Source organism: Rhodovibrio sodomensis (assembly GCF_016583645.1).
In the GTDB taxonomy this organism is placed as follows: domain Bacteria; phylum Pseudomonadota; class Alphaproteobacteria; order Kiloniellales; family Rhodovibrionaceae; genus Rhodovibrio; species Rhodovibrio sodomensis.
The window spans coordinates 1-56547 of the sequence record NZ_NRRL01000017.1; the positions used below are offsets into that span (position 1 = coordinate 1).

Sequence of the window (56547 nt, forward strand, 5' to 3'; positions counted from 1 at the left end):
GCATGTTACGGCCCGCTGGATCGCTCAACCGCCTGAAGCGGCCTTTGTCACGAGGCTTCGGCCCCGCCGGTTGCCCGACGAAGCCGCTCGTCAGCTACCAGACCAAACCGACTACTGTCTGGGTGGACCCTTCCTCCACTGGTAGACCGCGCCGTCAGGGCGCACCGAATTAAGCAGGGTGAGGCCGGTCAACGCCCGCACCACGACCCGTCCGGGATTCTTCGAGACGGCCCTGCGGGCCCCCTCAGGGTGAAGCTATCTAATTGAAAACACAAGACTTCATTCTGAGGAGCCCGGCCCAGTCCGGCGTCTCGAAGCATCCTCGCCGGGTCGTCACACTCGCAAGCCCCCTCACAACTGATACAGCTTTCCCGCGTCCTCTTTCGAGGCCCAGTTAGCGCGGATGCGGGCGAGGGTCGGGTCGGGGACCGGGGTGTCGCCGATCTTGAGCGCGCGCAGGCGCACGGCGAAGCGGGTGACCGTGACCGTGCAGGTGGCGGTCGTGGGGGCGCCGGCGTCGCGGTAGACTAGGTCGACGGTCGTTGTGTCGATCCCCTGGGTGACCAGCGCGTTCGGGTCGGCGAGCGGGTTGGGCACCGCGCGCGCGAGCGCGAACTTGCACAGCGCCACTTCCGGCGGGTCGGCGGGGGCGCAGGCGGTGAGCGCAGCCGGGCCCAGCACCGCGGCGGCGATCCCGAAGACGCGCGCCGGGCGCCACAGTCTGGCAGGTCGACGGCAGTCCGCCACGCGGCGCCCCCTTACCCCTCGCCGGCGGGGCCGCCCTGGCGCTTCTTGTGCCGGGCCATCTGGACGATCGGGTAGACGAACAGCGCCAGGCCGAGCAGCAGGAACACCGCGGACAGCGGGCGCTCGACGAAGATCAGCATGTCGCCCTGGCTGCCCAGCAGGCTCTGCCGCAGCGAGCGCTCAGCGAGCGGGCCGAGCACGATCGCCAGCACCATCGGCGCCACCGGATAGTTCAGCTTGCGCAGCAGGTATCCCATCACCCCGAACAGCAGGATCAGCCAGACGTCGTGCATCGACTGCTCCGGCGCGTAGCCGCCGGTGACGCAGAGCACGAAAATAACGGGGGCCAGGATGGTGAACGGCAACTTCAGCACGGCGATGAACACCGGCACGAACGCCAGGTTGATCAGCATGGCGAAGACGTTGGCGATATAGAGGCTGCCGATCAGGCCCCAGACGAACTCCGGGTTGTTTTCGAACAACAGCGGCCCCGGGCGCAGGCCCCAGATGATCATGCCGCCCAAGAGGATCGCGGTCGTCGGCGAGCCCGGGATGCCCAGCGTCAGCATGGGCAGGAGCGAGCCGGTGGAGGCCGCGTTGTTGGCGCTCTCGGGCGCGGTCACGCCGTTGATGTTGCCGCTGCCGAAACTCTCCGGATCCTTGGAGAACGACTTCGCCATGCCGTAGGCGACCAGCGAGCCGGGGGTGGCGCCGGCGGCCGGCAGGATGCCCATGAAATAGCCGATCAGCGAGCCCGCGAGGGTCGACTTCACCGTGACCTTCAGACTGCGAAAGGCGTCCAGCATACGTTTGATCGACATCTCGACCTTGGAAACCATCACCCGGCCCTGGCTGATCTCCAGGGTCCACAGGATCTCGCCGATGCCGTAGATGCCGATCGCCAGCACCAGGAAGTTGATGCCGTGGTAGAAGCCCGGCAGGTCGAAGAAGATCAGCCGCGGCTGGCCCGAGACGATGTCCAGCCCGACGGTCGCCAGCACCAGGCCGAGCAGGGTGGAGAAGATCGTCTTGGAGATGTCGCTGCCGCCCAGCCCGACGAAGGTCGCGAAGGCGAGCACCATCAGCGCGAATTCCTCCGGCGGGCCGAACTTGAGCGCGAATTCGGCGAGCGGCGGGGCGAACAGGGTGAACAGGATCACCGAGATGGTGCCGCCGACGAACGAGGCCACGGCGGCGGCGACCAGGGCGCGGTCCGCCTCGCCCTTGAGCGCCATCGGCCGGCCGTCGAAGGTCGTCGCCACCGCCGTCGAGGCGCCGGGAATCCCCAGCATGACCGACGAGATCGCGCCGCCGTACATGGCGCCGTAGTAGATCGCCGCCAGGAAGATGATCGCGGCCGTGGGCGGCACCAGGAAGGTCACGGGCAGCAGGATCGCCACCCCGTTGACCGAGCCCAGCCCCGGCATCGCACCGACGAACAGGCCGATCAGAACGCCCAGGATGACCATCGCCAGGTTGATCGGCTCGAGGGCGATGAAGATGCCGTCGATCAGCGGCTGGATCAGCTCCATGGGTCGGCTCTTTCAGGTCATGACACGACGGACGGAACCGGACGTGCCCGCGTGCGGGCGGCCGGCGGCGCGATAGGCCGGGCGAAGGTTCAGTAGATCAAGCTGTAGAGCGGATAGAACAGCGGCTCCGTGATGCCCTTGGGCAGGAGAATGCGCAGCGCCGCCTCGAAGAAGAAGAAGGTCACGACCGGCGCGATCAGGGACATCGACACCGTCAGCGTCCAGCTGTGCCGGCCCATGAAGCGCAGGTAGAACAACAGGAAGATCAGGATCGCGACGTAGATGCCGATCACGTGGGTCAGCCCCAGCATGACCGCGATCGAGATCACGGTGGGCCCCAGGATCTTCGCGGTGGCCGGCCCGACGAACGCCTCCAGGTTGCGCGATTCCGGGGTCAGGCCGCGCCACCAGCGTACCAGCGTGACCGCGCAGCAGGCGAGCATGCCCGCCGCCAGCCAGAACGGCCAGGCGCCGCCGCCCGGCCCCTCGCCCTGGATCCAGCCGATCTCGAGCTCGGCGCTCTTGACCATCAGATAGACGGACAGCGCCGCCAGCAGCAGCGTCATCCCCAGCTCCGCGGTGCGGACCGTCATGCCGGATTCACCTGTCTGTATTGGTATCGCGTAACGTCGAACGCGACACAGCGGGATCCCCTCTCCTCCACCTGGGAGGAGAGGGTTAGGGTGAGGAGGTTGCCCGCGGCATCTGCGCTACGCGCAGTTCCAGGTACCGCGCCGTGCAGAGCCACCTCTCCCTGTCCCTCTCCCCCCAGTGGCGGAGAGGGGACCCGCCGTTACGCTGGGCCTTTGGGCATCAATCTGGGTGCAGGCCGGCCTACATCGCGCCGGTGGAGGCCAGCAGCTTCTTGTGCTTCTTGACCTCCTCGGCGAAATAGGCGGCCAGTTCGTCGCCCTCCAGCCACTCGCGGAACAGGCCCTCGCTGGCGGTGTATTCCTTCCACTGGTCGCTCTCGTACACCTTGCGCATCAACTCGGTGTACCATTGCCGCGCCCCGTCGGAGATCTCCGGCGCGGCCACGATCGAGCGCTGCATGTAATAGACCAGCTCGGGATGGCCGAGCTCGCCCGAGGTCGGGACGTCCGGCAGCATCTCGAGGCGTTCCGGCGTCATCGTCATCAACGGCCGGGTGCGGCCGGCCTCGTAGAAGGCGATCTGCTCGGCCGGATTGTTGACCGTGCTGTCGATATGCTTGCCGACCAGGTTCTTGGCCACCGTACCGCCGCCCGGGAAGGGGATGTAGGTCATCTTCAGCCCGAACTCCTGCTCCAGCATCGCGGTCACCAGGGAATCCTCCTGGCCCTTGCCGGTGCCGCCCATCTTCCAGCTGCCGCCGGCCTGCTTCACCTGGGCGATGTAGTCGTCCAGGCTCTGGATCCCGGAATCGGCGTGCACCCAGAGCTGGAAGGTGTCGAGCGCCATCCGGGCGATCGGGGTATAGGTCGCGATGTCGACGCCCAGGTTCGGGTTCAGCTGCGGGGTGGTGAACAGGCTGTTGAGCGTGATCATCATGACGTGCTCGTTGCCCGCCTCGTCCTGCAGGAAACGCAGCGCCTCCGCGCCCGAGCCGCCCGGCTTGTTGATCGGGATCACCGGCACGCGCGAGAAGTCCTCCTTCTCGATGATGGACTGGAACAGGCGGGCGATCTGGTCGGCGCCGCCGCCGGTGCCGGCCATGATCACGAACTGGATCGGCCGCTTGGGCTGCCATTCCGCGCGCGCCGCATCGGGCGCGGCGGTGACCGCAAGGCCGGCGCATAGGGCCGCCGCCCCCAGCCATTTGCCGAGCCGCTTGCCGCTGCCTGTCCAGCCGACGACGCGGCGCACTCCAAACACGCGGCGCACTCCAAACACGCGGCGCACTGCCGTAAATCCGGTCATCCGGTAATCTCCCATGACGTTTACCTGAGCCCGATGGCCGATCGCCGGTCTTGTGCGCCGCCGCGTGCCCCGAACGGGACGCACGCCCGGCCTGCCGGTTGTTCGGTGCCGACCACACGTTCGTTGGCCCGGCTGGCGACGCACGCGCGCCGCTCAGGGCCGGAAGACAGATTGTTACTTTAAAGCGCCATGAAAGACAATTAAGAAATAATATGGTCGGCTAATACGCAGCAGGCTTGTGTGAAACAACCCACGCACGGTATCCGCCACGGGAGTTCGCGGCGCCGCCGGAAGACCGGGACGGGGTCGACCGTGCCGCCGGTGCAGCGTCCCGGCGGGTTGCTGGCGCGCCCCCGGCGCGACCGCGTCTGACGCCGCGCCCCATCCGGTCGAACCGACCGCGTCGGCGGCTCGCTGTCCCTTGAGGGGTCCTTTTGCACGCGGGCATGAGCGTCCGTGTGGGGTGCTTCGACACGCCAGCCCTTCGACAAGCTTAGGACTGGCTACTCAGCATGCAGATAGATGTACGTTGCTGACAAAACTGCAATTTCATCCTGAGTAGGACGCCGTAGGCGGCCGTGTCGAAGGACCCCATACGGGCGTCCACGCGAACTGTGCAAAAGCCTCCAGCGGCGGACAGTTTCCCCGCCGCGACGCCCGGCATACGCGAACGCCCGCAGCTACCCCTGAACCGGCGAGAGCAGTTCCTCCAGGTCGTCCTCGGTAAACGCCGGGCCCTTGCCCTGCTCGGCGGACTGGACGAGGGAGGCGAGGTCGCGCTTGCGCGCCTGCATGTCGACGATCCGCTCCTCGACCGTGCCCTCGGCGATCATCTTGTAGACGAACACCGGCTTGTCTTGGCCGATCCGGTGCGCCCGGTCGGAGGCCTGCGCCTCGACCGCCGGGTTCCACCAGGGGTCGTAGTGAATCACCGTGTCGGCGGCGGTCAGGTTCAGCCCCGTGCCGCCGGCCTTGAGCGAGATCAGGAAGATCGGCACCTCGCCGTCCTGGAACATCTCGACCGGGGTCTGCCGGTCGCGGGTCGCGCCGGTCAGGGTGACGTAGTCGATCCCGGCGTCGTCCAGCTGTTCGGCGATCAGCGAGAGCATCGAGGTGAACTGCGAGAACACCAGCACCTGGCGGCCCTCGTCGATCAGGTCTTCCAGCATGCCCATCAGCCGCTGCAGCTTGGCCGAGGACTTGACCTCGCGCGCCGCGTCCAGCTTGACCAGCCGCGGGTCGCAGCAGACCTGACGCAGCTTCAAGAGCGCGTCGAGCACGGTGATCTGGCTGCGCGCCAGCCCCTTCTCCCGGATTTCCTGGCGCACCTTCTGGTCCATCTGCTGGCGCACCTGCTCGTAAAGCCGCACCTGCTCGTCGGTCAGTTCCACCGGCTCGCGCATCTCGGTGCGCGGCGGCAGCTCGGAGGCGACCTGGAGCTTGGTCCGGCGCAGCAGGAACGGGCGCACCCGGCGCGACAGGATCGCCCGCCGGCGCTGGTCGTTGCGCTTCTCGATCGGCGTGCGGAAGGTCTTGCGGAAGGTCTTGCGGTCCGCGAACACGCCCGGCACGCCGACGCGCATCAGCGACCACAGCTCGTCCAGGTGGTTCTCCATCGGCGTACCGGTCAGGCAGATCGCCTGGTGCGCGTCCAGCTCGCGCAGCACCCGCGCGGCCTGCGCGTCGGCGTTCTTGACGTTCTGCGCCTCGTCGCACAGCAGCACGTGGTAGCCCTGGGCGCTCAGCGCCTGCCGGTCGCGCGGCAACAGGGCGTAGGTAGTGACCACCAGGTCGTGCCGGGCGATCTCCGGGAAGCGCTCGCTGCGGTTGGGGCCGTGCAGCACCAATACCCTGAGATCGGGGGCGAAGCGCTGCGCCTCGTTGACCCAGTTGTGCACCACGCTGGTGGGCGCGACCAGCAGCGCCGGCCGGTCGAGCCGGCCCTGTTCCTTCTCCGCCAGCACGTGCGCGAGCGCCTGGATCGTCTTACCCAGGCCCATGTCGTCGGCCAGGATACCGCCGAAGCCGTGGTGCGCCAGCGTTTGCAGCCAAGCGTAGCCGTCGTGCTGGTAGTCGCGCAGCGTGCCCCGCAGGCCCTTGGGGATCGGCACGTCGCCCAGGCCGGTGCCGGTGCGCAGCGCTTCCGCCAGCGCGCGCAGCCGCCGGCCGCCGTCGAGCGTCAGGCCGGCACCGTCGGCGGCCGTCTCCAGCGCCGACAGTTCGCCCAGCCGCGCGGCCGGGATCCGCGGGCCGCCGTGGGCGACCTCGCCCTCGCCGGCCTCGACCAGTTCCTCCAGGGTGCGCGCGACCGGCTCGATCTTGCCGGTAGGCAGCGGCAGGTGGCGGCCGTCGCCGAGCGGGACGAACAGCGGCCGCGGCTCGCGCTCCGGCTCGACCGCGCTCGTCTTGTCGGCCGGTTGCGGGGCGGTCTGCTCCTGGGCTTCCTGGCGCTTGTCGAGCTGCTGCACGATCGAGGCCAGGTGCGGGCGCAGGTCCAGGTGGTCGCCGTCGATCTCCACCCCGAAGCGTACGGAGAACGCCTTGCCGTCGTCCTCCTCGGTCACCTCGAAGGTCCAGTCGTTGGGCGCGGGCAGGACCTCGTAGGGGAAGTCATGGTCGATCTCGACCCGCCAGCCCGCGCTCTGCAGCTCCGACAGCGCGGTGTAGCAGAACGCGAGCCAGGCATCCTTGTCGTCGTAGGCGTGCTCCTTGAGCAGGCCGCGCCAGATCGGCCCCTGCCGGGCGGCACGCCGGCTACGGCCCTCCGGGCGGACCTCTTCCAGCCCGGCCTGGCTCAGCCGCTCGACCGTCTGGCGCTCGATCACGTCGGCGCGCGGCACGCGCACCAGCTTTTCCGCCTCCAGCCACTCCAGGGTGGCGGCCGGGTCGCCCTCGACGATCCGCGCGCCGCCGTAGTCGAAGTGCAGTTCGGCGATCGCCGCGTCGACCACCTCCGGCGGCGGGCTGGCGCGCCAGCCGCGCGGACTCGGCAGCGGATGGATGCGCGCCTGGGTCAGGCGCAGGATCGGCGTCGGCGTGACGGTGCGGGTCTCCTGGCGCTCGGGCGCCGCGGGCATTGCCGGCAGCGCCGGGCCGACGCGGCTTTCCAGCGCCTGGCGGAACGGCCGGGCCTCGCCCGCCGGCACCGGTGGGCCGGCCAGGAGCGCGGCCACCAGTTCGCCCGCGACCGGCTGCTCCGGGTCCAGCGCGACCGGCCCGGCGCGGCGCGCCTGCAGGTCGACGTAATACGGCGTGCTGAGCGGCAACAGCGTGGTCTGCGGGGCGTCCGGCAGCACGGTGAAGCGCTGGCTGCCGCGCTCCCCGGTGATCCAGGCGGGCGTGCCTGCCGCCGGCTCGCCGCGGGCGAGCGGCCCGGCCTGCGGGCGCGCGGCCCAGTAGGTCCGGCCGGTGGCGAGCATGCGCTCCAGCGCCCAGGCGGCGAACGGCCCGCGCAACTCGACCTGCGTTTCGTGACCCAGCGCGGAGCCGGAGGCGCCGGCCAGCGTCTCCAGCACGCCCACGTCGTCGGCGCTGAGGAAACTGGCGCGCGGCTGGTTGTAGACGTTGCGCACGGAGTAGCCCTTGGCGGCGCTTTCGGTGCCCGCCTCGTCCCAGCTGACGGTCGCCGGCTTGACCACCGCGACCTGACCCGACTTGCCCTGCTCGAGCGCCAGGTAATAGCGCAGCTGGGTGCGTTTGCTCTCGATCTCCCGGCGCTGCTGGCGCGGCTGGCTGGGGGCGGCCTGCTCCAGGGCGTCGAGCTGGCGGATCAGGCCTTCCGACAGGCGCTCGTTGCCGCCGCTCGGCAGCGTCGGCAGCACCTCGCCCAGCCGGTTGGTGACGGCGGTGGCGAACGCGCCCGCCTGCTCCCTCGGCACCGGCGGCCCGGCCAACAGGACCGAGGCCAGCTCGCCCGGCATGTCGACGTCGATCGGCCCGCACACGGCCGCCTGCGGATCCAGGTAGAACGGCGTCGACAGCGGCAGCACCATCGCGGCCATGTCGGACAGCGAGGTCTGCGGCATCACGCCGAACTTGCGCCGGCCCTCGCGGTCCTTGTGCCAGGCCGGCTGGCCGGGACGCGCGGGCCCGCGCCGAAGCGGGCCCGCGCTCGGACTGTCCGCCCAGTAGGCGCGCCCGGTCGCGAGCATGCGCTCCAGCGCCCAGGCGGCGAACGGGCCGCGCAGGTCGACCTGGTCGCCGTCCTCCAGCCCGTGGCCGGACGAGCCCGCGAGGGTCTCCAGCACCGCGATGTCGTCGGCGGTCAGAAAACCGGGCCGCGGCCTCTGGTAGACGTTCTCCAGCGCGTAGGCTTCCGGCTTGCCGGCCGGCTGCCCGTCCTTGTCCAGCGCCACCTTCAGCGGCCGCACGACCGGGCGGACCGCGCCGTCGTCCGCGCGCTCCAGGGCCAGATCGTAACGCAGCGTGGCTTCCGCCCCGGCCTGGGCGTGGGCGCGCGGCGGCTTGGCGGCGGTCTGCTCCAGCACGTCCAGGTACTGCGCCAGGTCGCCGGAAAGCTCCTCGTCCTCCGGCTCCAGGTTGCTCTCGAACGCTTCCTGCGGCTCGTCCGTGCCCTGGCGGGAGGTCCAGGCGTAGATCAGCGCCGCGACGTGCGCGCAGTTGACCATGGTGCGGCAGGTACAGGTGCCGGAGACCTGCGTGCTGCCGCCGGCGTCGGGCACCAGGCGGACGTCCTGCTTGTAGCTGAGATCGTCCTTGTCCTGGACCTCGCCGGTGATCGAGATCGCGCCGGATTCGTCCAGATCGACGGTGCGCAGGCGGGCCTTGCCGTCGCGGAAGGCTTCCCAGCCGCGTTCGCGGTACGCACCGCGAATGGCGCGCGTCAGATCGATTTCGGACGACGTGGTCTGCATGGGGTCCGTTCGGGTCGGAAAGAGGCTGATCGGGTTGGATCGCAGGGCGCCGGCGCGGCCGGGACGTGCGCAAGCGGGCACCCAAACTCGCGGCTGTCGCCCGGAAGGTCAACGGGGTCCGTCGGCACGGCGGCGCGCGGGGTCGAGCGGCCGACCGGCCGGCCGCAGGTCAACGCGCGGGGCCCCCCGACAGGTCCAGATAATAAGCGCGCGGCGCTGAACCACCCCCCCGAGGCGACATCGCCGGTGTGCGCAGCGCGCACTTGCCCTGGGCGGATGCGGGCGGTAAGGCCGCGCCCATGCCCCTGCCCGACCATCTCAAGGGTGTCGCGATCACCGGCGCCGGCGTCACCGTGCTCAGTCTGGATGCCCCCCTCGTGCGTCTGATCGAGGCGGACGCGGTCACGACCGCGCTGTGGCGCGGGGTGCTGATGGCGCTCGGCTTCGCCGCGCTCGCCGCCGTGCAGCGGCGCGGCCGGCTGTGGGCGGACGTGCGCGCGTTCGGCCGCTACGACCTGCTGGCGGCGATGGCGTTCGCCTCCGGCAACCTGTGCTTCGTGATCGGCGCCAAGCTGATCCCGGTCGCCAACCTGCTGCTGTTCGTCGCCTGCACGCCGCTGGCGACGGCCGGCATGGCGCGGCTGCTGCTGGGCGAGCGGTTGCGGCCCAGCACGCTGATCGCGATCCTGGGCGCGTTCGCCGGGATCGTCGTGCTGGTGGCCGGCGAGCTGCGTGCCGAGGCGGACCTGATCGGCCACCTGGTCGGCCTGGGCGTGACGCTGTCGAGCGGGCTGTTCTTCACCCTGCTGCGCCGGGCGCGGTCGTCGAACACCGGTCCGGTTCTGGTCGCCGCGGCGGCGATCGTCGTACTGGCCATGCTGCCGTTCGCCTGGGCGCCGGTGATGCCGATGGCAAGCGTCCCCTACATGGTGCTGCTCGGCCTGGTGGTGATCCCGGTCGCGTTCACCCTGATCGCGCAGGGCCCGCGCTACCTACCGGCGGCGGAAGCGAGCCTGCTGATGCTGCTGGAAACGGTGTTCGGGCCGGTCTGGGCGTGGCTGCTGCTGTCCGAACTGCCCAGCCCGGCGGCCTTGTTCGGCGGCGTCTTGGTGCTGGGCTCGGTTGCCGGGCACGTCTACGTGGGCACCCGCGCCCGGCCGGCTGTCCCCGGCTGACCGGCGGGGATCGCTGCTGCGACGCCGGCCCGCCCATCGACGTCAACGCCGTCGACCCAGTCGCCCGGGTGTGTTTTCCTGACCGCAAACCGAGCCGTCGCTCGCCGGGGCCCGCACCCGGCGAGCGACAGCGCGACCAGCGCCCGCCGGCGCCGCCAAAACACCGCTGAGGAGCCCGACCCTTGCGAACCCACCGCCGCATCGCCCGCCCGCTCACAGCCGGCCTGGCCGGCCTTGTCGCCGCGGCCGCGCTGACCGCCGGGCCCGCGCTGGCGCAGAACCGGATCATATGCAGCCAGCCGGTGAAGCCGACCTGCGTCAACTCCGACATCACCTACGAGGATCCCCAGGGGATCAACCGCTGCGAGCGCGACGTGGAACACTACAGCCAGTCCGTCGAGGACTACCTGAGCTGCCTGCAGAAAAAGCAGAACGCCCAGGAAGAGGCGCTGAAGCAACTGCGCAAAACCTTCCGCTGCAAGGCCAACGACGACGTCGAGTGCTAGAGCAGAATCGATAAAGGTCAAGTCGACCTTCATCGTGACTTTTGCTCTACCTGCTTGAAGAGAGAGCAAGATTCAGCTGAAAGGCGGACGCACCTTTCGGCTGAGTCTCGCCCGAAACCAAACCGCGCGCCTGACGGCAAGCCGCCCCGCCCGAGCCGGGCCGGGCGGCGCCGTCTGCTACCAGCGGAATGCCGGGATCACGTGCGTGGGGTGTTCGCCCTCCCGCCCGAACAGGGCGGTCAGCGTGCCGGGGTCGGGCAGGTCGCCCATCCGCACGCCAAGCTCGCTCGCGTGGATCCCGCCGGGGACGAACGCGCTGTCGAGCCCGGCCTGACGGGCGCCGGCGATGTCGGTGTGCAGCGTGTCGCCGACCGCCAGCGTGCGCGCCGGGTCCGGGTCGCCCAGCAGCCTGAAGCAGCTGTCGTAGATCCCCTGGTAGGGCTTGCCGTGGTAGCGCACCTCGCCGTCCAGCTCCTCGTAGCGCTTGGCGAGCGCGCCCGCGCACAGCTCGACCGCCTCGCCGCGCATCACCCGGATGTCCGGGTTGGCGCAGATCATCGGCAGCTCGCGGTCGGCGGCCTGGCGCAGCACCGGCTCCAGCGACCCGATCTCGGTCGACTGAAGCGCCGGGCCGGTGTTCAGCACGAACTCGGCGAACTGCACGTCGTGGACCAGCGACACGTCCAGCCCGTCGCGCATGTTGGCGTCGTGCGGCGGGCCGATGTGCAGCATCCGCCGGCCCAGATCGCGGTACCAGTCGCAGGGGCGGTCGCGCAGGTGGGTCCAGGCGTCCTGCCCGCTCGACATCAGATGGTGGTAGCTGTCCTGGCTGAGCCCGAGGTTCGCCATCTGCCGGGCAAGGTCCTCGGTCCGGCGCGGCGCGTTGGACAGCAGCAGCAGCCGCTTGCCGCGCGCCTTCAGCGCCTGCATCGCCTCGACCGCCTCGGGATAGGCCTTGAGGCCGTCGTGCAGGACGCCCCAGAGGTCGAGGATGAAAGCATCGTAGCCCTCGGCCAGCTCTTCGAGGCCGCGGCGGTTGGCGGGCTGATCGGTCATCGCGTTGGATCCGGAGGTCGCGGAACAGGCGGCCATGCTGCGCTGCGGCATGGTTGGGGCGGCGTTGTGCCACACGACGACGGCAAAGTTAAGCGGGTGAGGCGCCGGCGAACGCGCGGAAATGCCGGCTTGGCCTACAGACTAGAGCAAGATGCAAGATAGGCAAAACCCCGGGCATCTGGGGGTGTTGGGACTCATCTTTGGGTGCACCCGGTATGGGGCGTGATTCTGTTGGGTCATGGCGAAGGGCGGACCGGCGGGATTGTGCAAGAAGCGCAGGACGTGCTGCGCGCCGGCGTCGCCACGGCGGCCTGGGTGCGTGTCGACGACACCGGTGCCCGGCATCAGGCACGCAACGGCTACTGCCCCCAGATCGGCGACGATCGTTTTACCGCGTTCGCGACCACCAACCCGAAGAGCCGGCTGAACTTCCTGGAGATCCTGCGCGCCGGTCACCCTGCAACTGCATCCTGAGCAGGACGCCGAAGGCGTCTGTGTCGAAGGCCCCATACGCGCGTTTGGCGAGCTGCGCAGAAGTCTCCCTCAAGGGAGAGGGGATATGGACGTCCCTGCCAGTTTCACCGAAAAGGGCCGCTTGCGGCGCATGGCCGCTGTCCGGTCTCATATGCGTGCAGGATAGATCGCGGGTGGGTATGCTGCAGTGCACCCAAGCGAGTTCGCCGCCATGCCCGATACGCACGTTTCGACCGGTCCGCAGCGCAGCGAAACCCCGGCGAAGGACCGGCCGCCCCACGCCCGGCCGGCCCACGAGGTGCTGCACACGCTGGACGCCGACGCCGAGAACGGCCTTGGCGCCGAGGACGCGGCCCGGCGCCTGGCGGAACACGGCCCGAACCGCCTGCCGACGGCCGCCCGGCGCGAGCCGCTGAAGCGTTTCGCCCAGCAATTCGCCAATATCCTGATCGCCGTCCTGCTCGGGGCGGCCGTCGTCACCGCGGCGCTGGGCCACTGGATCGACACCGGCGTGATCCTGGGCGTGGTGCTGATCAACGCCGTGATCGGCTTCCTGCAGGAAGGCAAGGCGGAGAACGCGCTCGCCGCGATCGCGGCGATGCTGTCGCCGCAGGCGACCGTCACCCGCGACGGTCGGCGCCAGCAGGTGCCGGCGGCGGACCTGGTGCCGGGCGACCTCGTGCACCTCGCCAGTGGCGACAAGGTGCCCGCCGACCTGCGGCTGCTGCGCGCGCGCTCCCTGCAGATTCAGGAGGCCGCGCTGACCGGCGAATCGGTGCCGGTCGACAAGGACGCGCAAGCGGTCGCCGTCGACGCCGATCTGGGCGACCGGTCCGGGATCGCGCATTCCGGCACGCTGGTGGTCGCCGGCCGGGGCACCGGCGTCGTGGTCGCGACCGGGGCGCGGACCGAGATCGGCCGGATCTCCAGCATGCTCTCCCGGGTGGCGACGCTGACCACGCCGCTGCTGCAGCAGATGGCGGTGTTCGGCCGCTACCTGACCGCCGGCATCCTGGCGCTGGCGGCGCTGGCGTTCGGCTTCGGCGTGCTGCTGCGCGGCTACGGCGTCGACGAGATGTTCCTGGCGGCGGTCGGGCTCGCGGTGGCCGCGATCCCCGAGGGCCTGCCCGCGATCATGACGATCACGCTGGCGATCGGGGTCGGCGCGATGGCGCGGCGCAACGCGATCATCCGCCGCCTGCCGGCGGTCGAGACGCTGGGCGCGGTCACGGTGATCTGCTCCGACAAGACCGGCACCCTGACCCGCAACGAGATGACCGTGCGGCGGGTCGCCACCCAGGACGCCACCTTCGAGGTCACCGGCGAGGGCTACGGCGCGGCCGGCGAGATCACGCTGGACGGCACGGCCGTCACGGCCGGCGCGCATCGCGCGCTGGCCGACGCGATCCGCGCCGGCGACGCCTGCAACGACGCCGAACTGTCGCCCGATCCGGACGACCCGGACGACAACCGGCTTGCCGGCAACCCGGTCGACGGCGCGCTGAAGGCGTTGGCGCTCAAGGCGGGCGGCAGCCGCGCGGGACCCCGGCGCGATACCATCCCGTTCGAAAGCGCGCACAAGTTCATGGCCAGCCTGCACGACCGCGGCGACGGGCGGCCGGTGGTCTGGCTGAAGGGTGCCCCGGAACGCGTGTTCGCCCTGTGCGACAGCGCGCGCGGGCAGGACGGCGAGGTGCCGCTGGACACCGATGCCTGGCACGCGCGGCTCGACCGGCTGGCCGGCGCGGGCTACCGCCTGCTGGCGGTCGCGGAGCGTCCGGCCGAAGCGGGCGCGCAGGCGCTGTCGTTCGCCGAGATCGAGCAGGGCGGCTTTACCCTGCTCGGCCTGTTCGCGCTCCTCGATCCCGCCCGGGCGGAGGCGGCGACGGCCGTCGGCGACTGCAAGGCCGCCGGGATCGCGGTCAAGATGATCACCGGCGACCATGCGGCCACCGCCGGCGCGGTCGCGCGCGAGCTCGGCATCGGCGGCGGCCGGCCGGCGCTGACCGGCCACGAGCTGGACCGGATGAACGATGCCGAGCTGGCGGAAGCGGTCACGCGCACAGACGTGTTCGCGCGCACCACGCCCGAGCACAAGCTGCGGCTGGTCAGCGCCCTGCAGACGAAGGGGCAGGTCGCCGCGATGACCGGCGATGGGGTCAACGACGCCCCTGCCCTCAAACGCGCGGACGTCGGCGTGGCGATGGGCCGGCGCGGCACCGAGGCGTCCAAGGAGGCCGCGGAGATGGTCCTGGGCGACGACAACTTCGCCTCGATCGCGGCTGCGGTGCGCGAGGGGCGGATCGTCTACGATAACCTGACGAAGGCGATCCTGTTCATCCTCCCGACCAACGGCGGTCAGGCGTTCACCCTGCTGGCCGCGATCGTGTTTGGCACGCTGTTGCCGATCACCCCGGTACAGATCCTGTGGGTGAACATGGTGACGGCGGTGACGCTGGCGCTCGCGCTCGCGTTCGAAGCGGGCGAACCCGGCGTGATGGCGCGACCGCCGCGCCGGCGCGACGCCCCGATCCTGTCCGGCTTCCTGATCTGGCGGGTCGGGTTCGTCTCCGCGCTCCTGGTGATCGCGGTGTTCGGGCTGTTCGCCTTCGCCCGCGATTCCGGCATGGCGATCGCCGAGGCGCGGACGCTCGCGGTGAACGCCCTGGTCGCCGGGGAGATCGTCTACCTGTTCAGCGCGCGCCGCCTGGACGGCTCCGCGCTGTCCCGCGCGGCGCTGACGACCGCCCGGCCGGCGGTCGTGTCGGTCGCGCTGGTCATGGCGCTGCAGGGGCTGTTCACCTACTGGCCGGCGATGCAGACGCTGTTCGGCACCGCGCCGCTGCCACGCGACGCCTGGGCCGCGATCGCCGGCTGTGCGGTGCTGCTGTTCGCGGCGATGGAGGGAGAGAAGGCCGTCCTGCGACGTTTCGCCGGCGCGGCACGTTAACGCGCGGTCGGTTGCCTCAAACACCTTCCGCCGCCACCCGCGTCGGTACGGCGGCCAGATCGCACGGCACAGCTACCGGCCGGCCCGCTTCAGGGCCGAGATGGGCCCGAAGCCCATCGGCCTCGCCCTCGCCATCGACCCCGGCAGTGATCCCGAAGGTAGGCAAGTTTTTGTCACCACAGAAGTCACAGATGGCACAGAGACGCAGTCATAGAACAACGCGCTGAATGCCTGCTGTGAGACGCTCGACGTTGAATTTGATGAGGAGCCCCAATCGATAACCGGACAGCCGCAAGTAGGTCAGGATCTGCGCTCTGTGGATCGGCAGGACCGTCTCGACGGCTTTAATTTCCAAAATTAACTGCGCCTCGACCACAAGGTCGAGGCGCAAGCCGTCGTCGATGACCATACCATTATACACGATCGGCAACGTCGCTTGCCGTTCGACTTCCACTCCACGCTTTATCAGCTCGTGATACAAACAGGCTTCGTAGATCCGCTCCAGCAGCCCAGGCCCGAGAGCTCGATGGACCTCGAATGCGGCGCCGAGAACGCGATATGATAAATCGCTCGACGGCAGGTCGCCAGAGTTCGTCAAACCACACCCACCCCGTGCGTTAGAACACGGGGTGCATATTCCACGTTTCGGGCGCTTTCTGTGACCTCCGTGCCCTCTGTGGTGAGCTTGCCTTTTACCGCCGGCCGAAGAGTTGTTCGATGTCGGCGAGGCCGAGTTCGATGTAGGTCGGGCGGCCATGGTTGCATTGACCGCTTTTGGGCGTGGCCTCCATCTGCCGCAGCAGGGCGTTCATTTCGTCGACGGTGAGCCGGCGGCCCGCACGGACCGAGCCGTGGCAGGCCATCCGCGAGCAGACGCTGTGCAGCCGGTCCTCCAGGCTCAGCGTGTCGTCGGCCTCTTCCAGTTCGTCGGCGAGGTCGCGGATCAGGCCCTGGACGTCGACCTCGCCCAGCAGCGCGGGCACCTCGCGGACGACCAGCGCGCCGCCGCCGAACGCCTCGATCGTCAGGCCCAGGCGCTGCAGTTCCGCCGCCCGCCCGGCGACCCGCTCGGCGGCGCGCGCCTCCAGCTCGACCACTTCCGGGATCAGCAGCCCCTGCCGGGCGACCCCGCGTTCGGCCAACTCGGCCTTGATGCGCTCGTAGACCAGCCGCTCGTGCGCGGCGTGCTGGTCGACCAGCACCAGCCCTCGGTCGGTCTGCGCGACGATGTAGTTCTCGTGCAGCTGCGCCCGCGCCGCGCCCAGCGGGTGGTCGGCGCCCGCCGGCGTCGGCGCGCCATCCGGGGATTCCGCCCGGGCGCTCGGCCCGGCGTCGATGTCCGGCAGCGGCGCATGATAAGTGTCCGCGGCTTCCCGCATCCCGGGGCCCGCGTACGCGGCCTGGGCCGGGGTGTACGTGCCGCCCCAGCGGGCGCCGTCGCCGTACGCGTACGCCCGGCCGCCGGCGCCGCCGCGCCCACCGCCCTGGGGCGCGGCCGGCGCGCCCTCCGGCCGGAACGCGCCCAGCGCCTGCTCGGCCACGCTGCCGGAGGCACGGTGCCCCGCATCGGCAAGCTGGTGGCGCAGGGCGGAGACGATCAGGCCGCGCACCAGCCCGGGCGCGCGGAAGCGCACCTCGGCCTTGGCCGGGTGGACGTTGACGTCGACCTCCGCCGCCGGGACGTCCAGGAACAGCGCGGCCATCGGATGGCGGTCGCGCGCCAGCACGTCCTGGTAGGCGCCGCGCAGCGCGCCCTGCAGCAAGCGGTCCTTGACCGGCCGGCCGTTGACGAACAGGAACTGGCTCTGCGCGTTCGCCTTGTTCAGCGTCGGCAGGCCGGCATAGCCGGTCAGGCGCAGGCCCTCCCGCTCGGCCCGGATCGCCATCGCGTTGTCGGCGAACTGCCGGCCGATCACCGCGGACAGGCGGGCCAGGCGGGCGTCGAACAGGTCGTCGCCGCCGGCGGGCGGGTAGCGCAGCATCTGCCGGTCGCCGTCGCTCAGGGTGAAACCGACCTGGGGATGCGCCATCGCCAGGCGCTGCAGCGTGTCCTGCACGTGGCCGAGCTCGGTCTTGGGCTGCTTCAGGAACTTCAGCCGCGCCGGGGTGGCGTAGAACAGGTCGCGCACCTCGACCCGCGTCCCCTTGGGCAGGCGCGCGGGCTCGACCGGGCCGGCGGCGCCCGCCTCGACCCGGATCTGCCAGGCCGCGTCGGCGCCTTGGGCGCGGCTCGCCAGCGTCAGGCGCGAGACCGCGCCGATCGACGGCAGCGCCTCCCCCCGGAAACCGAGCGAGCCGATGTTGACCAGATCGTCGCCGGCCAGCTTGGAGGTGCAGTGCCGGTCGATCGCCAGCCGCAGTTCGTCCGGGCTCATGCCGTGGCCGTCGTCGGCGACCAGGATCAGCGCCCGGCCGCCGTCGCGCAGCGTGACGTCGACCTGGCGGGCGCCCGCGTCCAGGCTGTTCTCGACCAGCTCCTTGACCGCGGAGGCGGGGCGCTCCACCACCTCGCCCGCCGCGATGCGGTTGATCAGGCCGTCGGGCAGCCGCCGCAGCGTGCTCGTCAAGCCGTTCACCCGTTGCGATCGCGCATCAACGCCTTGGTGCGCTGCTTGCCGTCCTCGACCGCCGGCTGGTCGTAGGCGTCGACGCCCAGCAGGTCGGCCGCGATCGCGGTTTCCAGCATGAAGTGCTGGAATAGAGCGCCCAGCCGATAGGCGTCCAGCTCCTGCAGGTCGATCGTGCGCACCGGGCGGCCGTGGGCCCGCAGGGAGTCGCGGGTCGCGCGCGCTTCCGCGTCGAACAGCTGGCCCATCGTGGCGTCGGCCAGATAGTCGGCGCCCGGCACCAGGTAGGGATCGACCGCCGGTCCCACGTCGCCGGCGGGGACGTTGACCAGCGTGAACAGCTTGTCCGCCGGCCCGTCGAGGTAGAGCTGCAGCTGGCTGTGCTGGTCGACCGTGCCGATCGCGTCGATCGGGGTGGTGCCGTTGCCCTGCTTGCCCAGGCTTTCCGCCCACAGCTGCCGGTACCAGCGGGCGAACCAGAACAGCCGGTCGCAATACGGCATCAGCACCGACTGGCTGACCCCGGCCTCGCGCGCCAGGGCGACCTGCACCGCCGCGCCCAGCGCCGGCGCGGTTTCGGCCGGCTCGATTGCGTCGAGCGCGGCCGCGTTGACCGCCGCGGCGCCCGCGCGCAGCTGGCGAACGTCGAGACCGAGCAGCATGGCCGGCAGCGCGGCCGTCGACAGCACGGAAAAGCGCCCGCCCAGCTCGGGATCATGGTCGAGCACGGCCAGCCCGTGTTCGCCCGCGAGCTGGCCCAGCGGGCTCTCAAGGGTCTCGGTCATCACGGCGACGTGCTGGGACAGGTGCGAATCGCCGTTGGCCGCGCCCAGCCAAGCCATCACGATGGCGAGCTGGCACAGCGTCTCCGCCGTGCCGCCGGACTTGGAGATCGCCAGCACGCCGGTCTTGGCCGGGCTCAGACGGCCCGTCATGGCGTGAAAGGTGTCCGGATCGACGTTGTCCAGGAAGCGCACCTCGGGCGCGCCCGGGGGCGGGCCGAAGCCGCGCTGCACCAGGGCCGCGACCGCCTGCCCGCCAAGCGACGAGCCGCCGGTGCCGAGCACCAGGAGGGTGTCGAAGCCGGTCGTGAAATGCCGGGCCAGCCGCTCCACCGCGGCCAGGTCGTCGGTGCGCCCGGGCAGCTGGACGAACGCAGGCGCCCGGCCGTCGTCGCGCGCCGTCCGCAGGCGCGCGAGCGCTTCGCCGGCGCGGGCGCTCCAGGGCTCGAAGCGCGCGCGCGGCAGGCCGGTTCGGTCCCCCGCGTCGCGTCCGGACCCGGCGGCGAGGCAGCCGTCAATGTCATGCGTATACGGCAGGGTCATGGCGGGACCGAGCCTAGCAGACGCCCAGCGCGGCGGCCATCCGGCACGGCACGTACGAATGCGCTTGGCGACTCTGCACCCAGAGCGCGCGTTTACACGCAGCTTTAACGGCTTTCGGTGTTTCGTGTCACCCTTGCACCCCGCCTGCACCGTCCCGAGCGGCGGGACGGTGCTCCTCAGACCGCACGGGCTCATCATGCTTTCAGACCGGATCGCCGGCTTCTTCGCGTCGGAGGCGTTCATGCCGCACGGCATGTGCTTCCGCTGGGACCCGGTGCTTTTGTGGCTGCATGTGATCTCCGACTTCCTGATCGGGGCGGCCTACTTCGCCATCCCGGTGGCGCTCGCCGTGTTCACCATGCGGCGCACGGACCTGCGGTACCGCTGGATGGTCGGCCTGTTCATGCTGTTCATCCTGGCCTGCGGGACCACGCACTTCTTCAGTATCTGGGTGATCTGGAACCCGGACTATGGAATCGAGGGCGTTCTCAAGGCGGTCACCGCGCTGGTCTCGGTCGCCACGGCGATCCTGCTGTGGCCGGCCCTGCCCACGCTGCTCGCCCTGCCCAGCCCGGACATGCTGGCACAGACCAACGCCGATCTGCGCGCCGAGGTGACCCGCCGTCGGCAGGCGGAGACCCGGCTGCAGGGCCTGAACGCCGAGCTGGAGCGCCGGGTCGCCGAGCGCACCCGGGAGCTCGAAGCCCGCAACGCCGAGCTGCAGGAAGAGGTCGCCCAGCGCCAGGAGGTCGAACGCCAGCTGGTCGCCGAGCGCGACCGGGCGGAGGTCGCCAACCAGTCGAAGTCGCAGTTCCTGGCCCTGATGAGCCACGAGCTGCGCACCCCGCTGAATGCGATCATGGGCTTTTCCGAAGTGCTGAAGACCGAGGCGTTCGGCCCGCTGGGCCAGCCGCGCTACCGCGAGTACGCCGCCGACATCCACGCCAGCGGCGGGCACCTCCTGGAGCTGATCACCGAGATTCTCGATCTGTCCAAGATCGAGGCCGGCAAGATGGAGCTGAGCGAGGAGACGGTCGTCCTGGACGACGTTTTATCCGAGACCCAGCGGCTGTTCCGCGACAAGACCGGCGCACAGGGCCTCGCGTTCGAGACCGCCGCGACGCGCGGGGTCACGCTGGCCGCGGACCGGCTTGCGCTGAAGCAGATGCTGATCAACCTGGTGTCGAACGCGCTGAAATTCACGCCGCACGGCGGCCGGATCGACGTGCGGAGCCGACGCACCGACGACGGCAACCTGGAACTGGCGGTCGCCGACACGGGCCCCGGCATGAACCAGGAGGAACTGGAGCAGGCCGTCGGCGCGTTCGGGCAGACGGCCGAAGGGCGCAAGGCCGGCGGCACCGGCCTTGGCCTGACCCTGACGGCCGCGCTCGCCCACCTGCACGGCGGCCGCCTGGACATCGACAGCGTCCCGGGCCAGGGCACGACGGCGACCATCGTCCTGCCCGCCTGGCGCCTGCGCGACCCGGGCGACGGCGCGGACGGCGCCAAGGGGTAAGGCGGGCAGCCCGGTCCGCGGGCCAGCCGTGGGGTTCTACGCGACCCGGCGCTCACCGGCCCAGGGCAAGATGCTGCAAGCTGTCATCAGCTATCAGCGATTCCGCCCAACAGCAAAATCGATGAAGGTCGAGTCGACCTTCATCGCGAATTTTGCTCTAACGGCTTGAAGAGAGAGCAAGATTCAGCTGGAAGGTGGCTTCACCTTGCAGCATCTTGCTCTAGCTCGCCCCGTCGCCGATCTGCGGGGCTTCGCGCGTCGGCTCGACGCCTTTCGGCTGGCCGACCACGACGACGGCGAGCTCGTCGGCCGACAGCAGCTCGCCGGCGACGCGCTTGGCCTGGTCCAGCGTGACGCTCTCGATCAACTGCCGGCGTTCGTTCATGTAGTCCATGCCCAGGTTTTCCTGCTGCATGGCGACCAGGATCGAGGCGATGTTGGACGTCGAGGACAGGCGCAGCGGGAACGAGCCGGTCATATAGGTCTTGGCGTCCGCGAGTTCCTGCTGGGTCGGGCCGTTCTTGGCCATCCGCCGCCACTCCCGGCGAACCACCTCGAGCGCCTTTCCGACCCCGGCGTTTCCGGTGCCGAGCCCGCCGCCCATCACCGAGCTGTGGTCGAGCGGTTTCAGATAGGTGTAGACCGAATAAGCCAGGCCGCGCTGCTCGCGCACCTCCTCGAACAGGCGCGAGGCGAACGAGCCGCCGCCCAGGATGTAATTCACCAAGCTGGCGGCGTAGTAGTCCGGGTCGTCGCGGGCGATCCCGCCGTGACCGAACACGACCCAGGACTGCGGCACGTTCTTCTGCACCACGACCGTCTCGCCGGCGCCTTTCGGCTGCACGTCGGCGACCTGCGGCACGTCGCCGGTGGTCCGCGGCAGGTCGGCGAACGCCTGGTCCAGCAGCGGCTTCAGCTGCTCGGGCGTGATGTCGCCGACCACGCCCACCATCAGCCGGTCGCGGGCGAAGCGGGTCTCGACGAAGTCATGCAGGTCCTGCCGGGTGATCCGCCGCAGGCTCGCCTGCGTGCCGTCGATCGGCTGGCCGTACGGGTGGTCCGGGAACATCAGCTTGTCGAGCGTGCGGTTCGCGACCGACCGCGGATCCTGCGACTGCCGGGCCAGGCTCACCTGAATCTGGCTCTTGATCCGCTGCACCGGCTCGGCGTCGAAGCGCGGCTCGGTGAGGGCCAGTTCGAGCAGCTCGAACGCGCGATCCCGGTGTTCGGTCAGGGTCTTGAGCGAGCCGTAGAAGGCGTCCGAGCCAACGCCGAACGACAGCTTGATCGCCTTCTGCGACAGCGCCTGCTGGAACTCCTGGCTGGTCATCTCGCCCGCGCCCTCGTCGATCGTCGCGGACACCAGGTTGGCGAGGCCCGGCTTGTCTTCCGGGTCCAGCGCCGCGCCGCCGCGGAAAGCCAGCTTGACCGACAGGATCGGGTTGGAATGGTCCTCGACCAGCCAGGCTGTGATGCCGCTGTCGGAGACCACCTTCTGCACCTCGACCGCGCGGGCGGAGCCCGCGGAGGCCGCCGCGAGGGCGAGCAGCGCCAGCGCCGCGACGGCCGCGCGCGCCGGTATCATCTGTAACGTCTTCAACATCGTCTAAAGCGTCCTGTTGCGCCCGGGCGGTTAGGGCGAAAGCCCCCGAACCGCCCGCGATAACGTGTCAGCGCTACGCGGAAGGCAAGCCAACCCTCCGCGGTGTTGACCTAGCCCGTGGGCTCCGGCTTGAGCACGGCGGTGACCGAGGAGGATGGGGTGAGCACCCGCTTCGCCGCCGCCTCGACCTGGGCCGGCGTGACCTCGGAGATCCGCTTCGGCCAAGCCTCGACGTCCGCGACCGTGCTGCCGGTGGCGAGCGCCCGGCCGATCACCCGCGGCGCGGTGTTGACGTTGTCCTGGGCGTAGACCGCCTCGGCGCGCAGCCGGTCGATCGCGTTGGCGACTTCCTGCTCGGTGACGCCCGCGCTCAGCAGCTTGTCGATCTCCGCGCGCAGCGCCTGCTCGGCCTTGGCGATGTCGATGTCCGGGCGCGGCGAGATGTAGAAGCCGAAGTCGGTGGTATCGATGGCGTTGGGCGAATACCAGCTGCCGGCGGAGACCGCGAGCGCGTCCTCCACGACCAGACGCTCGTACAAGCGGCTGGTCGGGCCGCCGCCGAGCACCTCGCTCAGCACCTGCAGGGCGTAGGGCGTGGCCGCCTTGTCGGCGGTGTTGTAGCTGGGCGCCAGATAGCGGATCGACAGCGAGGGCTGGCGCACCCGCGGGCTTTCCAGCTCGACCCGGCGCGGGGCGTTCTGCTGCGGCTCGTTCAGGCGGTCGCGCGCGGGCACGTCGGACTTGGGGATCGGACCGTAGTACTTCTTGGCCAGCGGCCGCACCTCGTCGACGGTCACGGCGCCGGCGATGATCAACACCGCGTTGTTGGGGGCGTACCAGCGCTCGTAGAACGCCCGCATGTCCGCCGCCGAGATCGAGCGCACCGTCTGCTTCCAGCCGATGATCGGCGTGCCGTAGGGGTGGTGCAGGAACAGCGAGGCGTTCGCCATCTCCGAGAGCTTGCCCGACGGGTTGGTCTCGACCCGCTGGGCGCGCTCCTCGATCACCACCTGGCGTTCGGTCTTCACGTCCGCGGGATCGAGCACGAGGTTGGTCATCCGGTCGGCCTCGAGCTTCATGATCAGCTCGAGCCGGTCCTTGGCGACCGTCTGAAAGTAGCCGGTGTAGTCGTAGCTGGTGAACGCGTTCTCCCGCCCGCCGTTGCGCGCGACGATGTCGGAGAACTGGCCGTCCGGGTATTTCTCCGTGCCCTTGAACATCATGTGTTCGAGCACGTGAGCGATGCCGGCCTTCTGGACCGGCTCGTCCGCGCTGCCGACCTTGTACCAAAGCATCTGGGTCACGATCGGCGCGCGGCGGTTGGTGACCACCACCACCTGCAGGCCGTTGTCCAGCGTGAAGGTCTTGGGATCGAAGATCTTGGCGCGGCTCTGGCCGGGCGCGGCCACGGCCACGACAGCGAGCGCGAGGGCCGCACACGCGGCGGTGATCAGACGGGGAAAACGGTTCATCGGATCCAGGCACCTCGATCGGGTGGACGCAAGCGGCTGCGTCGCATGCGCGCGACCAGTGGACGCGCGCACCCGACGCCCGAAACGCCTATATGGCGACCCGGCGGCCGGCGGGCAACGCCGCCCGGCGATGACGATCTTAAGGCAGCCCGGTCGCACGCCGGCGCGCGGTGGCGGGAAGGCGGCCGGGACCCGGCGACGGCGTGCCGGCCGCTACAGGTTCCCCAGCAGGCCACGATCCTCGCGCTGTTCGATCGGGACCTCGCCCTCGGTCAGCGGTTGGCCCTGGGCCTGGTTGTCGCGCAGACGCCTGGCCTCCGCGTCGGCGTCGACGACCACGCCCGGCAGCTCCGGCTCGCGCCAGAAGATGTAGTCGTCGAGCAGGCTGCGCTGCGCCTCGGCCCGCTGTTCCGCCTCGCGCGCGACGATCCGACGGATGTCGTCGGGCGCCGCGTCGGCGTTCGCGCGCGCCAGCAGGCGCTGTTCGCCGTCGCTCAGGTTCGACCGGCTGTCCCCCGAGGCGCCATCGGAGAGGCCGCCGCCCACCCTGCCCATGGGGTCAGCCGCGGTCGACGTAGCGGCCTGCGGCCCCGAACCGGCCGGGGCGAACAGGGCCTGCCGGGCGCGCATCCGCGGGCTGGTCGCCTGCGGCCGTTCGGCGCCCGGCTGCGGGGCCGGCAGCTCGTTCAGGCTGGGCGGCATGGCCAGCGGCTCCCGCTCCGCCACCTTGAACTCGTTGGGCGCGGTCTGCTTCAGCCCCAGCGTGGTGCGCCAGGCGTCGCTGCAGCCGGCGAGCATCGGCGCAGCCAGCAGCAGGCAGAGGCCAAGGCGGATCGGGTGGCGGTGTATCATGGCGCGGGTGTGCGCTCCCGTGGTCTCGAGCGAGATGCGAGGGCAAGCGGCCGAAAGGTGGCTCCCGCTCAGCTTGTTGCCCTGAAGGCGTCGCGGTTCGGCGTGCGGTGCGGCTGGGCGTGAGAGTTACGCGCTTTCCCCGTCCCGGCGCAAGAAGGTGTCGAGCAGCAGCAGGCCGACGCCGACCACGATCGCGCTGTCGGCGACGTTGAAGGCCGGCCAGTGCCAGCCGCCGGCGTGCAGATCGACGAAATCGACCACCGCGCCGAAGCGCAGCCGGTCGATCACGTTGCCGATCGCCCCGCCGACGATCAGCCCGATGCCGAACGCGGGCACCCGAGTGTGCGACCCGGTATAGAGCCAGTAGACCAGCCCGCCCGCGACGATCGTGGCGAACGCCGAGAGCAGCCAGGGCTGCCAGGCGCTGGCCCCGCCGCCGAACAGGCCGAACGACACGCCGGGGTTCCAGACCAGCACCAGGTTGAAGAACCCTGTGACCTCGATCCGCCGCGGCGGCTGCATCAGATCCAGGATCCACAGCTTGGTCGCCTGGTCGGCGACCAGGACGACCGCCGCGACGACCAGGCCGAGCCGGACCATGGCTGTGCCTTCGCGCTTCGGGCCGGGGCTGGCGATCGCGCTTACTCCGCCGCCGCGCCCAGGGCGTGGACGGCGTCGGCGCAGCGCCCGCAGGTTTCCGGCGCCTTGGGATCGCCGCCGACTTCCGGCAGGACCTGCCAGCAGCGCTGGCACTTCGCCCCGTCGGCCAGACCCGGGGTGACCGCCACGCCGGGAACCTCGTCAAGGCGGTAGGCGCCCTCCGGCCCTTCGCCGCGTTCGACCGTGATCTGCGAGGTGATCGAGACCAGCGCCAGGTCGACGTCGGCGACCGCATCCAGCAGCGCGGCGTCGGCGATGTAGACGGTCGGGTGCGCCTGCAGGCTGGCGCCGATCTGCTTGGCCTCCCGCTCGCGCTCCAAGGCGCCGGTGACCACCCGGCGGACCTTGCGGACCCGGGCCCACTTGTCGGCCAGGCCCTTGTCGGCCCAGGCGTCCGGCACGTCCGGGAACAGGCGCTCGTGCACGCTCTTCTCCGGACCGGTGCCGCGCGCCCACCACGCCTCCTCGGCGGTGAACGCCAGGATCGGGGCGAGCCAGGCGGTCAGGTGGTGGAACAGCGCGTCCAGCACCGTGCGGCAGGCCTTGCGCCGGGTGCTGTCCGGCCGGTCGCAGTACAGCACGTCCTTGCGCACGTCGAAGTAGAAGGCCGACAGGTCGATCTCGCAGAAGCGGTACAGTTCGCGGTAGACGCTCATCAGGTCGTAGCGCCGGATCGCCGGCATGATCGCCCGGTCGATCTCCCACAGCCGGTGCAGCACCCAGCGCTCCAGCTCCGGCATGTCGCCGGGCTGGACGCGCTCGCCTTCGGCGAACCCGTCCAGGTTGCCGATCAGGTAGCGCAGGGTGTTGCGCATCCGCCGGTAGGCGTCGGCCTGGTAGCGCAGGATCTCCTCGCCGATCCGCAGGTCCTCGCTGTAGTCGCTGGCGACGACCCAGAGGCGCAGGATGTCCGCGCCCTTTTCCGCCATGATGTCCTGCGGGGCGATCACGTTGCCCAGCGACTTCGACATCTTGCGCCCGTGCGGGTCGAGCACGAAGCCATGGGTCAGCACGCCCTCGTAGGGCGCATGGCCGCGCGTGCCCGCGCTCTCCAGCATCGAGGTGTGGAACCAGCCGCGGTGCTGATCGGAGCCTTCCAGGTACAGACTGGCCGGCCACTTCAGGTCGGCGCGCGCCTCCAGCACGAAGGCGTGGGTGGAGCCGCTGTCGAACCAGACCTCGACGACGTCGGTGACCTGCTCGTAGTCGTTGGCGTCGTATGCCTCGCCCAGGAAGCGCTGCGGATCGCTGTTGAACCAGGCGTCGCCGCCTTCCTGCTCGAACACCTGCGCGATGCGCTCGATCACCTCGGCGTCGCGCAGCGCCTCGCCGGTCTGCTTGTGCACGAAGATCGGCAGCGGCACGCCCCACTTGCGCTGGCGCGAGACGCACCAGTCCGGACGGTTCTCGATCATCGAGTACAGCCGGGTCTTGCCGGAGGCCGGGTAGAAGTCGGTCTCCTCGATCGCCGCCAGCGCCTTCTCCCGCAGCGCGTTGGTCTCCATCGAGATGAACCACTGCGGGGTGTTGCGGAAGATCAGCGGCACCTTGGAGCGCCAGGAGTGCGGATAGCTGTGGCGCAGCTTGCCCTGGGTGACCAGCTTGCCGGACCGCGTCAGCGCGTCGATCACCCGGCCGTTGGCGTCGCCGTGCTTGCCTTCGGGCGTATAGACGCGCGCGCCGGCGAACAGCGGCACGCCGTCCACGAAATAGCCGTCGGCGTCGACGTTGTGCGGCATCGCCAGGCCGTGCCGGCGGCCGAGCAGCCAGTCGTCGGTGCCGTGGCCGGGGGCGACGTGCACGAAGCCGGTGCCCTGGTCCATGGTGACGAAGTCGCCGGCCAGGAGCGGCACGTCGAAGTCGTAGCCCTGGCCGCGGAAGGGGTGCGCGGTCACCGTGCCGTCGAGTTCGGCGCCGGTGAGCTCGGCTGCGATCTTATAACCGTCGAGCGCGCAGTCGCTCGCCACCTGCTCTGCGAGCGCCTTGCCGACGACCAGCTTCTCGCCGGCCTGGGCCAGGCTGCCCTCGCCCGGCTGGGTAACCTCGAGAACCGCGTAGGTCTCCCCGGCGTCGTAGGCGATCGCGCGGTTGCCGGGGATCGTCCAGGGGGTGGTGGTCCAGATCATCACGCTTGATCCCGCCAGCGCCCGATGGCTGGCGGTCACGACCGGGAAGCGCACCCAGATCGTGCGCGAGGTGTGCTCGTGGTACTCGACCTCCGCGTCGGCGAGCGCGGTCTTCTCCGCGACCGACCAGAGCACCGGGCGGTCGCCCTTGTACATCCCGCCGTTCAGCAGGAACTTGCCGATCTCGCGGACGATCTGCGCCTCGGCCGGGTAGGACATGGTCAGGTACGGGTCGGACCAGTTGCCGACCACGCCGAAGCGCTTGAACTCCTCGATCTGCTGGGAGATCCAGTAGTCCGCGAACTCCCGGCACTCGCGGCGGAACTCGACCGGGTCGACGCTGTCCTTGTCCTTGCCCGCCTTGCGGTAGCCTTCCTCGACCTTCCATTCGATCGGCAGGCCGTGGCAATCCCAGCCCGGGACGTAGTGGGCGTCGTAGCCCAGCATCTGCATCGACCGGTTGATCGCGTCCTTCAGGATCTTGTTGAGCGCGTGGCCCATGTGCAGATGGCCGTTGGCATACGGCGGGCCGTCGTGCAGCACGAACTTTTCCCGGCCCGCGGACTGCCGGCGCAACCGGCCGAACAGGTCCATCTCGTCCCAGGTCTGGAGCGTTTCCGGCTCGCGCTGCGGCAAACGCGCGCGCATCGGGAAATTGTCGGCCCGGGGCAGGAAGACGGTCGATTTGTAGTCGACGCTCATCGGTGCGAAAGCTCTCGAAACGGCGCGTTGGGTAGCGGGCGCGCGACAGCGCGGCCGGACGGATCGCTGGACCGCGCGAAACCGGCCGGGCGCGCGAACGCGCGCGACTGTATCAACGCCCTGATGGCGGTCAAGGCAAAGGCCGCGGCCGGCCGACGGAACCGCCGCGGAGGGCGTGCGCTCACCCGGGTTGGCATTGCGACCCGGCCGGACGACTGCGGGCCGGGCACTGGCGCCGCGGCGACACGGGACCGTCATCCTTGGACGCTTGCGTTGCCGGTTCAACTGTGGATATTGCGTGCGGTCTTAACGCCAGTGCAAGAAATCGTTCGCATCCGCGGGACACCACCATGGCCAAGATGCCAACCGAACTGTCGCTGTTCCTGCGCCGCTGGGTCGCGCACCCGCTGCGCGTTGGCGCGGTGCTGCCCTCCTCGCCCAGCCTGTGCCGCATGGTCGCGCGCAACACCGTGCGGGGCCCTGAAGACCGGGTGATGGAACTGGGCGCCGGCACCGGCACGGTGACCGACCATCTGATCGCCGCCGGCCTGCCGGAAGAGCGGCTGGTCCTGGTCGAGTTGGACGCGGATTACGTCACCTATCTGCGCCGGCGCTTTCCCAAGGCGACCGTGATCGAGGGCGACGCCAGCCGCCCGCGCGCCCTGCTCGATGCCGAACTGGTCGGCAAGCTGGACACGGTCATCTCCGGCATCCCGGCGCTGCAGTTCCCGCTGGCGAAGCAGCGCGCCTACATGGACGAGTGCTTCTCGATCCTGCGCGAGGGCGGTCAGGTGCTGCAGTACACCTATTCGCTGAAGTCGCCCCTGCCCTACGAGAAGCTGCAGATGACCGGCCGACGGCTCGGCCTGACGCTGGCCAACGTGCCGCCGGCCCACCTCTGGTGCTACCTGCGCCCCGCCGCCGGGCTGGCCGCCGCGGCGGAATAGCCGCGCGCGACAGCGCAGGCGGCACGAAGCGTGCTGCGGGCTAGAGCAAGATGAAGGTCGACTCGACCTTCATCGATTTTGCTCTAGCGGCGGACCACCACCTCGGCGTCGTCCGCCCGGACTTCCCAGCCGTGGCGGGCCAGTTCCGGGTCGCCGTGCTCCTCCAGCGGGTAGCCGACGCACAGGTAGGCCACCAGCGTCCAGCTCTCCGGCACCTCCAGCGCGCGCCGGACCTCCTCGGGGTCCAGGATCGACACCCAGCCGACCCCGATCCCCTCTGCCCGCGCCGCCAGCCAAAACGTGTAGACCGCCGTCACCACCGAATAACGCAGCGTCTCCGGCATGGTCTGCCGGCCGAGCCCGTGGCCGCGCTCGGTCGTCTCCGCGGCGAACACGGCCAGATGCTCCGGCGCTTCGCGCAGGCCGGACAGCTTGAGCCCGGCGTAGGCTTCGGCCCGGGCGCCGGTGTAGGCGCTCAGCGCCTCGGCGTTGCGGCGTTCGAAATTGGCCACGATGGCGGCCCGGCGATCGGGATCGCGGACGGTCACGAACCGCCAGGGCTGCGAGTAGCCGACCGACGGCGCCAGGGTCGCCTCGCGGATTAGCGCGTCCAGCGTCCCCTCGGGCAGCGGGTCGGTGCGGAACCGGCGGACGTCGCGCCGCCAGGCGAACAGCTGGGCCAGTTGCCGGCGGAACGCGGCGTCGAACCGCGGCGGACCGGACGGCGCGGCCGCGCCGTGGTCGGCGGCGCCGTCATCGGCCGGGCGGTCGGATCGGCGGTCGTCGGGCGGGGAATCGGGCTGGCGGTCGGAAGCCATGGGTGCGGCAGTCTCCGTCTCGGGCGCAGACACCGCGCACTAGACCGAACCCGGTGCGCTTGGGCAAGGGGGCGGTGCCGCTAGAGCAAGATGCTGAAAGGTGGAGCCACTTTTCAGCATCTTGCTCTCTCTTCAATCAGTTAGAGCAAAATTCACGATGAAGGTCGACTCGACCTTCATCGATTTTGCTCTAGCCACGACGGCCCGCGGCGCTCTGCCTCCAGGCCCGCGGCATTTGAGCGGATTGATGCCTCAAAGGCGGGCCAATCGTTAACGCGGGGTTAAGCCGGCGTCCTCACGATCGCGGGAACCGCCCGGTTGCCGCACGTGACAAGGATGTCCGCCATGACCGCAGCGCTTGCCGCCTTCGCCCGCGACGACGCGGGCGCGACCGCAATCGAATACGCGTTCCTCCTGGCCCTGATCGCGCTCGCGATCGTCGGGTCGGCGGAACTGCTTGGAAGCCAACTGGCCGGGTTCTTCAACTCGGCGGCGAGCGAAGTGCAGAACGCCGCGCCCTGACGCCCCTCGCGGCAGCCCGGATTTAGATGTCGTCGGTCTCCTCTTCGATCTCGTCGCCGGCGTCTTCCATGTCCTGCTGCATGCCGTCCCAGGTGTTGGCGCAGGCGGCAAGCCCCAGCAGGGCCGCGATCGAGAGCACGCTGGCCAGTCGGCGGATCATGGCGACCTCCTCTAGCTAACGGATTGGCGCATGCGGCTTGGCCGCACCCGGCCGCCTAGATGCGCCGTGGCCGGGCATCCGCGCAAGGTGTGCCACACGCCGGCGACGCAGGTGTCACGCCGGCCGGCCGGCCGGTCACAAAAGCGGCGCGCGCGGCCGCGCTCAGGTCACGCACAGCACCGCCGCGATGATCACCGCCAGCCAGCGCATCCCCGTGGCCACGCCGGGATCGCCCTCGTGCACCTCGGACGCACGCCAGACCCCGATCATGGCCAGAAGGTTGTACGGCACCGAGATGGCGTAGCCGACGATCAGCCCGGTGATCGGCAGGTCGCGGGTCACCAGGACCAGGTTGAACGCGGTGGTCATGCCGTTGATCAGAATGCCGCCCAGGATCAACCAGCCGAAGAAGGCCGCGAACAGGCCGACCTCGCCGCGCCACAGGCGTTTGACGTCGTTCAGGATGGCTGCCGCTCCCGCTGTCCTACGTGGTCTCAGCAGCGGGTGACGGCGTGAAGGAACAGGCCGTTCATGTTCATCACCTCAAGCAGGTCGGCGCCGCGTTCTTCCAGCCAGGCGGCCTGGATCTCGTAGGCCTCGCGCTCCATGGCGCCCCGGCAGACGTAGTCGCGGCCGGCCTCCGCCTGCAGATGGTGGACCAGCTCGTGCACCAGGATCGAGCGGTCGCGCAGGTCGCCCATGTCCCAGTCGCTGCGCAGCAGCACCGTCCGGCTTTCCGCGTGGTAGAGGGCCAGGTAGCCGCGATCCTCGGTCGGATCGGCCGCGCCGGGGCCGTTGGCCAACGACGCCATCTGCGCGGGTTCGACCCGGGTGATCTCCGGCAGGTTCTCCGGCAACGGCAATTCGCTGACGCTACTGATCCAGACCATCAGTCCGAGGACGAAAGAGTCCATCGCCCAGCACCCTTCTGCCTGCGCCCCCGTGTCGTGTCGGGTGGGCGCGCCGCTGTGCCCAACGGACGTCCTGCACGCGCCGCCGAGCGGCCGCAGCGGAATCGTCCGTCAGCCCGCCGGCGGAAGCGTCTCATACCCGCGCCCTGACCCGCTTTTCGCGCCCGGCTCCTTGAGTCCACTTGGGGCTCGGAAGGATATCGTAAATAGCACAGGTTAAGGCGGCTTGCGCATGCGCGTCCGGATCGGTCGCGGGCGCGACAGGCGCCGACGCGAAGAGGTCCGCAAGATGGCTTGACGGACCGATCCGTTGCGACGGACCTGACCCGCGGCCGGGGTCAGCCGCCGGCGTGGTCGATCGCGACCGCCGGCTCCGCCTCCAGGACCTTGCGGGCCTGTCGGCAATCCTCGGCGATCTGCAGCGACAGCGCCTGCATGCTGTCGAAGTTGTGGTCGCCGCGCAGGAACTCGATCAGCTGCACGCGCAGGTGCTTGTTGTACAAGTCCGGCTGAACGTCGAACAGCGACACCTCCAGAAGCACGTTGTGCCCTTGCACGGACGGCCGGGTGCCGACATAGCCGGCGCCGTCCATCCAGAAGGTGTCGGGGCCGCTGTCCACGCCCGCGCGCACCGCGTAGATGCCGTGCATCGGTTCCAGGTATTCGCCGAGCGGCACGTTCGCGGTCGGAAAGCCGATCTCCCGGCCGCGCTTGGCGCCGTGTTCGACCCGGCCCTCGACCTCCCACGGCCGGCCGAGCAGGCGCAGCGCCTCGCGCACCTCGCCCGCCTGCAGGCAGGCGCGTACGCGCGAGGAGGAGATGGTGTCGCCGTGCTCGTCCAGCACCGGGTCCAGGGCGGAGACGCCGAAGCCTTGGCTTTCGCCGATCCGGGCCAGCAGGTCGACGTCGCCCTGGCGCTTGTGGCCGTAGCGAAAGCCGCGGCCGATCACGACGTGCCGGGCCTGCAGGTCGCGCCCCAGCAGGTCGGTCACGAACGCCTCCGCCGTGATCTTGGCGAACTCCCAGTCGAACTGCAGGACGAACACGTTGTCGATGCCGAGCGCCTCCATCAGCCGCAACTTGGTGCGCAGGGCGGACAGGCGGAACGGCGGCTGGTCCGGCTTGAACAGGCGGCGCGGGTGCGGCTCGAAGGTCATGACGTTGCAGGGCACGCCGAGCGCGCGGGCGCGCGCCCGCGCCTCCGCCAGGACGCCGCGGTGGCCGCGGTGCAGCCCGTCGAAGTTGCCGATCGCCACGACGCCGCCGCGCGCGGGGTCGGGCAGGTCGTGGGTATGGCGGTAGACGTCCATCGTCGCTCGCTTCCCGCGCTGACAAGAGGAGCCCGGCGCGCCGGACCGGGGAGCGCCCAGGAGGCTAGGGCAAAATCGCCGAGGGTCGACGCGACCTTAAGCGTGAACTTCACCCGATCTCCCGAAAGCGCGGGCAAGCTTCACGCGAAGAGGTGAGTACGCCCTCCGCGATCCTGCCCGAGACCGCGGGCGCGGCGCGTCCCGGACGGGCGCTGTCGGGTGTAGCGCGCCTGCCGTCAAGAAAAAAGGGCCAGCGCCGGTCCGATCGGCGCTGGCCCTCTGTCGTTTGGCTGGCCGGCGACGCCGTGCCGCAGGCTGGATCGGCCCCGGCAGGCGTCCAACCCGCGCCTATTCCGCCGCGCTGGTGTGGCTCGCCGGCGGCGGGACGGCGCCGACCTCTTCCTCCGGCCGGCCGCGCGTTTCCTCGCGGCTGTTGACCATCATCCGCGCTTCGCCGTCGAGCACGGTCTTGCCGTCGACCGTGCACACGGTGTCGACCTTGATGCGCTTCTTCTCGCGGTTGACCTCGGTCACGGTGACGCGGGCGCGCACGGTGTCGCCGATCTTGACCGGCGCCTTGAAGTTCAGCGTCTGGCCCATGTAGATGCAGCCCGGCCCGGGCAGGCGGGTGCCCAGCACGGTCGAGATGAAGCTCGCCGCCAGCATGCCGTGGGCGATCCTGCCCTTGAACATCGTCTGCTCGGCGAAGTTCTGGTTCAGGTGGACCGGGTTGGTGTCGCCCGAAATGCCGGCGAACATGACCACGTCGGCCTCGGTGACCGTCTTGCCGTAGCTGTCGGTCATGCCGACCTCCAGGTCCTCGATGTAGTAGCCGTGGAGGTCCTGCATCGCCCGCAGCGGAGCGTCACCCTTGCCGTCGTCCGTCATCATGCGCTGCCTTTCCTTGCCGCAGTGCCGCAATCCAATGCTGCGGTGCAAACTACAAGCAAGGTTTGCCCGGGGCAAGCGTTGCAACCGAAACGGTGCCCTGCCGCGCCGCGATTCCCGGGGTTATCCGCGGCTTGCCGGTCCGCGGGCGATGCGCTTCGATCCAAACCGATCCGGCCTTGACGCCGCCCGACCCGGGCCGATTTCCGAACCAGCATCGGGCGCCCGATGACCCGGACGTTTCCCCCAACGCTTGCGCGCCCGCGGGAGGTTCCTATGCCCAAGGCGATGTCGTTCGCGATGCCGGCGACCCTGCGCACGATCCTGGCGGGGCTGACGGCGCTGGCCGCGCTCGCCCTGTCGACCGGTCCCGCGCCGGGGCAGGAAATCCTGCAGCCAAATCCGGCATTTTCGCCCAAGAAGGTCGTGTCGATCCAGCTCAAGGCGCTCCAGCGCAACGACACCCCCGACCCGGACGCGGGCATCCGCCAGACCTGGGCGTTCGCCCACCCGGACAACCGGCAAGTGACCGGTCCCTACCCCCGATTTCAGCGCATGATCAAGATGCCCAGCTACGAGGTGCTGCTGGGCCACAGCGACCATGTGATCGAAAAGGTCGCGCAGACCGACGGCGTGGCCCGCTTTGCGGTCACGGTGACCGCGCCCAGCGGCCAAGTCTACGGCTACCGGTGGGAGGTACGGAAGATCGCCGAGGGCGAGCACGCCGGCGCCTGGGCCACCACGGCCGTCTCGCCGGCGATGGACGCCGGCGATAGCACCTGACACCGCCGCCGGACTGCCGCCGGACTGGCCGGCCGTCAGTCGCCGTCGCTGACCCGCTTGCACAGATCCTGCAGGCCGGCCTGGAACGCCTCGCGGCGGTTTTCCGGCAATTCCGCCATCGCGGTCGCGAGCGCGATCAGCGGGTCGACCTGCAGCGCCCGCTGGCCCTGGGCGGTCACGCTCATCCGGGTTTCCCGACCGTCGTCCGATTCCATGCGCAGGTAGCCCTGTTCGACCAGCTGGCTGATCAACGTCGAGGCGCGCCCGGGCGACAGCCGGTGAGCCTTGGCGAACGCCGCGGTGGTCCGGTCGCCGGCATCGCCGTCGGCGAAAAAGCGCAGGGCGTCGATGTGATACGGCCTGAGGCCGTTGCGGTTGGCCTTGGCGTCGACCACGCGCGACAGGGCCCGTAACATGCGCGCGGCCTGATAGTCGGATTCAGCAACGCCCGTATTCATCTTGGCAGCACCCTCCCAGGGCGCCGAGATGTCCCCTGAAGCCGTCTCCGCCTTATCGGCACCTGTGGTAAGATCGTCGGTCATTTAGGCGCGACCGCGAAATAACCTGTGTTGTACCCGAGACGGCCGGAACCTCCCGGCGGCGTCATTCTTTTTTTCCGCGCGTTTCTTATTCGACCCGATCAGATCCGCAACGCGCGCCGTTCGATCGGCCGCGGGCGGATGCCGGCTCACGTTGTCGCGGTTAACGCATCGCTCATTTCGGATTCCGCGCATGCGTGGTCTTCCTGTCAAGCAGGATCGGCAGCGACGCAAGCGCCAGACGCGAATTTTCCAGCCGGAACGAACGCCGCTCACGCCGCCACGATCAGGCGGGCGAGCACGACCGTCGCGGCCAGGAACTGGGCGCCGTTGATCCACACCGACAGGCCGTGCAGCCGCTCAAAGCGCTTGCCCGCCGCGCTCTCGCCCGCCAGTTCCCGGTCGCGCAGCGCGTTGATCCGCGGCATCAGGACTTGCCGGGCGTACAGGAAGCCGAGCGCGACCAGCGCCAGCACCACGGCGTCGACCGGCCGGACCAGGGCGGCCGCGGCGGCGGCCGTCGCGGCGAAGGCGAACATCCCGAGGTAGTACACCGGGAACAGCCGCCGGATGAACCGGCCGGCGGTCACCGCGTCCAGCACCTTGAACACCATGGGGGCGACCATGGCGGCGAAGAACAGCATGCTGCCCACCAGCAGGGCCGCGGCGAGCGCCGCCAGCAGGCTTAGGGAGAGGTAGTCGGTCATGCCTGCAACACTTGGCGCGGGCGCGCCGCCGGTCCAGGGCCCGACGTCCGCGACACGCCCGCACCGCCGCGCGCTCCCGCATCCGATCCCCGCGTCCGACCACGGGCCGATTCCCACAGGCGTCCGAAGCGATTAGGGTAGCGCCGAGCCACGTTCCGAGAGCCGGGTGATGCCCCATTCCCTGAACAAGCCCGCCCAGACGGGCCCGGAGGCGGACAGCGGTCCAACCCCGGAGGACCCGGCGGCGGCGACGCCCCCGCCCGGGACCGCCCCGGACCCGGACGACCGCCCAGCCGCGGCGGGACACGGCGCGCGCGCCGGGTTCAAGCAGCCGACCGCGCGCCAGGAACGCATCCTGGAGCTGGTGCGCCGGCGCGGCTTCGTCTCGATCGAGGCGCTGGCGCGCACCTTCGACGTGACCCCGCAGACGATCCGCCGCGACATCAACCAGCTGTGCGAGCTGGAGCTGCTGCGCCGCTACCACGGCGGCGCCGGCCTGCCGTCCAGCGTGGAGAACCTCGCCTACCAGACCCGGCAGGTGCTGTGGCAGGGCGAAAAGCAGGCGATCGCCCGTGCCGTCGCCGAACAGGTCCCGGACGAGGCGTCGCTGTTCATCAACATCGGCACGACCACCGAGGAGGTCGCCAAGGCGCTGATGGGCCATCGCGGCCTCAGGGTGATCACCAACAACCTGAACGTCGCCTCGATCATGTCGTCCAAGCCGGACTTCGAGGTCACCGTCGCGGGCGGCCTGGTGCGCCAGCGCGACCGCGGCATCGTCGGCGAGGCGACGATCGACCTGATCGGGCAGTTCAAGCTCGACTTCGGGATCATCGGCATCTCCGGGATCGACGCCGACGGCACGCTGCTCGACTTCGACTACCGCGAGGTCCGGGTGGCGCGCGCGATCATGGAGAACTCCCGCCAGGTCTTCCTGGTCGCCGACCACACCAAGTTCGGGCGCAACGCCATGGTCCGGCTAGGCAGCCTGACCCAGCTGTCCGCCGTGTTCACCGACCGCGCCCCGCCCGAGCCGATCCGCGATCTGCTCAAGCAGGCCGACGTCCAGCTGCGGATCGCCCCGGCCCCGGACGACGCGCAGTCCGCCGCCGACGGGACCCCGCGCGATCCCGAAACCGCCCTGCCGCCGGGCGAACGCTGAGCCGCGCCGCCCGGCTTGCCGGCGCCCCGCCGTCGCCCGCAGACCGCGCGCTGGTGGTGTGGCCGGGAGGCGGACGATGACCGACCACGAGGATTCGCTGGTGCGTTGCGTGAGCGTGCCGGCGCCGCCCGACGCGGCCTGGCGGACCTTCGTCGACCGGTTCGCCGATTGGTGGCCGCGAGCCTACAGCTTCAGCCAGGACGCGCTGGAGACGATCGGCATCGAGGCGGTTCCGGGCGGCCGCTGCTTCGAGCGCGACCGCGACGGCCGGGTGCTCGCCTGGGGCACGGTCGTGACCGCCGAGGCGCCGCACCGGCTGGTGTTCCTGTGGCAGATCACCGCCGACCGGCGAATCGAGCCGGACACCGCCCGGGCCAGCGAGGTCGCGGTACGCTTCGAGGCCGCCGGGTCGGGGACGCAGATCATCCTGACCCACCGCGCGTTCAGCCGGCACGGCGGCGACGGGCGCGCCGACCGCGACGGCATGGCCTCCGACCAGGGCTGGACCTACGGCCTGCGCTGCTTCGCCGACGCGGCTGGCGGCCCGGGAGGCGGCGGCGCGCGTTCTCGCGCCTAGTTTGTACGGCTCTGGACGCAGAATCTGGGCCTTGCGTGCAACCACCAACCTTTCGAATAAATATATTCGTTGGGTTCTATTTCAGACTGAATTGCGCCCTCTGGACGGAACATTAAAGACGATTCCGGACGACTGGGTACGCGGCGCATCATAACAGTCTTGTATTTCGGCCCGACCCGATCGTCTAATTGCGAGCCGGCCGGACGGGCCCGATCGATCCCCTGCGCGCCAAAGCCCGATCGGACACCGCGGAACCACCATTGGCGTGGAGCCCGCTCTTCGCCCCCGCGACCAGAGCAGGCTTCGCCGCCAGCGTGGAAGCCGCCTTCGCCGGTCCTGCTGGAAGCGCCACGCCCCGTCCGGCACCGGCTAACCGCCTTCATGTGGAAGGACATTCCAGATGCGTGAGACCTTTCGGACCGGACCCTGGCTGATCGCCGGGGCGCTCGCCGGCGGGCTCGCGGTGTCCGCCGCGTCCGCCGAGGACGCGCCGAGCGCCGCCGACCTTGGCACCTACAGCCGAGCCATCACGACGACGTCGCCGCAGGCTCAGGCGGCGTTCGATCGGGGGCTGCGACTGGCCTACGGGTTCGCCCGCGCCGACGCGATCGCGCTGTTCAAGCAAGCCCAGGCCGCCGACCCGGCGTGCGCGATCTGTGCCTGGGGCGAGGCCTGGGTCACCGGCCCCTACCAGAACAATCCCGCCGGGGTCGGCGACGAGCGCGACGCGCAGGCCGCGGCGGCCCGGGCCCAGCGGCTTGCCGGCCCGGCGGCCCCCTGGGAACAGGCGCTGATCGCCGCCATGGCGGTGCGTTACCGGCTCGACGACACCCCGGAGCACGCGGTGGGCAAGAGCGCCTACGCCGCCGCCATGCGGTCGGCCGCCGCGGCGCATCCCGACCACACGGAGGTCCAGACCCTGTACGCCGAAGCGCAGATGATGCTGCGGCCCTGGCGTCTCTACCGCGCGGACGGCACGCCGTTTCCGGAAACCACGGTCGCGACCGACACCCTGGAACGGGTGCTCGCCGCCGATCCCGGCCATCCGGGCGCGTGCCATCTCTACATCCACGCCGTCGAGGCCGCGCGCCCGAGGGACGCCGAAGCCTGCGCCGACCGGCTCGCCGCGAGCATCCCGGGGATCAGCCATATCCAGCACATGCCCTCGCACATCTACGTGCACGTGGGCCGCTACGCCGATGCGGTCGCGGCGAACCAGAGGGCGCGCGCGCTCGACCGGGCCGCCAAGAACGGCCAGGGCGTGGCGATCTACCCGAGGCACAACACGATGATGCTGATGTTCGCGGCCTGGCTGGACGGCCAGAGCGCGGTGGCGATCGCCGCCGCCCGGGACCTTGCCGTCGAGCGCCCGGAGGACGTCCATCAGCAATACCTGGTGCTGGCCCGGTTCGGCCACTGGGACGCGCTGCTCGCCGCCTCCGAGGGCCCGGAGGGCAGGTTCCAGAACGCGATGTGGCGGTTCGCCCGCGGCCTGGCGCACCTGCGCACCGGCGACCGGGCCGGCGCACAGGCGGCGCTGGATGCCCTCGCCGCGGCCCGGGCGGCGACCGACCCCGCGGCCACCTACCACTTCTTCGCCCACAGCCAGCGCCGGCTGCTCGGCATCGCCGAGAACATCCTGGCGGGCGAGATCCTGGCCGCGGAGGGCGACCGCGCGCGGGCGGCCGATCGCCTGCGCGCGGCGGTCGAGCTGGAAGATGGGCTGGCGTACAGCGAACCGGAGCCCTGGCCGCTGCCGGCACGCGATTTCCTGGGCGCGTTGCTTCTGGACGCCGGTCGGGCCGACGCCGCGGAAGCCGTCTACCGGGAAGCGCTCGCCGACCATGTCGGCAACGGCTGGGCGCTCACCGGACTGCGGCAGAGCCTGGCGGTGCAGCGGCGGCTTCCCGAAGCCGACGCGGCCCGGCGTCTGTTCGACCAGGCGTGGGCTCGGGCCGACGTCAAGCTGGCGGCCTCCAGGTTCTAAAGCCGCCCCGCTGACCCGACAGCGCCGTGCCCGATTTCGCCCCGGCCGTCCCGGCGCTCGGCGGGGTCGGGCACGGGCGCGGACTGGGCGGATCGCGGCGACCCGTGCACGCTGTGCCCGGACGCTGTGCCCGGACGCTGTCCCCGGATGTCACGGGCCGGCGGCGGCAGCCGGCTCCGCCAACGGGACCGTCAGGCAGGCGCGGGCGCCGCCGGCTTCGCGGTTGGCGGCGGTCAGGGTGCCCGCCATCCGCTCCGCCAGCGCCTTGGTGATCGCCAGGCCCAGCCCCGTACCCGCCGGACGGACATCGGCCGATCCCGGCGGGGTCAGGAACGGCTCGCCCAGGTTGTCGAGCAACTCAGCCGGGAACCCCGGTCCGCGGTCCTCGACGCAGATCGCCAGGCCCGCGGCGGCATCCGCCGGCCCGGCCATCAGCCGGACGCGCCCGCGGTCGGGCGAGAACTTGAGGGCATTGGACAGGAGGTTGAGCAGGCACTGGTGCAGGGCGCGCCGGTCGGCGTGCAGGCGCGTGCCCATGGGCAGGTCCGCGGCGACTTCGAGCGCGATCTCCCGGCTGTCGGCGATCGGCTGCACCGCGCTCACCGCCGCCGCCAGCGCCTCGGCCGCGTCGATCGCCGCCAGCTCCAGCGGGAACGCGTCGTTCTCGATCCGCGCCAGGTCCAGGATATCGTTGATCAGCTCCAGCAGGTAGCCGCCGCTGGCGTGGATGTGCTCGACGTAGTCGCGCAGCTTGTCCGGCGACAGACCGTCTCCCATGGTGCGCAGCAGGTCGGCGAAGCCGAGGATGCCGTTGAGCGGCGTGCGCAGCTCGTGGCTCATGTGCGCCAGGAACTCGCTCTTCGCCCGGTTGGCGTTCTCGGCCCGGCGCAGCGCGGCCTTCGCCTCCGCCTCGGCCTGCTTGCGATCGGTGATGTCCCGCACCGTGCCTTCGTAGAACAGCGGCGCGCCGTCGGCGTCGCGCACTAGGTAGGCGTTTTCCGAGATCCAGATGCGCTCGCGCGTCGCGTGGCGGTAGACCTCGCTCTCGAAGTCGTGCACCGCGCCGTCGCGGAGCAGCAGCGCCCGGAAGCTGCCGCGGCGGTCGGGGTCGACGTACCACTCCCGGGCGATGTCGGTGACGCCGGCCAGCTGTTCGGCCTCGTTACGATAGCCGTTGAGGACGCACAGCGCCGGGTTGGCGCGCAACTGCCGACCGTCGAGCGTTGAACGGTAGATGCCCTCGCGCGCGCGTTCGAAGATCCGGCGGTAGTCCGCCTCCGCCTCGCTCAGGCGGTGCTGCGTCTCGACCAGTTCGGTCACGTCGGCGACGCTGCCGAAATAGCCGACGACCGCGCCGGTGTGATCGTTGATCGGGTTGGCGTGTTCGGACACCCAGATGATCCGCCCATCGACCCGGCGCGCCCGGACCACCCGCCCCTGCACCGCCTCGCCCGCGTCGTTGCGGCGCCGCAGTTCGGCCTGGTCGGCCGGGTCGGCGTAGAACTGCGCGGCCGGTTGGCGCGAATTGATCAGCTCGCCGGCGGTGGCGAACCCGAGCAGCTGGGCGAGGTAGGTGTTGGCGTAGGTGTAGGTGCCGTCGCGCGCGGTCGCATAAATGCCCACGCCCGCGCCCTGGACCATGCGCTGCAGCGTCTCCGGCGACAGCTGACCGGTCGGTTCGTCTGAGTTCGGCTGGCGATCGCTGTCGGCCCGCCTCGCCGAGGACCCGCCGTCGCACGCGTCCGCCTCGCGGCCGGTGTCGCCGGCGCCATCGGACGTCGTTGGGCGCGTACTCATCCGCGAGGCCTCCCAGTGGGCACGCCGTATTTTCGGAATTGCCCCGAGCGTAAACGCCCAGGCGTTAAGATTGTTTTAGACCGACACGCCGTACGCCCCGCCGCCCCGTTGGGATCGCCCTCCAAAGGTTCGCATCTGAACATATGGGCGTGTGATCATACCAGTTTTTCGGCGTGAGGCCGCTGGCACCTTTCGCATTTGTTCGTTTTCGCAGGTGCGAAGGCGTATCGATTTTCGTTTGCGAACGACACCCGGTTGCGCGCCCGCCGCAAATACCCTAGGCTGCGACCAACGCGCGCATCGCGATCCGCCGATCAACAAGGCGGCCGGGCGCGCACGACGCCGCAGCCGGCGGCGACTCAAGGGTAGCAAGAACTTCCCGGTGCGCCAGTCCGAAAGACCGGCCACCCGCCCCGGCACCGGATGCGGCCAGACGGGTCACCACACCCGTGGGGAGGCAACGTGAGTGAAGCACCGCACGCGGCGCCCGTTCGCGCGCCCGCCGGCAACGGCGGCGCTGCGGCCGGCGGGCGCCCGACCGGCGCGCCGATCGACCTTCTGGTGATCGGCGGCGGCATCAACGGCGCCGGCATCGCGCGCGACGCCGCGGGTCGCGGGCTGTCGGTCGTGCTGTGCGAGCAGGCGGACCTCGCCCAGGCCACCTCGTCCGCCAGCACCAAACTGATCCACGGCGGTCTGCGCTATCTGGAACAGTACGAGTTCCGGCTGGTGCGCGAGGCGCTGATCGAGCGCGAGGTGCTGCTGGGCAACGCCCCGCACATCATCTGGCCGCTGACCTTCGTCCTGCCCCACGTGTCCAAGCTGCGCCCGGCGTGGATGGTCCGCTTGGGCCTGTTCCTCTACGACCACCTGGGCGGGCGCAAGCGCCTGCCGGGCTCGCGCGGGGTCGACTTCACCAAGGATCCCTTCGGCGCGCCGCTGAAAGACGATGTCCGTAAGGGCTTCGCCTACTCCGACTGCTGGGTCGAGGACAGCCGGCTGGTCGTCTTGAACGCGCAGGACGCGCGCGAGCACGGCGCCGAGGTACTGACCCGCACCGCCTGCCGGCGCGCCCGGCGCGGCGACGACGGGCTTTGGCACGCCTCCCTGGAGGCCGCCGGCCCGGGCGGCGCGGACCGCACGTTCACCGCGCGCGCGGTGGTCAACGCCGCCGGTCCCTGGGTGACCCAGGTGCTGGGCCAGGTGACCGGGGTGAACCGCCCGGTCGGCCTGCGCCTGGTCAAGGGCAGCCACCTGGTCGTGCCCAAGCTGTACGACGGCGACCAAGCCTACATCCTGCAGAACGACGACCGCCGGATCGTCTTCGCGATCCCCTACGAGCGCGATTACACGCTGCTCGGCACCACCGACAAGCTGTACGAGTCCGATCCGGGCCAGGTCGAGATCGACGCCGACGAGCGGGCGTACATCTGCCGCGCGGCGAACCGCTACTTCAAGCGGCAGGTCAACCCGGACGACGCGATCTGGCACTACTCCGGCGTGCGGCCGCTGTACGACGACGCCAACGAGAACGTCTCGGCGGTCACCCGCGATTACGTGTTCGACGTCGATGGCGGGTTCGGGAAGGACAGCGAGGGCGACGGCGGCGACGGAACGCCGCCGCTGTTGTCGGTGTTCGGCGGCAAGATCACCACCTACCGCAAGCTGGCCGAACACGCGATGGACAAGCTGCTGCCGCTGTTGGGCACGCGCGGCCGGTCGGCCGCGCCGGCCTGGACCGAGCACGCGGCCCTGCCCGGCGGCGACATCGCGAACGCCGACTTCGAGGGCTACCTGGCCGACCTGCAGCACCGCCACGACTGGCTGCCTGCGCACATGGCCCGGCGCTACGCCCGCGCCTACGGCACGCGCACCGAGCGCATCCTGGCGGGCGCGGCAAGCCTGGACGACCTGGGCCCGCACCTGGGCGACGAACTGTACGGCGCGGAGGTGCGTTACCTGCAGCAGCACGAGTGGGCCCGCACCGCCGACGACATCCTGTGGCGGCGCACCAAGCTGGGGCTGCACCTGTCCGAAGCCACCCAGGACGCGCTCGCCGCGCACCTGGGCGAGACCGCCGGCGCCAGGACGGGCGCCGGCGCCCGCCTGAAATCCGCGCGCAGCCAGGGGGTGGCCGCGAAATGACGCTGACGCTCACCAACGTCACCAAGACGGTCGCCGGGGAAACCCACCTGGCCGACGTCTCGACCGAACTGCACCCGGGCGGCTTCTACATCCTGCTGGGCCCGACGCTCGCCGGAAAGACCTCACTGATGCGGCTGATGGCCGGCCTCGACCGCCCGACCGAGGGGCAGATCGAGATGGATGGCCGGGACGTGACCCGCGTGCCGGTGCGCAAGCGCAACGTGGCGATGGTCTACCAGCAGTTCATCAACTACCCGTCGTTCACCGTCTACGACAACATCGCCTCGCCGCTGCGCCGGTCCGGCATGCGCGCCGAACAGGTCGACACCAAGGTGCGCGAGGCGGCCGAGACGCTGAAGATGAGCCATCTGCTGGACCGGCTGCCGGGCGAGCTGTCGGGCGGTCAGCAGCAGCGCACCGCGCTCGCCCGCGCGATGGTCAAGGACAGCGAGGTGCTGCTGCTCGACGAGCCGCTGGTCAACCTCGACTACAAGCTGCGCGAGGAACTGCGCGTCGAGCTGCGCGAGATCTTCGCCCGGCGCAGCGCGATCGTGGTCTACGCCACCACCGAACCGGAAGAGGCGCTGATCATGGGCGGCAACACCCTGGTCCTGCACCAGGGCCGGGTGCTGCAGCAGGGCCCGACCACGGACGTGTTCCGGCATCCCGCCTCGATGCAGGTCGGCCGCTCGTTCTCCGACCCGCCGATGAACTACGCGGCGGGCGATGTCCGGCAGGACGGCAACGGCAACCGCGAGGCGGTCCTGGCCGGCGGCATCCGGCTGCCGCTGCTGGGCCACCTCGCCCGGCTGGCGCCGGGGCGCTACCACTTCGGCGCGCGCGCCAGCCATCTGTCCGTCAAGCGCAACCGCGAAGACGACCTGTCGTTCAAGGCGGCCGTCACGCTGTCGGAGATCTCCGGCTCGGAGACTTTCGTCCACGTCGACTTCGGCGAGGACCACGACTGGGTCTGCCAGGAGGAGGGCGTGCACCGCTTCGAGCTGGGCCAGCAGATCGACGTCTTCGTGAACCCGCGCGACGTCTACGCATTCGACACCGACGGCTGGTTGGTCGCCTCGCCCGTGCGCGACAAGACCCGCCAGGCCGCGCAGTAGGAAGGCTCCATCGATGTCCCGGATCGTCCTGGACCAGGTCGCCCACAGCTACCTGCCGCATCCGCAGACCGAAGCCGACTGGGCGCTGCGGGAGATGGAGCACGTCTGGGAGGACGGCGGCGCGTACGCGCTGCTGGGCCCGTCGGGCTGCGGCAAGACCACCTTGCTGAACGTGATCTCCGGCCTGCTCCAGCCAAGCCAGGGCCGGGTGATGTTCGACGACACCGACGTCACCGCGCTGCCCCCGCAGCAGCGCAACATCGCTCAGGTTTTCCAGTTCCCGGTGATCTACGACACCATGACGGTGGCGGAAAACCTGGCGTTCCCGCTGAACAACCGGAAGTTCGACAAGACCTACGTCAAGCAGCGGGTCGAGGAGGTCGCGCAGATGCTCGACCTCGAGGGCGACTTGCACAAGAAGGGCGCGCGCCTGTCCGCCGACGCCAAGCAGAAGATCTCGCTCGGCCGCGGGCTGGTCCGCGCCGACGTGGCGGCGATCCTGTTCGACGAACCGCTGACCGTGATCGACCCGCAAATGAAGTGGCAGCTGCGCCGCAAGCTGAAGCAGATCCACGAGCAGACCGCGACCACGCTGGTCTACGTCACCCACGACCAGAACGAGGCGCTGACGTTCGCCGACAAGGTGGTGGTGATGTACGAGGGCCAGGTCGTCCAGGTCGGCACGCCGCAGGAGCTGTTCGAACGGCCCAGCCACACCTTCGTCGGCTACTTCATCGGCTCGCCCGGAATGAACCTGCTGGACTGCCAGCTGGAGGGCAAGGAGGCCGTCGTGAACGGCGGCCGGGTGCCGCTCAACGAGGCGGCCGCCCAGCGCGCCCACAACGCCACCGGCCGCCTGCAGCTGGGCATCCGCCCGGAGTTCCTGAGCTTCGACGCGCGCGGCCAGAACGGCCTGCCGGTCCGCGTCGAGCAGGTCGACGATCTGGGCAACTACCAGATCCTGACCGTCCGGCTGGGCGGCGAACTCTTGAAGGTGAAGATCGCGGAGGACGCCGAGCCGCCCGGCGAGGACGGCAGCCTGCGGTTCCCGCCGGACTGGACCCGGCTTTACGCCAACGGACAACTGGTCGGCTAGGCCTTGAGCGCCCGGCGGCCGACGCACGCGACGCTGCCCATGCCCGTGCCCCAAGGGCACACGACGAGAAGGCGGCGCGCCCTGGGAGGAGAGATAAAACGCCATGGATAGATGGCCCGACCATAAGGCGTGGTTCCTGGTCCTGCCGGTGGCGGTGCTGGTCGCCTTCTCGGCGATCATCCCGCTGATGACGGTGGTGAACTACTCGCTGCAGGACGTGCTGGGCGGGACCTACTTCTTCGTCGGCGCCGAGTGGTTCGAACAGTTGCTCCACTCCGACGCCCTGCACGGCGCGCTGCAGCGCCAGTTCATCTTCTCGTTCACCGTGCTGGCGATCGAAATGCCGCTCGGCGTGGCGATCGCGCTGGCCCTGCCGCGGCGCGGCTGGCAGGTCTCGCTGTGCCTGGTGCTGGTGGCGCTGCCGCTGCTGATCCCGTGGAACGTCGTGGGCACGATCTGGCAGATCTTCGGCCGTTCCGACATCGGCCTGGGCGGCTGGACGCTCAACGAACTCGGGATCGCCTACAACTATACCAGCAACTCGGTCGACGCCTGGCTCACCATCGTGGTGATGGAGGTGTGGCACTGGACACCGCTCGTCGTGCTGCTGGCCTACGCCGGCCTGCAGGCGATCCCGGACGCGTACTACCAGGCCGCCAAGATCGACGGCGCCAGCGCCTGGGCGGTGTTCCGCTACATCCAGCTGCCCAAGATGCGCGGCGTGCTGACCATTGCGCTGCTGTTGCGCTTCATGGACAGCTTCATGATCTACACCGAGCCGTTCGTGGTGACCGGCGGCGGCCCGGGCAACTCGACCACCTTCCTCAGCCAGTACCTGACCCGGCTGGCGGTGGGGCAGTTCGACCTCGGGCCCGCCGCCGCTTTCTCGATCATCTATTTCCTGATCATCCTGGTGTTCTGCTACGTCTTCTACCGGGCGCTTGAGGGCATCGGGAAGGGAGCGCCGTAAAGCCATGGTCATGCGCAAGCGCTCGTTCGCGCTCACCGTCTATCTCGTGCTGTTGATGCTGCCGATCTACTGGCTCATCAACATGTCGCTGAAGCCGAACGAGGAGATCCTCGGGGCGCTCACGCTGTACCCGCACGAGCTGACGTTCCAGAACTACATCAAGATCTTCACCACGCCCGACTGGTACCAGGGCTACATCAACTCGATCATCTACGTCGGGCTGAACACGGTGATCTCGCTGGTGACCGCGCTGCCGGCGGCCTACGCCTTCTCGCGCTACCAGTTCATCGGCGACAAGCACTTCTTCTTCTGGCTGCTGACCAACCTGATGGCGCCGCCGGCGGTGTTCCTGCTGCCGTTCTTCCAGCTCTACTCCACCTTCGGACTGATCGACACGCACCTCGCGGTGGCGCTCGCGCACTGCCTGTTCAACGTGCCGCTCGCGGTGTGGATCCTGGAAGGCTTCATGCGCGGCGTGCCCAAGGAGATCGACGAGACCGCCTACATCGACGGCTACTCCTTCCCGCGGTTCTTCGTGCTGGTGTTCCTGCCGCTGATCCGCTCGGGCATCGGTGTGACGGCGTTCTTCTGCTTCATGTTCTCCTGGGTGGAACTGCTGCTCGCGCGCACCCTGACCACGACCGCCGCCAAGCCGATCGGCGCGGTGATGACCCGCACGGTCTCGGCCAGCGGCATCGACTGGGGCCTGCTGGCCGCCGCCGGCGTGCTCACCATCGTGCCCGGCGCGATCGTGATCTGGTTCGTCCGCAACTACATGGCCAAGGGCTTCGCGCTCGGCCGCGTCTAGAGCAAAATCGATGAAGGTCTGGTCGACCTTCATCGTGAATTTTGCTCTAACTGCTTGAAGAGAGAGCAAGATTCAGCTGAAAGGTGGCTTCACCTTGCAGCATCTTGCTCTAGACCGCCGGCCGGAACGCGCAAGGCGAGGCAAGGGATAAGGAAGGGCGATACCGCCATGGATCTCAGCTGGATGGCCTGGACCACGCCGACGGCGATCTTCTTCGTCACCATCTTCCTGCTGCTGTGCGGGATGACGGTGTGGGAGGTCGTCCAGCCGACGGTGCCGCGCAAGGGCTTGCTGCCGCTGGTGACCACGCGCGGCGACCGCTTCTTCATCAGCCTGCTGTCGGGCGCCTGGCTGCATCTGGCGTGGATGTTCTTCACCGACATCACGCTCTGGGTGCCGCTGGCGATCATGGCGGTGGGCATGGCCGCGATTCTGCGCTGGGGCTGACCCGGGGTTCGCGAGACAACCGACGGGCAACCGGGTCCTCAGGGCAGAGACGACAGGGACGATGCTTCGCCGGGCCGCTCGCAGGCGCCCCGGCGGACGCGGACGATGCGCCGGTCAAGCCTTCCGGCGGCGCAGCGCTCCCGCGGTCCCGAAACTTCAAACCCGGAAGGCGCAACGAAACCGGGGAGGTTTCAGATCATGAAATCCCGTACCGCGGACGGGTCCTGCTGGGCCCGCTTCCGCCTCCTCGCAACGACCGGCGCCGTCGCCGCGACCGTGGCGCTCGCCGCGGGTCCGGCGACCGCCCAGGAGAAGTCGTTCGAGGAGCGGATGGAGATCGCCCGCAAGTGGGTCGAGGAAGAGTTCCAGCCCTCCACGCTCTCCAAGCAAGAGCAGATGGAGGAGATGGAATGGTTCATCAAAGCCGCGGAGGAATTCCGCGGCATGGACATCAAGGTGGTGTCCGAGACGATCGCCACCCACGAGTACGAGTCGGAGACGCTGGCCAAGGCCTTCTCCGAGATCACCGGGATCAACCTGACCCACGAGCTGATCCAGGAAGGCGACGTCATCGAGAAGCTCCAGACCCAGATGTACTCTGGAGAGAACATCTATGACGCCTACGTCAACGACTCCGACCTGATCGGCACGCACTACCGCTACAAGCAGGTCGTGCCGCTGACCGACTGGATGAAGGGCGAGGGCAAGGACGTCACCCTGCCCACCCTCGACATCGACGACTTCATGGGCAAGTCGTTCACCACCGGTCCGGACGGCAAGCTCTACCAGCTGCCCGACCAGCAGTTCGCGAACCTCTACTGGTTCCGCTACGACTGGTTCCAGCGCGAGGACCTGCAGAAGCGCTTCAAGGAGCGCTACGGCTACGAGCTGGGCGTTCCGGTCAACTGGTCGGCCTACGAGGACATCGCCGAATTCTTCACCGAGCACGTGAAGGAGATCGACGGTAGGAAGGTCTACGGCCACATGGACTACGGTAAGAAGGACCCGTCGCTCGGCTGGCGGTTCACCGACGCCTGGCTGTCCATGGCCGGTGCCGGCGACAAGGGCCTGCCCAACGGCAAGCCGGTCGACGAGTGGGGCATCCGCGTCGACGACTGTCACCCGGTCGGGTCCACCGTCGCCCGCGGCGGCGCCACCAACGCCCCGGCCAGCGTCTACGCCCTGCGCAAGTACATCGAGTGGCTGGACAAGTACGCCCCGCCGCAGGCCTCCGGGATGACCTTCTCCGAGGCCGGCCCGGTGCCGGCGCAGGGGCAGATCGCCCAGCAGATCTTCTGGTACACCGCCTTCACCGCGTCGATGGCGAAGCCGGACCTGCCGGTCACCGACGAGAACGGCAACCCGAAGTGGCGGATGGCGCCCTCGCCGCACGGCCCGTACTGGGAAGAGGGCATGAAGCTGGGCTACCAGGACGCCGGCTCGTGGACGCTGATGAAGTCCACGCCGGTCAAGCGGCGCAAGGCGGCTTGGCTGTACGCCCAGTTCACCGTCGCCAAGACCACCTCGCTGAAGAAGACCCACGTCGGCCTGACCCCGATCCGGGAGAGCGACATCGAGCACAAGTCGTTCACCGAGCGTAAGGAGGAGCTGGGCGGCCTGGTCGAGTTCTACCGCTCGCCCGCGCGCGTGCAGTGGACCCCCACGGGCACCAACGTGCCGGACTATCCCAAGCTGGCCCAGCTGTGGTGGAAGAACGTCGCCCTGGCGGTCACCGGCGAGATGACCCCGAAGCAGGCGATGACCAGCCTGGCCCAGCAGCAGGACGACGTGATGGCCCGGATCGAGCGGGCCGGCGCGCAGGAAGTCTGCGGGCCCCAGCTGAACGAGAAGCGCTCCGCGGAGTACTGGTACAACCAGCCGGGCGCGCCCAAGCCCGAACTCGAGGACGAGAAGCCGCAGGGCAAGACGGTCAAGTACGACCAGCTGATCCAGCGCTGGGAGCAAGCCCGCAACTAAACCGGGGACCAGCGCAAGACGACCGATACCCCTGCCTGAGCGGCAGACCTCGACGGGGCGGGTTCCAGCGGAACCCGCCCCTTTTTTGCGCGCGTTACCGACGTTCGCTCGACAGCCGCTCGGACAGCTGCGGCGACGCGGCCGGCTGGCGGTCGGTCACCGCGTGCGACGGCGCGGCGGCGTCCAGCCGCAGCTCGACGGCCGTCATCGCGCCCGCGGTCAGGGCGGCGGCGAGCAGGAACGGCCAGAGGTCGATGCGCCGTTCCAATGCGGCGCCCGTGCGCAGTTCGGGCTGGCGGCGGTGCGAACGGCGGGTCACTCGGCGGATCATCGCGTCCTCCTTACGTCCGATGTCTCTCGACTGGACGCGATCCTGCGGCAGACTGCGGCGGGCTCCTGTGGCGACCGTCACAGTGCGGTACGCTCCCGGCGGCGCGCGGCGGGGGTGCGGGGCCGGCCGTCGGCGCGACACACCGACGTGCTGACGCGCCGGCCCAGCACCGGCATACTCCCTCACATGTCGATGAACATGCAGCTGACCGATCTGGCGCTGATCCTCTCGGCCGTCGTGCCGATCGGGGTCGTGTGCGTCCTGTCGGTGATCGTCGCCCGGCGCACCTTCTCGATGCGCAACGCCATGCGCGCCCGCAAGCGCGCGGCGGCGGAGAAGGCCAAGCGGACGGCGCGCCCGTGACCCCGGCGCGGGACCGCGCGGCGGCGACACCGCCCGCCGGCACCGGGCCCCAAGCCAAGGCCAGACGCGTCCGGCGTGCCTACGCCGTCAGCACCGCGAGCGAGCCGTCGGGGTTTTCGACGATCCGGACGTCGTCGACCATCGGCTTGATGTTGTCGACCGCTTGCTTGATGTCGGCGGGCCACTGGCTGCGCGGGACTTCCGGGCGGTTGTACTCGTCGACCACCTTGTTGCGGCCGCCGCCCGCGGCCGGGCCGCCGTCGCCGTCCGGCGCGTCCAGGCCCATCTTCTCGCGGTACTGCTTGCGCCGCTTCGCCTCGCCCATCGCGGTGTCCTCCCGTTCGCCCGCCGTTGCGCGGTGTATACTGACTAGAGCAAGATGCTGAAAGGTGAAGCCACCATTCAGCTGAACCTTGCTCTCTCTTCAAGCAGTTAGAGCAAAATTCACGATGAAGGTCCACGCGACCTTCATCGATTTTGCTCTAGCGCACGCTGGCGGCCGACATCAACGTTCCGGCCCGGTGACCGACTTGCCGGACAGCGCGCCCGCGGCCTTGGCGGCCTTGTTCGCCGCCTCGCGCGCCGCCTTGCTGGCCGCGCGCTGCTCGGCCCGCTGGGCGCGCGCGCTCTTGGGCTTGCCGCAGGGCTCCAGCGTCATCGCGACCTCCGGCGGGGCGAACAGGATCACCGTGTCGCCCGCGCCCGGCCGGAAGCCGCCTTCCTTGGCGCGGAACCAGACCTCGCCGCTCGGCTCCAGGGTCGCGACCGGCACCGCCTGATGGGGCAGCTTGGCGACCCCGCCGCGCGCCAGGCGCAGGCAGCGGAACTGCCAGCCCTCGCGCAGGCGGTCGTCCAGCCAGTCGCTGTCGTAGCCCTCGCCCAGCAGCACGCGTCCGCGCGCCTCGGGGCGCAGCTGCGACGGCGCGGCCTCCGGGTGGCTGGCCAGCTGGAAGGTCCGGTCGATCCCCTGCTCGAGCGCGAACTGCGAGGCGACGAGGGCGTTGTAGCTGTCGCTGTCGGTCGCGGCGATGACGTGCTCGAAGCGCGACAGGTCGAGCCGCTGTTCGGCCTGCTCCGACAGGATCTCGCCGGCGAAGGTGGGGACGTGCGTCTCCGCGATCGTCAGGTGGTGCGGGTTGGTGTCGGCGAGCACGACCGGCAGACCGATCCGGTGCAGCGCGTCCGCCAGCGCCGCCGACCAGGGCGTGGCGCCGACGATCAGCACGTCGTGCTCCGGCCCCGCGGCGAGGCCCAGCTTGCGGCCGAGCCAGCCGACCGTGCTGCCATGCAGGACCACGGTCACGAACACCACCAGGAACGCGAGCGGAACCAGCGCGTCGGCCTGCGGGTAGCCCTGCTCCACCAGCCGGGGACCGAACACGCCGGCCACGGCGACGCAGACGATCCCGCGCGGCGCGATCCAGCCCAGGAACAGCCGTCGCTTCAGGCTGAGCCCCAGCCCGATGGTCGCGAGAAACACCGACGCGGGCCGGATCACGAACAACAGCGCCGCGACGAAGGCGACCAGACCCCAGTCGACCTGCTGCGCCATCGACGGCTCCAGCGTCGCCGCGAGCACGACGAACAGCCCGGAGATCAGCAGCACGCCGATGTTTTCCTTGAACCGGCGCAGCTGGTCGAGATTGGCCAGGCCGAGGTTGGCGAGCCCCGCGCCGAACAGCGTCACCGAGATCAGGCCGCCCTCGGCCTGCAGCCAGTTGCCGCCGGCGTAGACCACCGCGACCAAACCGGTCAGCACCGGCGCTTTCAGGAACTCCGCGATCTCCCCGCGCCGGTTGGCCCAGGCGAAGCCCCAGGCCGCCGCCACGCCGAGCACGGCGGCGCCGATCACCCCGCCGACCGCGTGCAGCAGGAACGCACCGGGCGAGGTCGCGTCCTGGACCAGATACTCGAACACCACCACGGCCAGAATGGCACCCAAGGGATCGTTCAGGATGCCTTCCCACTTCAGCGTGCGCGCGGTTTCCCGGTCCAGCTTGGCCTGGCGCAGCAGCGGGATCACCACGGTCGGCCCGGTGATCACCAGCAGCGCGCCGACCACGAAGGCGACCGACCAGGAGAAGCCGGCCAGGAAGTGCGCGGCCAACGCCGCCAGGATCCCGGTCATCGGCACGCCCAGCAGCAGGATGCGCTTGACCGTGCCGCCGACCTGCTTGAGCTCCTCGCGCTCCAGCGACAGGCCGCCCTCGAATAGGATCACCGCCACGGCCAGCCCGACCAGCGGGCGCAGCAGCTCGCCGAAGTCGGCGTGCGGCGCCACCAGACCGGTCGCCGGGCCGAGCAGCAGACCGCCCGCGGTCAACAGGATCACCGCGGGCAGATACAGGCGCCAGGCCAGCCACTGCGCCGTGATTCCGGCCGCGGCGATCAGCGCCATCTTGCCGAGCAGCAGATGTTCCAAGAGACGCGGTCTCCTCGTTGGCGTCGGGGGTTGCCGCGAGGTCGTCGTTGGGCGGCACGCCGGCGATGAACGCGACACGGACGCTCGGCGCGCGACCGCAATCGGCCTTGTCGGGGTTCTGGGGTCCGGGCGCCCTCGCGGCGGCACACGCGCGACAGATGGCCCCGGGGGTCGACACGGTGAAGGGTCGCGCGGGATTTCGCCTGATGCCTCGGTCCCGGGCGTCCGCGCCCCGGTAAGCGGGCCCCGGTTCGCGGGCCCCGGTTCGCTGGCCCCGTCCGCCGGCCCGTGTATTTGACACGCCGCGCACCCTTGTGGCGCTGCGAAGGGGTGTGTTCGTCTATCCAGCCGTTAACGCCCGGGCGGCCACGACGTTCGGGCCACCAACCGAACAGGGAGGAGACGGATGAGCACAGCGCACACCCTGAAACGTGCGGCGGTCGGCGGCAGCTGCGCCGTCGCGATGGCGCTCGCCGCCGGCTCGGCCAGCGGGCAGGAAGTCAACCCGAACGCCACGCTGGTGCTGGGCACGACCGACCAGCCGGTGTCCTACGACCCCGCCGGGTCGTACGACCTGCCGTCCTGGACGGTGATCTACAACACTTACAGCTTCCTGATGACCCTGCCGCCGGGCGAGACCACGCCGGTGCCGGACGCCGCGAAGTCCTGCGGCTGGTCGGGCGAAAAGACCTACAAGTGCACGCTGCGCCGGGACATCCAGTTCACCAACGGCGACCAGCTGACGGCCGAGGACGTGAAGTTCTCGTTCAACCGGGTGATCCGGATGGACGAGCCGAACGGCCCGTCCAGCCTGCTCTCGCCGATCGACTCGATCGCCACGCCGGACAAGTGGACGGTCGTGTTCACGCTTAACAGCCACACCGCGACCTGGCCGTACATCCTGGCGACCGGCGCGGGCGCGATCGTGCCCAAGGGCGTCTACCCGCCCAACAAGCTGCAGCCGTCGGATCAGGTCGTCGGCTCCGGCCACTACGAGGTCGCGGCCTACAAGCCGAACGTCCAGACGGTGCTGGAACGCAACGAGGACTATTACGGCGAGCAGACCGCGCGGAACAAGCGGGCGATCATCCAGTACTTCTCCAACTCGGCGACGCTGAAGCTGGCCGCCCAACAGGGCACCGTCGACATCGCCTATCGCAAGCTGACGCCGACCGACATCGCGGCGCTGCGCGGCAACACCGGCGACAACCTGCGCCTCGTCGAAGGCAAGGGCACGGCGATCCGCTACCTGGTGTTCAACCTGTCGCTGGAGCCCGGCAAGCACCGCGCCGTGCGCCAGGCCGCCGCCTACATGATGGACCGCGAGGCGATCGCCCAGAACGTCTACAACGGCACGGTCGAGCCGCTGTACTCGATGGTGCCGGCCGGCCTCGAGGGCCACATCGACGCCTTCAAGGCGGAGTACGGCACCGGGACCAACGTCGAGGCAGCCCGGCGCGTGCTGAACAAGGCCGGTATCGAGACGCCGGTCGAGCTGCAGCTCTGGTACACGCCGAAGCACTACGGCGACAGCTCGGCGGACGAGTACGCCGAGATCCAGCGCGCGTTCGAGACGGACAACGTGTTCGACGTGACGCTGGAGTCGACCGAGTGGGCGCGCTACGTCTCCGCGGCCACGACCGACCAGTACCCCGCCTTCCAGATGGGCTGGTTCCCGGACTATCCGGACGCGGACAACTACATCGCGCCGTTCTACGGCTCCGAGACGATGTGGCTGAACAACCACTACAAGAACGAGCGCGTGGACGAGTTGATCCGCCAGGAGCGGGCCAGCGAGAACCCGCAGGTGAGGATGCGCGCGTTCAAGGAGATCCAGCGGATCACCGCCAAGGACGTGCCGATCATCCCGGTGTTCCAGGCCAAGCAGATCGCCGTGGTCAACGACCGGATCAAGGGCATCTCCAAGACCCTGGATCCGTCCTACGTCTTCCGTTACTGGGTGATCGGCAAGACCCAGTGATCGGCGTTTGACGACCGGCCCCCGGCGGACCTATCCGCCGGGGGCCGGCGTTTCGTTTTGAGCCCGCCCCTATTCCCGTGTGACCCGGTGCTCAGATCATGGCCTCGCAGACGACCTCGCTGCGCGCCTACGCGCTGAGCCGCCTCGTGCTGGCGGTGCCGATGATCCTGATCCTGCTGTCGTTCGTGTTCCTGCTGATGCGGGTGGCGCCGGGCGACCCGGTCGCGGCGGCGCTGGGCGGCAAGGTCAGCCAGGAGGTGCTGGAGCGCAAGCGCGCGGCGATGGGCCTGGACGAGCCGATCTACGTCCAGTTCGCCGACTACATCTCCGACGTCTTCACCTTGGACTTCGGCATGACGATCACCGACAACCGGCCGGTGCTGGAGGTGATCCTGAACAACGGCGCGGCGACGCTGGAGCTGGTGTTCTTCGCCATGGTGATCGCGACCACACTGGGCATCCTCCTGGGGCTGATCACCGGACGCCTGCGCGATACCCCGATCGACGTCACCGGCCGGCTGTTCGGCATCTTCGTCTACGCCACGCCGGTGTTCTTCCTGGGCTTCCTGGGCCAGCTGATCTTCGGCGCCGGATTGAACTGGCTGCCGGCCAGCGGCCGGGCGAGCCCGATGGTGCAGTACACCCTGGAGCGCACCACCAACCTCCTGGTGCTGGACGCGATCATCGCCGGCAACTGGACCGCGCTCTGGGACGTGGTGCGCCATCTGATCATGCCGGCGACCACGCTGGGCCTGCTGATCACCGGCGTGCTGCTGCGCATGGTCCGCGTGAACCTGCTGCAGACGCTGCAGGGCGATTACGTCGAGGCCGCGCGCGCCCGCGGCGTCAGCGAGCCGCGCGTGGTCTACAAGCACGCCTTCCGCAACGCGCTGGTGCCGGTGGTCACCATGATCGGCCTGCAGTTCGCGCTGATGATGTCGGGCGCGATCCTGACCGAGACGACCTTCAACTGGCCGGGTCTGGGCAACCAGCTGGTGCGCTACCTGAACAACCGCGATTACACCGGGGTGCAGGGCATCATCACCTTCTTCGCCGTGGTGGTGGTGCTGATCTCGGTGGTGATCGACTTCGTCAACGCCTGGATCGACCCACGGGTGAGGTACTGATGGCCGCTCCCGACGACAGCCGGGTCCCCCGGCGCCCCGGGCTGCTCGGCCGGCAGTTCCGGCGGGTGTCCGGGCCGATCAAGGAAAGCCGCGGCCTGCCGCGGGTGGTGCTGTGGATCGGCACGGCGATCACCGGGATGTGGGTCCTGGTGGCGATCTTCGCGCCCTGGATCGCGCCCTACGGCTACGCGCAGTACCAGACCGCGGCGGGCGAGCGTTTCCCCAAGCACCTGCCGCCCAACATGGACCACCTGCTGGGCACCACCGTGCAGTCGACCGACGTGTTCTCGCGGATCATCTGGGGCGCGCGCACCGAGGTCGAGGTGGTGATCCTGGCGGTGCTGTTCTCGCTCGCCATCGGGCTGCCGGTCGGGCTGATCTCCGGCTTCAAGGGCGGCTGGCTGGACCGCGTCCTGGTCTTGATCATGGACGCGCTGTTCGCCTTCCCCTACCTGCTGCTCGCCATCGTGATCGCGTTCCTGCTGTCGGACGTGCTGGCGAGCGGGGTGCTGACGGCTGCGATCGCGATCTCGGTCGTCTACGTGCCGCAGTACTTCCGGGTGGTGCGCAACCACACGATTTCGGTCCGCGAGGAGCCGTTCGTCGAGGCCGCGCGCG

48 protein-coding genes (1 of these 48 only partly in view) are annotated in these 56547 nt (G+C 69.9%); 22 read left to right on the plus strand and 26 right to left on the minus strand.

What is annotated here, in order from left to right:
• Positions 1 to 351: 351 nt before the first annotated feature.
• The 5 genes from CKO28_RS08830 to CKO28_RS08850 all read right to left on the minus strand — a co-directional run bounded on the left by CKO28_RS08830 (position 352) and on the right by CKO28_RS08850 (position 9052).
• The gene (locus CKO28_RS08830) at positions 352 to 747 is read right to left on the minus strand and encodes a hypothetical protein (protein ID WP_200340276.1); all 396 of its coding nucleotides are present in this window, start codon (positions 745 to 747) and stop codon (positions 352 to 354) included.
• Positions 748 to 758: 11 nt separating this feature from the next.
• Positions 759 to 2279 carry a tripartite tricarboxylate transporter permease gene (locus tag CKO28_RS08835; RefSeq protein ID WP_200340277.1) on the minus strand — a complete coding sequence of 507 codons (1521 nt, stop codon included), beginning with the start codon at positions 2277 to 2279 and terminating at the stop codon, positions 759 to 761.
• 89 nt (positions 2280 to 2368) lie between these two features.
• The gene (locus CKO28_RS08840; protein WP_200340278.1) at positions 2369 to 2872 is read right to left on the minus strand and encodes a tripartite tricarboxylate transporter TctB family protein; all 504 of its coding nucleotides are present in this window, start codon (positions 2870 to 2872) and stop codon (positions 2369 to 2371) included.
• Between the two features lie 241 nt (positions 2873 to 3113).
• Positions 3114 to 4178: a Bug family tripartite tricarboxylate transporter substrate binding protein gene (locus CKO28_RS08845; protein ID WP_200340279.1), complete on the minus strand. Its 1065-nt coding sequence runs from the start codon at positions 4176 to 4178 to the stop codon at positions 3114 to 3116.
• 680 nt (positions 4179 to 4858) lie between these two features.
• Complete coding sequence (locus CKO28_RS08850) at positions 4859 to 9052, minus strand: SNF2-related protein (RefSeq protein ID WP_200340280.1); 4194 nt, start codon at positions 9050 to 9052, stop codon at positions 4859 to 4861.
• Positions 9053 to 9351: 299 nt separating this feature from the next.
• Here CKO28_RS08850 and CKO28_RS08855 point away from each other — a divergent pair, with 299 nt between their 5' ends.
• Positions 9352 to 10227 (plus strand): DMT family transporter, encoded by an 876-nt coding sequence (locus CKO28_RS08855; RefSeq protein ID WP_200340281.1) that lies wholly within the window; start codon positions 9352 to 9354, stop codon positions 10225 to 10227.
• 182 nt (positions 10228 to 10409) lie between these two features.
• Positions 10410 to 10733, plus strand: coding sequence for a hypothetical protein (locus tag CKO28_RS08860; RefSeq protein WP_200340282.1), 324 nt, complete (start codon positions 10410 to 10412; stop codon positions 10731 to 10733).
• 177 nt (positions 10734 to 10910) lie between these two features.
• On the opposite strand, the gene CKO28_RS08865 is transcribed toward CKO28_RS08860, so the two are convergent.
• Entirely contained in the window at positions 10911 to 11789 is an 879-nt protein-coding gene (locus CKO28_RS08865; RefSeq protein WP_200340283.1) for a TIGR01459 family HAD-type hydrolase, read from the minus strand.
• Between the two features lie 264 nt (positions 11790 to 12053).
• Here CKO28_RS08865 and CKO28_RS08870 point away from each other — a divergent pair, with 264 nt between their 5' ends.
• Both CKO28_RS08870 and CKO28_RS08875 read left to right on the plus strand, forming a co-directional pair.
• Positions 12054 to 12263 carry a hypothetical protein gene (locus CKO28_RS08870; protein WP_200340284.1) on the plus strand — a complete coding sequence of 70 codons (210 nt, stop codon included), beginning with the start codon at positions 12054 to 12056 and terminating at the stop codon, positions 12261 to 12263.
• 211 nt (positions 12264 to 12474) lie between these two features.
• Complete coding sequence (locus CKO28_RS08875; protein ID WP_200340285.1) at positions 12475 to 15213, plus strand: HAD-IC family P-type ATPase; 2739 nt, start codon at positions 12475 to 12477, stop codon at positions 15211 to 15213.
• Positions 15214 to 15421: 208 nt separating this feature from the next.
• Here CKO28_RS08875 and CKO28_RS08880 read toward each other — a convergent pair whose 3' ends face one another.
• From CKO28_RS08880 to CKO28_RS08890, 3 genes are all read right to left on the minus strand, one after another.
• Positions 15422 to 15811 carry a GxxExxY protein gene (locus CKO28_RS08880; protein WP_242480449.1) on the minus strand — a complete coding sequence of 130 codons (390 nt, stop codon included), beginning with the start codon at positions 15809 to 15811 and terminating at the stop codon, positions 15422 to 15424.
• Between the two features lie 94 nt (positions 15812 to 15905).
• A complete protein-coding gene (gene mutL / locus CKO28_RS08885) occupies positions 15906 to 17780 on the minus strand; it encodes a DNA mismatch repair endonuclease MutL (protein ID WP_200340286.1) in 1875 nt (624 codons plus the stop codon).
• 5 nt (positions 17781 to 17785) lie between these two features.
• Positions 17786 to 19105: a phosphoglucose isomerase-related protein gene (locus tag CKO28_RS08890; protein WP_200340287.1), complete on the minus strand. Its 1320-nt coding sequence runs from the start codon at positions 19103 to 19105 to the stop codon at positions 17786 to 17788.
• 196 nt (positions 19106 to 19301) lie between these two features.
• Between CKO28_RS08890 and CKO28_RS08895 the strand changes: the two genes are divergently transcribed.
• Positions 19302 to 20624: a sensor histidine kinase gene (locus tag CKO28_RS08895; RefSeq protein WP_200340288.1), complete on the plus strand. Its 1323-nt coding sequence runs from the start codon at positions 19302 to 19304 to the stop codon at positions 20622 to 20624.
• Between the two features lie 220 nt (positions 20625 to 20844).
• Here the strand turns inward: CKO28_RS08895 and CKO28_RS08900 are convergent, their stop codons facing one another.
• From CKO28_RS08900 to ileS, 5 genes are all read right to left on the minus strand, one after another.
• On the minus strand, positions 20845 to 22227 hold the full coding sequence (locus CKO28_RS08900) for a M16 family metallopeptidase (RefSeq protein ID WP_242480450.1): 1383 nt from the start codon (positions 22225 to 22227) through the stop codon (positions 20845 to 20847).
• 110 nt (positions 22228 to 22337) lie between these two features.
• A complete protein-coding gene (locus CKO28_RS08905; RefSeq protein WP_200340289.1) occupies positions 22338 to 23699 on the minus strand; it encodes a M16 family metallopeptidase in 1362 nt (453 codons plus the stop codon).
• 213 nt (positions 23700 to 23912) lie between these two features.
• Positions 23913 to 24551, minus strand: a complete 639-nt coding sequence (locus tag CKO28_RS08910; protein ID WP_200340290.1) for a DUF3035 domain-containing protein — start codon at positions 24549 to 24551, stop codon at positions 23913 to 23915.
• Between the two features lie 126 nt (positions 24552 to 24677).
• Positions 24678 to 25151, minus strand: a complete 474-nt coding sequence (lspA, locus tag CKO28_RS08915; protein WP_200340291.1) for a signal peptidase II — start codon at positions 25149 to 25151, stop codon at positions 24678 to 24680.
• 41 nt (positions 25152 to 25192) lie between these two features.
• On the minus strand, positions 25193 to 28039 hold the full coding sequence (gene ileS, locus CKO28_RS08920) for an isoleucine--tRNA ligase (protein WP_200340292.1): 2847 nt from the start codon (positions 28037 to 28039) through the stop codon (positions 25193 to 25195).
• Between the two features lie 350 nt (positions 28040 to 28389).
• Here ileS and CKO28_RS08925 point away from each other — a divergent pair, with 350 nt between their 5' ends.
• A complete protein-coding gene (locus CKO28_RS08925; RefSeq protein WP_200340293.1) occupies positions 28390 to 28986 on the plus strand; it encodes a class I SAM-dependent methyltransferase in 597 nt (198 codons plus the stop codon).
• Positions 28987 to 29069: 83 nt separating this feature from the next.
• Here CKO28_RS08925 and bluB read toward each other — a convergent pair whose 3' ends face one another.
• Entirely contained in the window at positions 29070 to 29804 is a 735-nt protein-coding gene (bluB, locus tag CKO28_RS08930) for a 5,6-dimethylbenzimidazole synthase (protein WP_200340294.1), read from the minus strand.
• A 345-nt stretch (positions 29805 to 30149) separates the two neighbouring features.
• Here bluB and CKO28_RS08935 point away from each other — a divergent pair, with 345 nt between their 5' ends.
• The gene (locus CKO28_RS08935; RefSeq protein WP_200340295.1) at positions 30150 to 30326 is read left to right on the plus strand and encodes a Flp family type IVb pilin; all 177 of its coding nucleotides are present in this window, start codon (positions 30150 to 30152) and stop codon (positions 30324 to 30326) included.
• 22 nt (positions 30327 to 30348) lie between these two features.
• Here CKO28_RS08935 and CKO28_RS08940 read toward each other — a convergent pair whose 3' ends face one another.
• From CKO28_RS08940 to CKO28_RS08960, 5 genes are all read right to left on the minus strand, one after another.
• A complete protein-coding gene (locus CKO28_RS08940) occupies positions 30349 to 30486 on the minus strand; it encodes a hypothetical protein (protein WP_200340296.1) in 138 nt (45 codons plus the stop codon).
• 162 nt (positions 30487 to 30648) lie between these two features.
• Entirely contained in the window at positions 30649 to 30855 is a 207-nt protein-coding gene (locus CKO28_RS08945; protein WP_200340297.1) for a hypothetical protein, read from the minus strand.
• 125 nt (positions 30856 to 30980) lie between these two features.
• A complete protein-coding gene (locus CKO28_RS08950) occupies positions 30981 to 31400 on the minus strand; it encodes a DUF6647 family protein (protein WP_200340298.1) in 420 nt (139 codons plus the stop codon).
• 335 nt (positions 31401 to 31735) lie between these two features.
• Positions 31736 to 32707, minus strand: a complete 972-nt coding sequence (locus CKO28_RS08955; protein ID WP_200340299.1) for a bifunctional riboflavin kinase/FAD synthetase — start codon at positions 32705 to 32707, stop codon at positions 31736 to 31738.
• Positions 32708 to 33055: 348 nt separating this feature from the next.
• Complete coding sequence (locus CKO28_RS08960; RefSeq protein WP_200340327.1) at positions 33056 to 33556, minus strand: MaoC family dehydratase; 501 nt, start codon at positions 33554 to 33556, stop codon at positions 33056 to 33058.
• A 315-nt stretch (positions 33557 to 33871) separates the two neighbouring features.
• Between CKO28_RS08960 and CKO28_RS08965 the strand changes: the two genes are divergently transcribed.
• Positions 33872 to 34378: a DUF4864 domain-containing protein gene (locus tag CKO28_RS08965; protein WP_200340300.1), complete on the plus strand. Its 507-nt coding sequence runs from the start codon at positions 33872 to 33874 to the stop codon at positions 34376 to 34378.
• Between the two features lie 35 nt (positions 34379 to 34413).
• Here the strand turns inward: CKO28_RS08965 and CKO28_RS08970 are convergent, their stop codons facing one another.
• Both CKO28_RS08970 and CKO28_RS08975 read right to left on the minus strand, forming a co-directional pair.
• Entirely contained in the window at positions 34414 to 34836 is a 423-nt protein-coding gene (locus CKO28_RS08970) for a MarR family winged helix-turn-helix transcriptional regulator (RefSeq protein ID WP_200340301.1), read from the minus strand.
• A gap of 353 nt (positions 34837 to 35189) precedes the next feature.
• On the minus strand, positions 35190 to 35624 hold the full coding sequence (locus CKO28_RS08975) for a DUF4149 domain-containing protein (RefSeq protein WP_200340302.1): 435 nt from the start codon (positions 35622 to 35624) through the stop codon (positions 35190 to 35192).
• Between the two features lie 169 nt (positions 35625 to 35793).
• Here CKO28_RS08975 and CKO28_RS08980 point away from each other — a divergent pair, with 169 nt between their 5' ends.
• The 3 genes from CKO28_RS08980 to CKO28_RS08990 all read left to right on the plus strand — a co-directional run bounded on the left by CKO28_RS08980 (position 35794) and on the right by CKO28_RS08990 (position 39350).
• Positions 35794 to 36786 carry a DeoR/GlpR family transcriptional regulator gene (locus tag CKO28_RS08980; protein WP_200340303.1) on the plus strand — a complete coding sequence of 331 codons (993 nt, stop codon included), beginning with the start codon at positions 35794 to 35796 and terminating at the stop codon, positions 36784 to 36786.
• A gap of 76 nt (positions 36787 to 36862) precedes the next feature.
• Complete coding sequence (locus tag CKO28_RS08985; RefSeq protein WP_200340304.1) at positions 36863 to 37363, plus strand: SRPBCC family protein; 501 nt, start codon at positions 36863 to 36865, stop codon at positions 37361 to 37363.
• A 400-nt stretch (positions 37364 to 37763) separates the two neighbouring features.
• Entirely contained in the window at positions 37764 to 39350 is a 1587-nt protein-coding gene (locus CKO28_RS08990) for a hypothetical protein (protein WP_200340305.1), read from the plus strand.
• A gap of 150 nt (positions 39351 to 39500) precedes the next feature.
• Here CKO28_RS08990 and CKO28_RS08995 read toward each other — a convergent pair whose 3' ends face one another.
• Complete coding sequence (locus tag CKO28_RS08995; protein ID WP_200340306.1) at positions 39501 to 41147, minus strand: sensor histidine kinase; 1647 nt, start codon at positions 41145 to 41147, stop codon at positions 39501 to 39503.
• A gap of 549 nt (positions 41148 to 41696) precedes the next feature.
• Here CKO28_RS08995 and glpD point away from each other — a divergent pair.
• The 7 genes from glpD to CKO28_RS09030 all read left to right on the plus strand — a co-directional run bounded on the left by glpD (position 41697) and on the right by CKO28_RS09030 (position 49705).
• Positions 41697 to 43292, plus strand: a complete 1596-nt coding sequence (gene glpD / locus CKO28_RS09000) for a glycerol-3-phosphate dehydrogenase (protein WP_338050089.1) — start codon at positions 41697 to 41699, stop codon at positions 43290 to 43292.
• Positions 43289 to 44407 (plus strand): ABC transporter ATP-binding protein, encoded by a 1119-nt coding sequence (locus tag CKO28_RS09005; protein ID WP_200340308.1) that lies wholly within the window; start codon positions 43289 to 43291, stop codon positions 44405 to 44407. The genes glpD and CKO28_RS09005 overlap by 4 nt, the downstream gene beginning before the upstream one ends.
• Positions 44408 to 44420: 13 nt before the next feature.
• Positions 44421 to 45503 (plus strand): ABC transporter ATP-binding protein, encoded by a 1083-nt coding sequence (locus CKO28_RS09010; protein WP_200340309.1) that lies wholly within the window; start codon positions 44421 to 44423, stop codon positions 45501 to 45503.
• Between the two features lie 103 nt (positions 45504 to 45606).
• Positions 45607 to 46473: a carbohydrate ABC transporter permease gene (locus CKO28_RS09015; RefSeq protein ID WP_200340310.1), complete on the plus strand. Its 867-nt coding sequence runs from the start codon at positions 45607 to 45609 to the stop codon at positions 46471 to 46473.
• 4 nt (positions 46474 to 46477) lie between these two features.
• A complete protein-coding gene (locus CKO28_RS09020; RefSeq protein ID WP_200340311.1) occupies positions 46478 to 47281 on the plus strand; it encodes a carbohydrate ABC transporter permease in 804 nt (267 codons plus the stop codon).
• Between the two features lie 168 nt (positions 47282 to 47449).
• A complete protein-coding gene (locus CKO28_RS09025) occupies positions 47450 to 47728 on the plus strand; it encodes a DUF2160 domain-containing protein (RefSeq protein WP_200340312.1) in 279 nt (92 codons plus the stop codon).
• 198 nt (positions 47729 to 47926) lie between these two features.
• A complete protein-coding gene (locus tag CKO28_RS09030; RefSeq protein ID WP_200340313.1) occupies positions 47927 to 49705 on the plus strand; it encodes an ABC transporter substrate-binding protein in 1779 nt (592 codons plus the stop codon).
• A 94-nt stretch (positions 49706 to 49799) separates the two neighbouring features.
• Here the strand turns inward: CKO28_RS09030 and CKO28_RS09035 are convergent, their stop codons facing one another.
• A complete protein-coding gene (locus CKO28_RS09035) occupies positions 49800 to 50036 on the minus strand; it encodes a hypothetical protein (protein ID WP_200340314.1) in 237 nt (78 codons plus the stop codon).
• Positions 50037 to 50222: 186 nt separating this feature from the next.
• On the opposite strand from CKO28_RS09035, the gene CKO28_RS09040 reads away from it, so the two are divergent.
• Entirely contained in the window at positions 50223 to 50399 is a 177-nt protein-coding gene (locus CKO28_RS09040; RefSeq protein ID WP_200340315.1) for a hypothetical protein, read from the plus strand.
• Between the two features lie 79 nt (positions 50400 to 50478).
• Here CKO28_RS09040 and CKO28_RS09045 read toward each other — a convergent pair whose 3' ends face one another.
• Together CKO28_RS09045 and CKO28_RS09050 are read right to left on the minus strand one after the other, a co-directional pair.
• Positions 50479 to 50724, minus strand: coding sequence for a hypothetical protein (locus tag CKO28_RS09045; RefSeq protein WP_200340316.1), 246 nt, complete (start codon positions 50722 to 50724; stop codon positions 50479 to 50481).
• A gap of 180 nt (positions 50725 to 50904) precedes the next feature.
• Entirely contained in the window at positions 50905 to 52821 is a 1917-nt protein-coding gene (locus tag CKO28_RS09050) for a cation:proton antiporter (RefSeq protein WP_200340317.1), read from the minus strand.
• Positions 52822 to 53227: 406 nt separating this feature from the next.
• Between CKO28_RS09050 and CKO28_RS09055 the strand changes: the two genes are divergently transcribed.
• The 3 genes from CKO28_RS09055 to CKO28_RS09065 form a co-directional block, all read left to right on the plus strand.
• A complete protein-coding gene (locus CKO28_RS09055; RefSeq protein ID WP_200340318.1) occupies positions 53228 to 54802 on the plus strand; it encodes an ABC transporter substrate-binding protein in 1575 nt (524 codons plus the stop codon).
• 98 nt (positions 54803 to 54900) lie between these two features.
• Positions 54901 to 55929 carry an ABC transporter permease gene (locus CKO28_RS09060; RefSeq protein ID WP_200340319.1) on the plus strand — a complete coding sequence of 343 codons (1029 nt, stop codon included), beginning with the start codon at positions 54901 to 54903 and terminating at the stop codon, positions 55927 to 55929.
• A protein-coding gene (locus CKO28_RS09065; protein ID WP_200340320.1) for an ABC transporter permease crosses the window boundary here: on the plus strand, positions 55929 to 56547 show its 5' portion. 404 nt of this gene lie beyond the right edge of the window; only the first 619 of its 1023 coding nucleotides appear in the window; the start codon lies at positions 55929 to 55931; its stop codon lies beyond the right edge, outside the window. The genes CKO28_RS09060 and CKO28_RS09065 overlap by 1 nt, the downstream gene beginning before the upstream one ends.

What these genes read in the sequence shown, in the direction of transcription:
- CKO28_RS08900 (WP_242480450.1), bottom strand. Translation starts at nt 22,227, where the DNA reads ATGTTGAAGACGTTACAGATGATACCGGCGCGCGCGGCCGTCGCGGCG.
- CKO28_RS08965 (WP_200340300.1), top strand. Translation starts at nt 33,872, where the DNA reads ATGCCCAAGGCGATGTCGTTCGCGATGCCGGCGACCCTGCGCACGATC.
- CKO28_RS08910 (WP_200340290.1), bottom strand. Translation starts at nt 24,551, where the DNA reads ATGATACACCGCCACCCGATCCGCCTTGGCCTCTGCCTGCTGCTGGCT.
- CKO28_RS08995 (WP_200340306.1), bottom strand. Translation starts at nt 41,147, where the DNA reads ATGAGTACGCGCCCAACGACGTCCGATGGCGCCGGCGACACCGGCCGC.
- bluB (WP_200340294.1), bottom strand. Translation starts at nt 29,804, where the DNA reads ATGGCTTCCGACCGCCAGCCCGATTCCCCGCCCGACGACCGCCGATCC.
- CKO28_RS08925 (WP_200340293.1), top strand. Translation starts at nt 28,390, where the DNA reads ATGGCCAAGATGCCAACCGAACTGTCGCTGTTCCTGCGCCGCTGGGTC.
- CKO28_RS08875 (WP_200340285.1), top strand. Translation starts at nt 12,475, where the DNA reads ATGCCCGATACGCACGTTTCGACCGGTCCGCAGCGCAGCGAAACCCCG.
- CKO28_RS08935 (WP_200340295.1), top strand. Translation starts at nt 30,150, where the DNA reads ATGACCGCAGCGCTTGCCGCCTTCGCCCGCGACGACGCGGGCGCGACC.
- CKO28_RS09035 (WP_200340314.1), bottom strand. Translation starts at nt 50,036, where the DNA reads ATGATCCGCCGAGTGACCCGCCGTTCGCACCGCCGCCAGCCCGAACTG.
- lspA (WP_200340291.1), bottom strand. Translation starts at nt 25,151, where the DNA reads ATGGTCCGGCTCGGCCTGGTCGTCGCGGCGGTCGTCCTGGTCGCCGAC.
- CKO28_RS08990 (WP_200340305.1), top strand. Translation starts at nt 37,764, where the DNA reads ATGCGTGAGACCTTTCGGACCGGACCCTGGCTGATCGCCGGGGCGCTC.
- CKO28_RS08890 (WP_200340287.1), bottom strand. Translation starts at nt 19,105, where the DNA reads ATGACCCTGCCGTATACGCATGACATTGACGGCTGCCTCGCCGCCGGG.
- CKO28_RS08855 (WP_200340281.1), top strand. Translation starts at nt 9,352, where the DNA reads ATGCCCCTGCCCGACCATCTCAAGGGTGTCGCGATCACCGGCGCCGGC.
- CKO28_RS08895 (WP_200340288.1), top strand. Translation starts at nt 19,302, where the DNA reads ATGCTTTCAGACCGGATCGCCGGCTTCTTCGCGTCGGAGGCGTTCATG.
- CKO28_RS09030 (WP_200340313.1), top strand. Translation starts at nt 47,927, where the DNA reads ATGAAATCCCGTACCGCGGACGGGTCCTGCTGGGCCCGCTTCCGCCTC.
- CKO28_RS08975 (WP_200340302.1), bottom strand. Translation starts at nt 35,624, where the DNA reads ATGACCGACTACCTCTCCCTAAGCCTGCTGGCGGCGCTCGCCGCGGCC.
- CKO28_RS09055 (WP_200340318.1), top strand. Translation starts at nt 53,228, where the DNA reads ATGAGCACAGCGCACACCCTGAAACGTGCGGCGGTCGGCGGCAGCTGC.
- CKO28_RS08840 (WP_200340278.1), bottom strand. Translation starts at nt 2,872, where the DNA reads ATGACGGTCCGCACCGCGGAGCTGGGGATGACGCTGCTGCTGGCGGCG.
- CKO28_RS08945 (WP_200340297.1), bottom strand. Translation starts at nt 30,855, where the DNA reads ATGACCACCGCGTTCAACCTGGTCCTGGTGACCCGCGACCTGCCGATC.
- CKO28_RS08955 (WP_200340299.1), bottom strand. Translation starts at nt 32,707, where the DNA reads ATGGACGTCTACCGCCATACCCACGACCTGCCCGACCCCGCGCGCGGC.
- CKO28_RS09015 (WP_200340310.1), top strand. Translation starts at nt 45,607, where the DNA reads ATGGATAGATGGCCCGACCATAAGGCGTGGTTCCTGGTCCTGCCGGTG.
- CKO28_RS09040 (WP_200340315.1), top strand. Translation starts at nt 50,223, where the DNA reads ATGTCGATGAACATGCAGCTGACCGATCTGGCGCTGATCCTCTCGGCC.
- CKO28_RS08985 (WP_200340304.1), top strand. Translation starts at nt 36,863, where the DNA reads ATGACCGACCACGAGGATTCGCTGGTGCGTTGCGTGAGCGTGCCGGCG.
- CKO28_RS08980 (WP_200340303.1), top strand. Translation starts at nt 35,794, where the DNA reads ATGCCCCATTCCCTGAACAAGCCCGCCCAGACGGGCCCGGAGGCGGAC.
- CKO28_RS08950 (WP_200340298.1), bottom strand. Translation starts at nt 31,400, where the DNA reads ATGGACTCTTTCGTCCTCGGACTGATGGTCTGGATCAGTAGCGTCAGC.
- CKO28_RS09005 (WP_200340308.1), top strand. Translation starts at nt 43,289, where the DNA reads ATGACGCTGACGCTCACCAACGTCACCAAGACGGTCGCCGGGGAAACC.
- CKO28_RS08960 (WP_200340327.1), bottom strand. Translation starts at nt 33,556, where the DNA reads ATGCAGGACCTCCACGGCTACTACATCGAGGACCTGGAGGTCGGCATG.
- CKO28_RS08865 (WP_200340283.1), bottom strand. Translation starts at nt 11,789, where the DNA reads ATGACCGATCAGCCCGCCAACCGCCGCGGCCTCGAAGAGCTGGCCGAG.
- CKO28_RS08940 (WP_200340296.1), bottom strand. Translation starts at nt 30,486, where the DNA reads ATGATCCGCCGACTGGCCAGCGTGCTCTCGATCGCGGCCCTGCTGGGG.
- CKO28_RS09010 (WP_200340309.1), top strand. Translation starts at nt 44,421, where the DNA reads ATGTCCCGGATCGTCCTGGACCAGGTCGCCCACAGCTACCTGCCGCAT.
- CKO28_RS09020 (WP_200340311.1), top strand. Translation starts at nt 46,478, where the DNA reads ATGGTCATGCGCAAGCGCTCGTTCGCGCTCACCGTCTATCTCGTGCTG.
- CKO28_RS08850 (WP_200340280.1), bottom strand. Translation starts at nt 9,052, where the DNA reads ATGCAGACCACGTCGTCCGAAATCGATCTGACGCGCGCCATTCGCGGT.
- CKO28_RS08970 (WP_200340301.1), bottom strand. Translation starts at nt 34,836, where the DNA reads ATGAATACGGGCGTTGCTGAATCCGACTATCAGGCCGCGCGCATGTTA.
- CKO28_RS09045 (WP_200340316.1), bottom strand. Translation starts at nt 50,724, where the DNA reads ATGGGCGAGGCGAAGCGGCGCAAGCAGTACCGCGAGAAGATGGGCCTG.
- CKO28_RS09025 (WP_200340312.1), top strand. Translation starts at nt 47,450, where the DNA reads ATGGATCTCAGCTGGATGGCCTGGACCACGCCGACGGCGATCTTCTTC.
- CKO28_RS08835 (WP_200340277.1), bottom strand. Translation starts at nt 2,279, where the DNA reads ATGGAGCTGATCCAGCCGCTGATCGACGGCATCTTCATCGCCCTCGAG.
- CKO28_RS08905 (WP_200340289.1), bottom strand. Translation starts at nt 23,699, where the DNA reads ATGAACCGTTTTCCCCGTCTGATCACCGCCGCGTGTGCGGCCCTCGCG.
- CKO28_RS09060 (WP_200340319.1), top strand. Translation starts at nt 54,901, where the DNA reads ATGGCCTCGCAGACGACCTCGCTGCGCGCCTACGCGCTGAGCCGCCTC.
- CKO28_RS08845 (WP_200340279.1), bottom strand. Translation starts at nt 4,178, where the DNA reads ATGACCGGATTTACGGCAGTGCGCCGCGTGTTTGGAGTGCGCCGCGTG.
- ileS (WP_200340292.1), bottom strand. Translation starts at nt 28,039, where the DNA reads ATGAGCGTCGACTACAAATCGACCGTCTTCCTGCCCCGGGCCGACAAT.